The 56,343-nt window shown below is 70.8% G+C and carries 52 protein-coding genes, 5 tRNA genes and 1 other RNA gene (1 of these 58 only partly in view); 34 read left to right on the forward strand and 24 right to left on the reverse strand.

Going from position 1 to position 56,343, the window contains the following annotated elements; genetic code table 11:
* Positions 1–328: 328 nt before the first annotated feature.
* From purL to purS, 3 genes are read right to left on the reverse strand one after another with little or no spacing between them, the layout of a single operon-like run.
* On the reverse strand, positions 329–2,587 hold the full coding sequence (gene purL / locus KCH48_RS38775) for a phosphoribosylformylglycinamidine synthase subunit PurL (protein WP_210582242.1): 2,259 nt from the start codon (positions 2,585–2,587) through the stop codon (positions 329–331).
* Positions 2,584–3,264 carry a phosphoribosylformylglycinamidine synthase subunit PurQ gene (gene purQ / locus KCH48_RS38780; protein WP_210582244.1) on the reverse strand — a complete coding sequence of 227 codons (681 nt, stop codon included), beginning with the start codon at positions 3,262–3,264 and terminating at the stop codon, positions 2,584–2,586. Before purQ ends, purL begins: the two co-directional genes overlap by 4 nt.
* Positions 3,261–3,524 carry a phosphoribosylformylglycinamidine synthase subunit PurS gene (gene purS, locus KCH48_RS38785; protein WP_210582246.1) on the reverse strand — a complete coding sequence of 88 codons (264 nt, stop codon included), beginning with the start codon at positions 3,522–3,524 and terminating at the stop codon, positions 3,261–3,263. Before purS ends, purQ begins: the two co-directional genes overlap by 4 nt.
* 279 nt (positions 3,525–3,803) lie before the next feature.
* Here purS and KCH48_RS38790 point away from each other — a divergent pair, with 279 nt between their 5' ends.
* The 8 genes from KCH48_RS38790 (at position 3,804) to KCH48_RS38825 (ending at position 8,281) form a co-directional block, all read left to right on the forward strand.
* A complete protein-coding gene (locus tag KCH48_RS38790; RefSeq protein ID WP_210582341.1) occupies positions 3,804–4,121 on the forward strand; it encodes an Lsr2 family protein in 318 nt (105 codons plus the stop codon).
* A 137-nt stretch (positions 4,122–4,258) separates the two neighbouring features.
* A tRNA-Gly gene (locus KCH48_RS38795) sits at positions 4,259–4,330 on the forward strand.
* An 80-nt stretch (positions 4,331–4,410) separates the two neighbouring features.
* Positions 4,411–4,483: transfer RNA gene (locus KCH48_RS38800), tRNA-Gly, on the forward strand.
* A 129-nt stretch (positions 4,484–4,612) separates the two neighbouring features.
* Positions 4,613–5,572, forward strand: coding sequence for an ABC transporter ATP-binding protein (locus KCH48_RS38805; RefSeq protein ID WP_210582247.1), 960 nt, complete (start codon positions 4,613–4,615; stop codon positions 5,570–5,572).
* A 26-nt stretch (positions 5,573–5,598) separates the two neighbouring features.
* Positions 5,599–6,342 (forward strand): ABC transporter permease, encoded by a 744-nt coding sequence (locus KCH48_RS38810; RefSeq protein WP_210582343.1) that lies wholly within the window; start codon positions 5,599–5,601, stop codon positions 6,340–6,342.
* A 17-nt stretch (positions 6,343–6,359) separates the two neighbouring features.
* On the forward strand, positions 6,360–7,580 hold the full coding sequence (locus tag KCH48_RS38815; RefSeq protein ID WP_210582249.1) for a histidine kinase: 1,221 nt from the start codon (positions 6,360–6,362) through the stop codon (positions 7,578–7,580).
* Entirely contained in the window at positions 7,577–8,185 is a 609-nt protein-coding gene (locus KCH48_RS38820; protein ID WP_210582251.1) for a response regulator transcription factor, read from the forward strand. Before KCH48_RS38815 ends, KCH48_RS38820 begins: the two co-directional genes overlap by 4 nt.
* Before the next feature lie 23 nt (positions 8,186–8,208).
* Positions 8,209–8,281 (forward strand) — tRNA-Gly (locus tag KCH48_RS38825).
* A 45-nt stretch (positions 8,282–8,326) separates the two neighbouring features.
* Here KCH48_RS38825 and KCH48_RS38830 read toward each other — a convergent pair.
* The 6 genes from KCH48_RS38830 to ffs form a co-directional block, all read right to left on the reverse strand.
* Complete coding sequence (locus KCH48_RS38830; RefSeq protein WP_210582253.1) at positions 8,327–9,226, reverse strand: phosphoribosylaminoimidazolesuccinocarboxamide synthase; 900 nt, start codon at positions 9,224–9,226, stop codon at positions 8,327–8,329.
* Positions 9,227–9,297: 71 nt separating this feature from the next.
* The gene (locus KCH48_RS38835; protein WP_210582255.1) at positions 9,298–10,797 is read right to left on the reverse strand and encodes a N,N-dimethylformamidase beta subunit family domain-containing protein; all 1,500 of its coding nucleotides are present in this window, start codon (positions 10,795–10,797) and stop codon (positions 9,298–9,300) included.
* A gap of 258 nt (positions 10,798–11,055) precedes the next feature.
* Positions 11,056–12,918: a hypothetical protein gene (locus KCH48_RS38840; protein WP_210582256.1), complete on the reverse strand. Its 1,863-nt coding sequence runs from the start codon at positions 12,916–12,918 to the stop codon at positions 11,056–11,058.
* A gap of 354 nt (positions 12,919–13,272) precedes the next feature.
* Positions 13,273–14,523 carry a phosphoribosylamine--glycine ligase gene (gene purD, locus KCH48_RS38845; protein WP_210582259.1) on the reverse strand — a complete coding sequence of 417 codons (1,251 nt, stop codon included), beginning with the start codon at positions 14,521–14,523 and terminating at the stop codon, positions 13,273–13,275.
* Positions 14,524–14,678: 155 nt separating this feature from the next.
* The gene (locus KCH48_RS38850) at positions 14,679–17,069 is read right to left on the reverse strand and encodes a DNA polymerase III subunit gamma and tau (RefSeq protein WP_210582261.1); all 2,391 of its coding nucleotides are present in this window, start codon (positions 17,067–17,069) and stop codon (positions 14,679–14,681) included.
* A 56-nt stretch (positions 17,070–17,125) separates the two neighbouring features.
* Positions 17,126–17,224, reverse strand: an RNA gene (ffs, locus tag KCH48_RS38855) — signal recognition particle sRNA small type.
* Positions 17,225–17,296: 72 nt separating this feature from the next.
* On the opposite strand from ffs, the gene KCH48_RS38860 reads away from it, so the two are divergent.
* From KCH48_RS38860 to KCH48_RS38875, 4 genes are all read left to right on the forward strand, one after another.
* A tRNA-Ser gene (locus KCH48_RS38860) sits at positions 17,297–17,384 on the forward strand.
* Between the two features lie 217 nt (positions 17,385–17,601).
* Complete coding sequence (locus tag KCH48_RS38865) at positions 17,602–19,989, forward strand: hypothetical protein (protein WP_210582263.1); 2,388 nt, start codon at positions 17,602–17,604, stop codon at positions 19,987–19,989.
* A gap of 64 nt (positions 19,990–20,053) precedes the next feature.
* Positions 20,054–21,475, forward strand: a complete 1,422-nt coding sequence (locus tag KCH48_RS38870; RefSeq protein ID WP_210582265.1) for an ATP-binding protein — start codon at positions 20,054–20,056, stop codon at positions 21,473–21,475.
* A gap of 717 nt (positions 21,476–22,192) precedes the next feature.
* Positions 22,193–22,996 carry a polysaccharide deacetylase family protein gene (locus KCH48_RS38875; RefSeq protein WP_210582267.1) on the forward strand — a complete coding sequence of 268 codons (804 nt, stop codon included), beginning with the start codon at positions 22,193–22,195 and terminating at the stop codon, positions 22,994–22,996.
* 19 nt (positions 22,997–23,015) lie between these two features.
* Here the strand turns inward: KCH48_RS38875 and KCH48_RS38880 are convergent, their stop codons facing one another.
* The 4 genes from KCH48_RS38880 to KCH48_RS38895 all read right to left on the reverse strand — a co-directional run bounded on the left by KCH48_RS38880 (position 23,016) and on the right by KCH48_RS38895 (position 28,784).
* Positions 23,016–25,514 carry an Hsp70 family protein gene (locus tag KCH48_RS38880; RefSeq protein ID WP_210582269.1) on the reverse strand — a complete coding sequence of 833 codons (2,499 nt, stop codon included), beginning with the start codon at positions 25,512–25,514 and terminating at the stop codon, positions 23,016–23,018.
* Positions 25,511–25,939: a hypothetical protein gene (locus tag KCH48_RS38885; RefSeq protein ID WP_210582271.1), complete on the reverse strand. Its 429-nt coding sequence runs from the start codon at positions 25,937–25,939 to the stop codon at positions 25,511–25,513. The genes KCH48_RS38880 and KCH48_RS38885 overlap by 4 nt, the downstream gene beginning before the upstream one ends.
* Before the next feature lie 4 nt (positions 25,940–25,943).
* Positions 25,944–27,890, reverse strand: a complete 1,947-nt coding sequence (locus KCH48_RS38890) for a hypothetical protein (RefSeq protein ID WP_210582273.1) — start codon at positions 27,888–27,890, stop codon at positions 25,944–25,946.
* A gap of 216 nt (positions 27,891–28,106) precedes the next feature.
* Positions 28,107–28,784, reverse strand: coding sequence for an SDR family oxidoreductase (locus tag KCH48_RS38895; protein WP_210582275.1), 678 nt, complete (start codon positions 28,782–28,784; stop codon positions 28,107–28,109).
* 139 nt (positions 28,785–28,923) lie between these two features.
* On the opposite strand from KCH48_RS38895, the gene KCH48_RS38900 reads away from it, so the two are divergent.
* The 3 genes from KCH48_RS38900 to KCH48_RS38910 all read left to right on the forward strand — a co-directional run bounded on the left by KCH48_RS38900 (position 28,924) and on the right by KCH48_RS38910 (position 31,267).
* Positions 28,924–29,613, forward strand: coding sequence for a TetR/AcrR family transcriptional regulator (locus KCH48_RS38900; protein ID WP_210582277.1), 690 nt, complete (start codon positions 28,924–28,926; stop codon positions 29,611–29,613).
* Between the two features lie 108 nt (positions 29,614–29,721).
* A complete protein-coding gene (locus KCH48_RS38905) occupies positions 29,722–29,943 on the forward strand; it encodes a hypothetical protein (RefSeq protein WP_210582279.1) in 222 nt (73 codons plus the stop codon).
* Positions 29,944–30,253: 310 nt separating this feature from the next.
* Positions 30,254–31,267: an ABC transporter substrate-binding protein gene (locus tag KCH48_RS38910; protein WP_210582281.1), complete on the forward strand. Its 1,014-nt coding sequence runs from the start codon at positions 30,254–30,256 to the stop codon at positions 31,265–31,267.
* Between the two features lie 31 nt (positions 31,268–31,298).
* Here the strand turns inward: KCH48_RS38910 and KCH48_RS38915 are convergent, their stop codons facing one another.
* From KCH48_RS38915 to KCH48_RS38950, 7 genes are all read right to left on the reverse strand, one after another.
* Complete coding sequence (locus KCH48_RS38915) at positions 31,299–32,312, reverse strand: AraC family transcriptional regulator (protein WP_210582282.1); 1,014 nt, start codon at positions 32,310–32,312, stop codon at positions 31,299–31,301.
* A 281-nt stretch (positions 32,313–32,593) separates the two neighbouring features.
* Positions 32,594–33,817 carry a magnesium and cobalt transport protein CorA gene (locus KCH48_RS38920; protein WP_246886560.1) on the reverse strand — a complete coding sequence of 408 codons (1,224 nt, stop codon included), beginning with the start codon at positions 33,815–33,817 and terminating at the stop codon, positions 32,594–32,596.
* An 86-nt stretch (positions 33,818–33,903) separates the two neighbouring features.
* The gene (locus KCH48_RS38930) at positions 33,904–35,640 is read right to left on the reverse strand and encodes a copper resistance protein CopC (RefSeq protein ID WP_210582284.1); all 1,737 of its coding nucleotides are present in this window, start codon (positions 35,638–35,640) and stop codon (positions 33,904–33,906) included.
* A 103-nt stretch (positions 35,641–35,743) separates the two neighbouring features.
* Positions 35,744–36,505: an SDR family NAD(P)-dependent oxidoreductase gene (locus KCH48_RS38935; RefSeq protein ID WP_210582286.1), complete on the reverse strand. Its 762-nt coding sequence runs from the start codon at positions 36,503–36,505 to the stop codon at positions 35,744–35,746.
* A complete protein-coding gene (locus tag KCH48_RS38940; protein WP_210582288.1) occupies positions 36,502–36,981 on the reverse strand; it encodes a cupin domain-containing protein in 480 nt (159 codons plus the stop codon). The genes KCH48_RS38935 and KCH48_RS38940 overlap by 4 nt, the downstream gene beginning before the upstream one ends.
* Positions 36,978–37,589 (reverse strand): GNAT family N-acetyltransferase, encoded by a 612-nt coding sequence (locus KCH48_RS38945; RefSeq protein ID WP_210582290.1) that lies wholly within the window; start codon positions 37,587–37,589, stop codon positions 36,978–36,980. Before KCH48_RS38945 ends, KCH48_RS38940 begins: the two co-directional genes overlap by 4 nt.
* Positions 37,582–39,696 carry a penicillin acylase family protein gene (locus tag KCH48_RS38950; RefSeq protein ID WP_210582292.1) on the reverse strand — a complete coding sequence of 705 codons (2,115 nt, stop codon included), beginning with the start codon at positions 39,694–39,696 and terminating at the stop codon, positions 37,582–37,584. Before KCH48_RS38950 ends, KCH48_RS38945 begins: the two co-directional genes overlap by 8 nt.
* A 78-nt stretch (positions 39,697–39,774) precedes the next feature.
* Here KCH48_RS38950 and KCH48_RS38955 point away from each other — a divergent pair, with 78 nt between their 5' ends.
* Genes KCH48_RS38955 through KCH48_RS38970 form a run of 4 tightly spaced genes read left to right on the forward strand, consistent with a single transcriptional unit; the run spans position 39,775 to position 42,150 of the window.
* Positions 39,775–40,497, forward strand: a complete 723-nt coding sequence (locus tag KCH48_RS38955) for a siderophore-interacting protein (RefSeq protein WP_210582294.1) — start codon at positions 39,775–39,777, stop codon at positions 40,495–40,497.
* Positions 40,498–40,521: 24 nt separating this feature from the next.
* On the forward strand, positions 40,522–41,148 hold the full coding sequence (locus KCH48_RS38960) for an HhH-GPD-type base excision DNA repair protein (protein ID WP_210582296.1): 627 nt from the start codon (positions 40,522–40,524) through the stop codon (positions 41,146–41,148).
* Between the two features lie 55 nt (positions 41,149–41,203).
* On the forward strand, positions 41,204–41,869 hold the full coding sequence (locus KCH48_RS38965) for an HdeD family acid-resistance protein (RefSeq protein ID WP_210582297.1): 666 nt from the start codon (positions 41,204–41,206) through the stop codon (positions 41,867–41,869).
* Entirely contained in the window at positions 41,866–42,150 is a 285-nt protein-coding gene (locus KCH48_RS38970; RefSeq protein WP_210582299.1) for a hypothetical protein, read from the forward strand. The genes KCH48_RS38965 and KCH48_RS38970 overlap by 4 nt, the downstream gene beginning before the upstream one ends.
* A gap of 233 nt (positions 42,151–42,383) precedes the next feature.
* Here the strand turns inward: KCH48_RS38970 and KCH48_RS38975 are convergent, their stop codons facing one another.
* On the reverse strand, positions 42,384–43,865 hold the full coding sequence (locus KCH48_RS38975) for a recombinase family protein (RefSeq protein ID WP_210582301.1): 1,482 nt from the start codon (positions 43,863–43,865) through the stop codon (positions 42,384–42,386).
* A 132-nt stretch (positions 43,866–43,997) separates the two neighbouring features.
* Between KCH48_RS38975 and KCH48_RS38980 the strand changes: the two genes are divergently transcribed.
* Together KCH48_RS38980 and KCH48_RS38985 are read left to right on the forward strand one after the other, a co-directional pair.
* Positions 43,998–44,294: a type II toxin-antitoxin system VapB family antitoxin gene (locus KCH48_RS38980; protein WP_003999914.1), complete on the forward strand. Its 297-nt coding sequence runs from the start codon at positions 43,998–44,000 to the stop codon at positions 44,292–44,294.
* 89 nt (positions 44,295–44,383) lie between these two features.
* The gene (locus KCH48_RS38985) at positions 44,384–45,025 is read left to right on the forward strand and encodes a LytR C-terminal domain-containing protein (protein ID WP_246886561.1); all 642 of its coding nucleotides are present in this window, start codon (positions 44,384–44,386) and stop codon (positions 45,023–45,025) included.
* Between the two features lie 43 nt (positions 45,026–45,068).
* Here KCH48_RS38985 and upp read toward each other — a convergent pair whose 3' ends face one another.
* Positions 45,069–45,704: a uracil phosphoribosyltransferase gene (gene upp / locus KCH48_RS38990; protein ID WP_210582303.1), complete on the reverse strand. Its 636-nt coding sequence runs from the start codon at positions 45,702–45,704 to the stop codon at positions 45,069–45,071.
* Between the two features lie 92 nt (positions 45,705–45,796).
* Between upp and KCH48_RS38995 the strand changes: the two genes are divergently transcribed.
* From KCH48_RS38995 to KCH48_RS39035, 9 genes are all read left to right on the forward strand, one after another.
* A complete protein-coding gene (locus KCH48_RS38995; protein ID WP_210582305.1) occupies positions 45,797–45,982 on the forward strand; it encodes a hypothetical protein in 186 nt (61 codons plus the stop codon).
* Positions 45,983–46,212: 230 nt separating this feature from the next.
* Positions 46,213–46,749, forward strand: a complete 537-nt coding sequence (locus KCH48_RS39000; protein ID WP_210582306.1) for a hypothetical protein — start codon at positions 46,213–46,215, stop codon at positions 46,747–46,749.
* A 65-nt stretch (positions 46,750–46,814) separates the two neighbouring features.
* Complete coding sequence (gene tadA, locus KCH48_RS39005) at positions 46,815–47,246, forward strand: tRNA adenosine(34) deaminase TadA (RefSeq protein WP_246886563.1); 432 nt, start codon at positions 46,815–46,817, stop codon at positions 47,244–47,246.
* An 84-nt stretch (positions 47,247–47,330) separates the two neighbouring features.
* Positions 47,331–47,415, forward strand: a tRNA-Ser gene (locus KCH48_RS39010).
* A gap of 144 nt (positions 47,416–47,559) precedes the next feature.
* On the forward strand, positions 47,560–47,739 hold the full coding sequence (locus KCH48_RS39015) for a hypothetical protein (RefSeq protein ID WP_210582308.1): 180 nt from the start codon (positions 47,560–47,562) through the stop codon (positions 47,737–47,739).
* Entirely contained in the window at positions 47,736–48,029 is a 294-nt protein-coding gene (locus KCH48_RS39020) for a Dabb family protein (protein WP_210582311.1), read from the forward strand. The genes KCH48_RS39015 and KCH48_RS39020 overlap by 4 nt, the downstream gene beginning before the upstream one ends.
* A 184-nt stretch (positions 48,030–48,213) precedes the next feature.
* The gene (locus KCH48_RS39025; protein WP_246886564.1) at positions 48,214–49,107 is read left to right on the forward strand and encodes an RNA polymerase sigma factor SigF; all 894 of its coding nucleotides are present in this window, start codon (positions 48,214–48,216) and stop codon (positions 49,105–49,107) included.
* Between the two features lie 278 nt (positions 49,108–49,385).
* The gene (locus tag KCH48_RS39030) at positions 49,386–50,297 is read left to right on the forward strand and encodes an RNA polymerase sigma factor SigF (RefSeq protein WP_210582313.1); all 912 of its coding nucleotides are present in this window, start codon (positions 49,386–49,388) and stop codon (positions 50,295–50,297) included.
* Between the two features lie 193 nt (positions 50,298–50,490).
* Complete coding sequence (locus tag KCH48_RS39035; protein WP_210582315.1) at positions 50,491–51,237, forward strand: hypothetical protein; 747 nt, start codon at positions 50,491–50,493, stop codon at positions 51,235–51,237.
* A 25-nt stretch (positions 51,238–51,262) separates the two neighbouring features.
* Here KCH48_RS39035 and KCH48_RS39040 read toward each other — a convergent pair whose 3' ends face one another.
* Positions 51,263–51,457 (reverse strand): hypothetical protein, encoded by a 195-nt coding sequence (locus KCH48_RS39040; protein WP_210582317.1) that lies wholly within the window; start codon positions 51,455–51,457, stop codon positions 51,263–51,265.
* A gap of 196 nt (positions 51,458–51,653) precedes the next feature.
* Here KCH48_RS39040 and KCH48_RS39045 point away from each other — a divergent pair, with 196 nt between their 5' ends.
* The 4 genes from KCH48_RS39045 (at position 51,654) to KCH48_RS39060 (ending at position 56,191) form a co-directional block, all read left to right on the forward strand.
* A complete protein-coding gene (locus tag KCH48_RS39045) occupies positions 51,654–52,166 on the forward strand; it encodes a MarR family winged helix-turn-helix transcriptional regulator (protein WP_210582319.1) in 513 nt (170 codons plus the stop codon).
* A 13-nt stretch (positions 52,167–52,179) separates the two neighbouring features.
* Positions 52,180–54,693 (forward strand): MFS transporter, encoded by a 2,514-nt coding sequence (locus KCH48_RS39050; RefSeq protein WP_210582321.1) that lies wholly within the window; start codon positions 52,180–52,182, stop codon positions 54,691–54,693.
* Positions 54,694–54,800: 107 nt separating this feature from the next.
* Positions 54,801–55,622 (forward strand): YceI family protein, encoded by an 822-nt coding sequence (locus tag KCH48_RS39055; protein ID WP_210582323.1) that lies wholly within the window; start codon positions 54,801–54,803, stop codon positions 55,620–55,622.
* A gap of 98 nt (positions 55,623–55,720) precedes the next feature.
* Complete coding sequence (locus KCH48_RS39060; protein WP_210582324.1) at positions 55,721–56,191, forward strand: PPOX class F420-dependent oxidoreductase; 471 nt, start codon at positions 55,721–55,723, stop codon at positions 56,189–56,191.
* An 18-nt stretch (positions 56,192–56,209) separates the two neighbouring features.
* Here KCH48_RS39060 and KCH48_RS39065 read toward each other — a convergent pair whose 3' ends face one another.
* On the reverse strand, positions 56,210–56,343 hold the 3' end of the coding sequence (locus tag KCH48_RS39065; RefSeq protein ID WP_210582326.1) for a VOC family protein. It continues 301 nt past the right edge of the window; the window shows 134 of its 435 coding nt (coding positions 302–435); the start codon falls outside the window, past its right edge; it ends in the stop codon at positions 56,210–56,212.

Genomic DNA, 56,343 nt, shown 5'->3' on the forward strand with positions numbered 1-56,343 from the left:
GGGGGGGGGGCCGGGGGGGGGGGGGGGGGGGGGGCGGGGGGGGGCCGGGGGGGGGGGGGGGGGGGGGGCGGGGGGGGGGCGGGGGGGGGGGGGGGGGGGGGGGGGTGGGGGCGGGCGGTGGGGTGTGGGGCGGGGCCGTGCGGGGGGGTGTCCGTCCTCGGTCCGGCGGGTGCCGTTGGCCAGGAGGGGGCGTGTCTTGACGCCGGCCGCTGCGGGCGGACACCCCCCGGCACGTCCCCTTCCCGCCGTGCGCGGCTGCGGGGCCGTGGGGGTGCGCGTGCGTATGGCGAAGCCCCCGCCCGGTGGGCGGGGGCTTCGGAGCCGGTGCCTACTTGAGCAGGGCCGGGATGGTGTTCTCGTGCGCCTCGCGCAGCTCGGCGAGGCTGAGGGTGAACTCGCCCTGGAGCTCCACGGTGTCGCCGTCCACGACGCCGATCCGCGTGACCGGGAGGCCCCGTGCGCCGCACATGTCGTTGAAGCGGACCTCCTCGGAGCGCGGGACGGCGACGAGGGCGCGGCCCGCCGACTCGGAGAGGAGGAAGGTGAAGGCGTCGAGCCCGTCGGGGACGATGAGTCGCGCGCCCTTGCCGCCGAGCAGCGCGGACTCGACCACGGCCTGGATGAGGCCGCCGTCGGACAGGTCGTGCGCGGAGTCGATCATGCCGTCGCGGGAGGCGGAGATCAGGATCTCGGCCAGGAGGCGCTCCCGCTCCAGGTCGACCTGGGGCGGGAGGCCGCCCAGGTGGTCGTGGACGACCTGCGACCAGGCCGAGCCGCCGAACTCCTCACGCGTGTCGCCGAGGAGGTAGAGCAGCTGCCCCTCCTCCTGGAAGGCGACCGGCGTGCGGCGCGCGACGTCGTCGATCACGCCGAGGACCGCCACGACCGGGGTGGGGTGGATGGCCACCTCGCCCGTCTGGTTGTAGAGGGAGACGTTGCCGCCCGTCACCGGGGTGCCGAGCTGCTGGCAGGCGTCCGCGAGACCCCGTACCGCCTCTGCGAACTGCCACATCACCGCCGGGTCCTCGGGCGAGCCGAAGTTCAGGCAGTCAGAGACGGCGAGCGGTTTGGCGCCGGTGGTGGCGACATTGCGGTACGCCTCCGCCAGCGCCAGCTGGGCACCGTGGTACGGGTCCAGCTTCGCGTACCGGCCGTTGCCGTCCGTGGCGATCGCTACGCCGAGGCCACTCGCCTCGTCGATGCGGATCATCCCGGAGTCCTCGGGCTGCGCCAGCACCGTGTTGCCCTGCACGAAGTGGTCGTACTGGGAGGTGATCCAGGACTTGGAGGCCTGGTTGGGGGAGGCGACCAGCTTCAGGACCTGGTCTTTCAGCTCCTCCGAAGTGGCCGGTCGCGCAAGCTTGTTGGCATCGTCCGCCTGGAGGGCGTCCTGCCAGGACGGGCGGGCGTACGGGCGCTCGTAGACCGGGCCCTCGTGCGCGACCGTGCGCGGGTCGACGTCGACGATCTTGCCGCCGTGCCAGTAGATCTCCAGACGGTCGCCGTCCGTCACCTCACCGATGACGGTCGCGATGACGTCCCACTTGTCGCAGATCTCCAGGAAACGGGCGACCTTCCCCGGCTCGACGACCGCGCACATGCGTTCCTGCGACTCGCTCATGAGGATCTCCTCGGGCGAGAGGGTCGAGTCGCGCAGGGGTACGTCGTCCAGGGTGACGCGCATGCCGCCCGAGCCGTTCGACGCCAGCTCGGACGTGGCGCAGGACAGGCCCGCCGCGCCGAGGTCCTGGATGCCGACGACCAGCTTCTCGGCGAAGGCTTCCAAGGTGCACTCGATGAGGAGCTTCTCCTGGAAGGGGTCGCCGACCTGGACGGCGGGGCGCTTGGAGGGCTTTGCGTCGTCGAAGGTCTCCGAGGCGAGGATGGACGCGCCGCCGATGCCGTCGCCGCCCGTGCGGGCGCCGTACAGGATGACCTTGTTGCCCGCGCCGGACGCCTTCGCGAGGTGGATGTCCTCGTGCCGCATCACACCGATGGCACCGGCGTTGACCAGCGGGTTGCCCTGGTAGCAGGCGTCGAAGACGACCTCGCCGCCGATGTTCGGCAGGCCCAGGCAGTTGCCGTAGCCGCCGATGCCGGCGACGACACCGGGCAGTACGCGCTTGGTGTCGGGGTGATCGGCCGCACCGAAGCGGAGGGGGTCCACGACGGCTACCGGCCTGGCGCCCATCGCGATGATGTCGCGCACGATGCCGCCGACGCCCGTGGCCGCGCCCTGGTAGGGCTCGACGTAGGAGGGGTGGTTGTGCGACTCGACCTTGAAGGTGACCGCGTAGCCCTGGCCGACGTCCACCACGCCCGCGTTCTCGCCGATGCCGACGAGCATCGCGTCGGACTCGGGGGCCTTCTCGCCGAACTGGCGCAGATGGACCTTGGAGGACTTGTACGAGCAGTGCTCGGACCACATGACGGAGTACATGGCCAGCTCGGCACCGGTGGGCCGACGGCCGAGGATCTCCACGACCCTCTCGTACTCGTCCTTCTTCAGGCCGAGTTCGGCCCAGGGCAGCTCGACGTCGGGGGTCGCGGCCGCGTGCTCGACCGTGTCCAGAGGCGTCCGGCTCATGCGTTGACCAGCTTCTTGAGGATCGAGGTGAAGAAGGGGAGGCCGTCGGTGCGGCCCGTGCCGATGAGGGGTTCTACCGCGTGCTCGGGGTGCGGCATCAGGCCTACGACGTTGCCGGCCTCGTTGGTGATGCCGGCGATGTCGCGGAGGCTGCCGTTCGGGTTGAAGTCCAGGTAGCGGAAAGCGACCCGGCCCTCGGCCTCCAGCTTGTCGAGGGTGTACTCGTCGGCGACGTACCGGCCGTCCATGTTCTTCAGCGGGATGTGGATCTCCTGGTCGGCCGAGTAGTCGGTGGTCCAGGCGGTGTTCGCGTTCTCCACCCGCAGTTTCTGGTCGCGGCAGATGAAGTGGAGGTGGTCGTTGCCGAGCATCCCGCCCGGGAGGAGGTGGGCCTCGGTGAGGATCTGGAAGCCGTTGCAGATGCCGAGGACCGGGAGGCCCGCCTTCGCCTGCTCGATGAGGGGCTCCATCACCGGCGAGAAGCGCGCGATGGCACCGGCGCGCAGATAGTCGCCGTAGGAGAAACCACCGCACAGCACCACGGCGTCGACCTGGTGGAGGTCCTTGTCCTTGTGCCAGAGGGCGACCGGTTCGGCGCCCGCGAGGCGGATCGCGCGCTGGGTGTCCCGGTCGTCGAGGCTGCCCGGGAAAGTGACGACGCCAATACGAGCGGTCACTTCACGGCCTCCGCGACTTCCTCGATCCGGACGGTGAAGTTCTCGATCACGGTGTTGGCGAGGAAGGATTCCGCGAGTTCGTGGATGCGGGCGAGCGTGGCCTCGTCGACCGGCCCGTCAACTTCCAGTTCGAATCGCTTTCCCTGACGTACGTCCGAGATGCCTTCGAAACCCAGCCGCGGCAGTGCGCGCTGCACCGCCTGGCCCTGGGGGTCGAGGATCTCCGGCTTGAGCATGACGTCGACTACGACGCGTGCCACTGGCACTCCCGGTGTTGTGGTGCTGAGCAGGTTCCTACAGTGGCTTCAGACTACCCGCACGAAATTTCTACGCGCGTCGACTTGTAGGTTCCTACGTGATCGCTGTCACGATCCGGCATCGGAAGCCGCCTTCACGAAAATTTCCGGGAAAGATCCCCGATCGACACCCGGATACCCATTGCGCTCGGACACGCGGACAGATTTAGTCGGTCTTCACAATGCATTGCCGGGCACTGTACAAATGAATTGGCAAAGTGCCGCATGAAGGGACCGATATTCGTGGCGCAGAAGGTCGTGGTCACCCTCTTTGACGACATCGACGGTTCAGAAGCGGCGGAGACGATCGCTTTCGGACTCGACGGCAAGTCGTACGAGATCGACCTGAATCAAGCCAATGCCAAGAAACTGCGTAAGGCGCTCGCGCCGTACGTGGAGGCCGGCCGGAAGCGGTCGCGGTCCGGCAAGGCGTACCGGCAGACCGAGGTCGCCCCCGACCCGGCAGCGGTCCGGGCCTGGGCCCAGGCCCACAAGATGGAGGTGCCGGCGCGCGGCCGGATCCCCAAGAAGGTCTACGAGGCGTTCGCCGCCGCCCAGTGAGGTGCCGACCGCCGTTGTCCTCAGGATGCGCCAGCGGGCCCTGAGGGCAACCGACTTGCGCTGCACCCCTCCAGATCAGTTAGAGTCTGGAGCACGCCGCCGGGCAGGGCCGAAAAGGTCCAGCTCACGGAGTACACGCGGGTGTAGTTCAGTAGTAGAACATCCCCCTTCCAGGGGGAAGGCGCAGTGTGCAATTCCTGTCACCCGCTCCGCACCGCCGTCCGGACCACTGTTGTGGATCAGGTAGGCTGGTGCTCGCGCCGATCGGTGAGAGCCGGTCGGATGCAATGCGGACGTAGCTCAGTTGGTAGAGCGCAACCTTGCCAAGGTTGAGGTCGCGAGTTCGAGCCTCGTCGTCCGCTCTCTTTCGAAGACCCCGGTCGATCCGACCGGGGTTTTTTCGCATCCTCGGGCGTTCGCCTGACATTTGTCATGTCGAGTGATGACAGCGTGCACTGCTTCCGGGCCCGGTCCGACGGGACGCTGAAGGCATGGACTCAAACGAACACGAGCACGTGATCGAGGTCACCGACCTGCGACGGGTGTACGGGGGCGGGTTCGAGGCCGTGCGCGGTGTCACCTTCTCCGTGGCCCGCGGCGAACTCTTCGCACTCCTCGGCACCAACGGAGCCGGCAAGACGTCGACCGTCGAACTGCTGGAGGGCCTCGCCGCCCCCGCCGGGGGCCGGGTGCGGGTGCTGGGCCACGACCCGTACGCCGATCGGGCCGTCGTACGACCGCGCACCGGGGTGATGCTGCAGGAGGGCGGGTTTCCGTCCGAGCTGACCGTCGCCGAGACCGCGCGGATGTGGGCGGCCTGCACGAGCGGGGCGCGGCCGGTGGACGAGGCGCTGGGACTGGTCGGGCTGTCGCGGCGGACCGGCGTACGGGTGAAGCAGCTGTCCGGTGGTGAGCGGCGGCGCCTGGATCTCGCGCTTGCGCTGCTCGGCAACCCGGAGGTGCTGTTCCTGGACGAGCCGACGACCGGGATGGATGCCGAAGGGCGCCGGGACACCTGGGAGTTGGTGCGGTCGCTGCGCGAGGGCGGTACGACCGTCCTGCTGACCACTCACTATCTGGAGGAGGCCGAGCAGCTCGCCGACGGGCTGGCGATCATGCACGAGGGGTGGATCGCGGCGGCCGGCACGCCCGAGGAGGTGACGGCGTCCCAGCCGTCCCGGATCTCCTTCGAGCTGCCCCTGGGGTACTTCGTCGGGGATCTGCCGCCGCTCGGTGAGCTGGGGGTGAGCGGACACGAGGTGGACGGACGCGTCGTACGGCTGCGGACCCAGGAGCTGCAGCGGACCGCCACCGGGGTGCTGATGTGGGCCGCGCGGGCCGGGGTCGAGCTGCACCGCCTCGATGTACGCCCGGCCTCGCTGGAAGAGGCGTTTCTGGGGATCGCCCGGAAGGCGCACGACGCACCCGCCGCCGAGAAGGAGTACGTGTGAGTACCGTGACCACTCCCGCGGGGCGCATGACCGCCCTCGCCCGCGCCGAGCTGACGCTGCTGGGGCGCAGCAAGGCCACGCTCGTCTCGGCGCTGTTCGTACCGCTGGTGATCCCGATCAGTGTGCGGTCGGCGTTTCCGGAGTCGGAGCTCGAGGACGTCGGGCTCACCGTCGGGCTGGTGATGCTGAACGCCGCGATCGGTTTCTCGCTGCTGTTCGCCGTGTACTCGGCGCTGGTCGGCGTCTTCACCGCGCGGCGTGAGGAACTCGTCCTCAAGCGGCTGCGCACGGGGGAGCTGCGGGACACGGAGATCCTGGCGGGTGCCGCGACGCCGGCCGCGGTGATCGGGCTGGCGCAGTGCCTGCTGCTGGCGGTCGGCTGCACGGTTCTGCTCGACATCCCGGCGCCCAAGGCCGTGTATCTCGCCGTCCTGGGCGTGCTGTTGGGCGTGGTGATGTGTGTGGCGCTCGCGGCCGTCACCGCCAGCTACTCGCGGACCGTGGAGAGCGCGCAGGTCACCACGCTGCCCCTGCTGTTCATCTCGATGCTCGGCTCCGGTATCGCCATCCCGCTGGAGATTCTGCCCGACCGGCTGGCCTCCGTCCTGGAGCTGCTGCCGCTGTCGCCGGTGATGAAGCTGGTGCAGGGCGGCTGGAGCGGGGACCTCTCGGCGAGCGAGGCGCTCGGCTCCATGACGCTCGCGCTGGCCTGGACCCTGGTCGCGGTGTTTGCTGTACGGCGGTGGTTCCGGTGGGAGCCGCGGCACTGACGGACGGGAGCGTGGGTATGCGGGGGCCGGAGGGCTGGTGGCGGGGGAAGAGCACGCCGGCGAAGGTGGAGACGTATACGCGGTGGTCCTACCACAGCCTCCCGGCGGTCGAGGTCGCGACCGTCGGGCTGGCCGTCTTCGGCAACGCGGGGCTCCAGCTCGCGGGGTGGCTGTTCGCGGCGGTGTGCGCGCACGCCCTGCTCGGCACGGTCACCGTCGCCCGGGCGCTCGACTGGACGCGCGGACGCCGCCCGCAGCCCCTGCGGCTGCTGTGGGCGCTGGGGGTGGTCACGGCACTGATCGCGGTCGGCGCGCTGCTCCTCGCCGATCGCAGTCCGGGCGACTCCGACGCCGACACCGCGGCCGGCAGCATCTTCGGCACGGTGGTGATCTCCGGTGTCGGCATCATCGCGCTCGGCATCCGCCGCCGCCGTGTGCTGATGCTGGTGGCGGGTTTCACCGCGGGCGCCGCTCTTGTGCCGCTCCTGCTGGGTGCCCCCGGAGACGCCGTGCTGGCCACGGCTGTCGCGGTACTGGCCGGGTCCGGCTTCATGTCCTTCGCGTCCGTCTTCTCCGTCTGGCTGCTCAACGCCGTCTACGCACTCGGCGATGCCCGGGAGACCCGCGCCCGGCTCGCCGTCGCCGAGGAGCGGCTCCGCTTCGGGCGGGATCTGCATGACGTGATGGGGCGGAATCTCGCGGTGATCGCGTTGAAGAGCGAGCTGGCGGTGCAGTTGGCGCGACGAGGGCGGCCTGAGGCCGTGGAACAGATGATCGAGGTGCAGAGGATCGCGCATGAGTCGCAGCGGGAGGTGCGGGATGTCGTACGGGGGTATCGGGAGTCCGACCTGTCCGTCGAACTCGCCGGTGCGCGGGGGGTGTTGACCGCAGCCGGGATCGACTGCGAGGTGTCCGGCTCGATCGAAGGGCTGCCGGTCGCCGTGCAGTCGGCGCTCGGGTGGGTGGTGCGTGAGGCGACGACGAATGTGCTGCGGCACGGGGACGCACGGCGCTGTGAGGTGTCCGTGCGGAGGAGGGAGGGGCGGGTGGTACTGACCGTGGAGAACGACGGGGCCCGTACGGCGTCCGGCTCCGGGGGTTCAGGGCTGGCGGGGCTGCGGGAGCGGCTGGCGGCGGTGGACGGGACGCTGGAGGCAGGACCGGTGCGGGAGGGCGTGTTCCGGCTGGTGGCCGAGGTGCCGGTGACTGCGGCCGTGGTCAGTGGGGTCGCATCATGACCGTCCGGCTGTTGCTCGCTGACGACGAGCACCTCATCCGGGGTGCGCTCGCCGCGCTGCTCGCGCTGGAGGACGACCTCCTGATCGTCGCCGAGGCGGCCACCGGACCGGAGGCGCTGGCGATGGCCCGGGCGCATGCGCCGGACGTCGCCGTGCTCGATCTTCAGATGCCTGGCGCCGACGGTGTGAAGGTCGCCACATCGCTACGGACCGAACTGCCTCAGTGCCAGGTGCTGATCGTGACCAGTCATGGCCGGCCGGGGCATCTGAAGCGGGCGCTCGCGGCCGGTGTGCGCGGGTTCGTCCCGAAGACGGTGAGCGCGCGGCGGCTCGCGGAGGTCATCCGCACGGTGCACGCCGGGAACCGTTACGTCGACCCGGAGTTGGCCGCCGACGCGATCTCCGCCGGGGACTCGCCGCTGACCGCGCGCGAGGCCGAGGTGCTGGAACTCGCCGCCGACGGGGCGCCCGTATCGGAGATCGCGGAGCGGGCGGCGCTGTCGCAGGGGACTGTTCGGAACTATCTGTCGTCGGCCGTCTCCAAGCTCGGGGCGGAGAACCGGCATGCGGCGGTACGGCTCGCACGTGAGCGAGGTTGGGTATAGTTGCTCTCGCGCCACGGCGCAGTGCGGACGTAGCTCAGTTGGTAGAGCGCAACCTTGCCAAGGTTGAGGTCGCGAGTTCGAGCCTCGTCGTCCGCTCTGTGTGAGACCCCGGTCGGTTCCTCCGACCGGGGTCTTCCGCGTTCACGCCCAGCTCGTGCCCGTCAGCCGCTCGTAGGCCTCCACGTACTTGGCGCGGGTGGCGTCCACCACGTGCTGCGGCAGCGCGGGCGGCGGCTGCTCGCTCCCCCGGTCCCAGCCGGACTCCGGCGAGGTCAGCCAGTCACGCACGAACTGCTTGTCGTACGACGGCTGCGGGCGCCCCGGCTGCCACTGGTCGGCGGGCCAGAAGCGGGAGGAGTCCGGGGTGAGGACCTCGTCGGCGAGGACCAGGTCGCCGTTGTCGAAGCCGAACTCGAACTTGGTGTCCGCCAGGATGATCCCGCGGTCACGGGCGATGGCGCGGCCGCGGGCGTAGACGGCGAGGGTGGCCTGGCGCAGCCGGGCGGCGGTGTCGGCGCCGACCTGGCGGGCGACCTCCTCGTACGACACGTTCTCGTCGTGCTCGCCGACGGCCGCCTTGGTGGCCGGGGTGAAGATCGGGGCGGGGAGCTCCGAGCCGTCGCTCAGCCCCTCGGGGAGGGCGAGGCCGCAGACGGTGCGGGACTCGTTGTACTCGGCGAGGCCCGAGCCGGTGAGGTAGCCGCGGGCCACGCTCTCGACGGGGATCATCTGGAGGGCCTTGCAGACGAGGGTGCGGCCTTCCCATGCGGCGGGGGCGCCGGCGGGCAGGTCGGTGCTCAGGACGTGGTTGGGGATCAGGTCGGCGACCTGGTCGAACCACCACAGGGAGAGCTGGGTGAGGACACGGCCCTTGTCGGGGATCTCTGTCGGCAGCACCCAGTCGTAAGCGGAGATGCGGTCGCTGGCGACCATCACGAGGTCGCCCGCGTCGTTCTGGTACAGGTCGCGCACCTTGCCGGTGTGCAGATGCACCAGACCCGGAACCTGGAGGGGCTCGGGCTTTTCAACGAATCCGGACACGGTTCCTCCCCGTGGTGATGTCCAAGTGAGCTGATTCTCCCGTATGCGGGAGTGACCTTGGACAAGGGGGTTCAATCACGTTTGCAGATGCGGTCCAGGAGGTTGGCCGTGGCCCGCTGGATACGGGGGTCCACGTGGCCGGGGCGGTCGAGAGCCGGGGACCAGGCGAACGTTCCGGACGCGAAGACCAGGGAGCCCGAGGGGGCGCGGTACAGGGAGGTCTCCTGGTGGCGTAAGGCGCCGTCGCTGTCGCTGTACGGGGAGTGGGCGAGCAGGATGCGGTTCTCGTGCTCGGGGAGCGGGGTGCGCGGGAAGTAGCGGTCGGCCTCGCCCGCGACCAGGCCGTCGATCTCGTCGCCCTCGTGCGCGCCGGTCGCCTCCCACAGCCAGTGCTCGGCGTTGCGGACGATCAGGGGGTGCGGCTCGGGGACGCGGCCCGCGTACTGGATGCCGACGAGTTGCTGCTCGGGGCGGTCGATCTCGCGCCAGAGGACCGGCCTGCCCGGTCCTTTCCGTTTCCGGCAGGTGAGCAGGCGGTCGGGGACGCCGGACGGGGACGGGCCCAACTCCACTTGCCAGTACATGGTGTTGGCGGAGAGGAAGACCAGGGAGGTGCCGTGCTCGCGGGCGAGTTCCGTGGTGCGGCGCATGGCCGGCGACCAGTACTCGTCGTGGCCGGGGAAGACCAGGCCCCGGTAGCGGGCGGGGTCGACCAGGCCGGCGTGCAGGTCGCCGGCGTTGGCGTAGGCGAGGTCGTAGCCGTAGCGCTCGGCCCAGCGGATGAAGTCGTAGGCGTGGCCGACGTGGAGGGGGAGGCCCGCGCCGGCGTACGGGCGGTCGAAGGAGACCGTGGTCGCGGCGTCGGCCTCGCCCAGCAGGCGGCCCTGCTCGTCCCAGGCGTGGTAGAGGCTGGCGCCGGTGCGGCCGTCCTCCGGGTAGAGGTTGTAGGCCTGCCAGGTGATGTCGGGCAGGAGGAGCAGCAGGTCCGCGGGGTGGTTGTCGCGGACGGTGAAGGGCACGTGGGAGCGGTAGCCGTCGGCGGTGGTGAGGACGGCGACGTAGGCGCCGATGCTCCAGTAGGAGGGGATCTGCAGCCGCCACGACAGCCACCAGTGGTGACAGGAGACGGTCCGGTCGGCGGTGAGCGGGGGTGGCTGGACGATGCCGGACAGGCGGGGGCTGGTGGTGATCTTGGCTGCGCCGTCGCCGCCGTAGTGGCCGATGCGGTAGACGTCGACGCCGAATTCCTGGGGCGGGTCGACGGTGATGTGGAAGTCGATGGCCTCGCCGGGGGCGGCCGCGCCGGTGGAGGCGAAGCCCTTGATCTGGCGCTTGACGTCGTCGGCGGCGCGCGGGCCGCCGCCGGTGGCCGAGCGGGGGGCTGGGACGCGGGGGTTCTCGCCGGTCGACTGCGCGGGGCTGGGGTCCACATACCAGGGGACGACCTGGCCGGTGTCGTCGAAGTAGGTCTCGCTGCCGCGCAGCCAGGGGACGGGGCCCTGGCCGAAGGGGTCCGTCACGGCGTGCGCCAGCGCGCCCGACTCCCAGCGGCGAATCTGCTGCGACGCCATGATCGCTCCCCTCCCTTGGGCCCCCGTGTTCGTGCGTCCTGTTCGTACTTCCTGTGCGTGCCTCGTGTGCGCGCCTTGTGTGCCTGTCTTATGTCGCGAGCCCTTGCCATGTGCGCGATCGGTCCCAGCACATCACATAACGCACGCAGGCTGTCACTATTCGTTGCGAATTGGCCGAAAGTGGAATCCGATCTTCCGGCCGGGATTTCGGTTTGGGTGCGGTGCGGTGCGGTGGGTGGGGTGGGGTCCGGAGGCCTGTCAGACGAGGCGGACCGGCTTTTCCGGGCGTATGCCCGACTCCACCAGCCAGGCACGCAGCGGGGCCGGGTCGCCGTCCTCGATCAGGCTGAGGACTCTGGGGGTCAGATCGGCGGCCCGCTCTCCGTTGACGATGAGGGACGGGCCGTCGAGCCAGTCGAGGCCGGGAGTCGCCCCCGCGGTGTCCATCGCGGCGCAGCACACCATCGCCGTGACGTGGTCGGCGAGCAGTTCGCGGGCGGTGCGGGGCGGTTGCAGCGGGAAGAGCGGGAGCGTGCCGTCGTCCCAGAGGGCGGTGTCCGGACCCTGGCCGGCGGCGGCCGAGGACGCCTTTCGGTCGGCGGGGGTCGCGGCTTCCTCTCGGGCCAGTTCTGCGGTGAGGCCTGCGGCTAGGGCGGAGGTGCGGTCGTTGTCCGCGGGGGTGTCGGCGTCGGTGTCGGTGTCTATGCCGGGGCGGGGGTGAGGGCTGCGGCTGAGGGCGGGGCCGGGGGTGACGTCGGTGCCGGGGCGGGAGCCGGTGTCAGGGCCGCTACCGGGGTCGGGGCCGGTGTCAGGGCCGGCGTCGGCCTCGGTCGTCGGGGTGGTCGACAGGTGGTCGAGGACTCGGGCCAGGGTGGGGCCGTGGGGTTCCGGGGAGGTGTGGCCGGGGGTGCGGCGGACGCCGAGGGCGTCGAGGACTCGGTGGAGGCGGGCCGCGTCGGTGCGCCATTTGCGGTCGACGACCTCCTCCGGGTACTCCTGCCAGTCCACCGGGGACCAGTCCGGGCCGGGCTCGGCGGGGCCGCCGTGGAAGAGGCGGGCGGCGAGGAGTGAGGCGGCCTCGTCCACCGCGCCGGGCTCTTCGAGCAGGTCACAGGCGGGGCGCTCGCCCAGCCGCGAGGCGAAGCCCTCGGCCAGCCGGTCGCGGCGGGACAGCTCGGTCAGCGCGGCCACGACGCCCGCGTCCAGCCGGGACGGCCAGCGCCCCATCCGCCACGCGGGCAGCGCGACCCGGGTCAGCAGCCGGTCCCAGCCCGCGTACGCCAGCCCCACCTGCTCCTGCGCCACGATCCGCAGTCCGTAATCCACAGCCTGTGCACGCTCGGCAGCCGCGGCGGCCACGCCCCGCTCCATCTCGGCCGCATGGCCCCGGCAGCTCCGCAGCAGCACCCGCGCCACCCAGCCGACCCCCGCGAGCACCGTGCGCGCCACGGGCCCGCGATGGGGCGCCGAGGTGACGGCCACCGCCGCGTCCAGACCCCGTACGAAACGGCGGGCCGCCGCTATGTCGGGGTGCGCCGACGGTCCCGTACCGGCGACGACCGGGGCGAGGACCGCGCGCAGCTCGCCGACGCGCATCCACCACAGGAACGGGGAGCCGATCACGAGGACGGGCGCTGTGGCGCTGCGCCGGTGGGCGTGTCTGCTCAGGCCCGCTATCTCGTCGCCGTCCTCCGGCGGGGGCGGGCCGTGGGACAGATGCGCACGGTCCTCCAGCCAACTGTCGCAGTCCGGTGTGAGCGCTATGGCGGAGGGGGCCGGGACGTCGAGGCGGTCGGCGAGGTCGCGCACCATGCGATACAGATCCGGCGCCGACTCCTCGCCGATCGGGACCGTCGGGCTCACCGCGGGGCGGGAGCGGGCGACGACCAGCGCGATGCCGCCGGCCGCGAGCAGCACGAGCACGGCGAGCGGTGTCACGACCCAGCGCGTGGTGTGCCAGCCCGCGCCCACGAGATGGCCGGTGGACGCGCCGGCCAGCAACACCACGGCGAGTGCCGCGGGCAGCAGTGCGACGGCCAGCGCCCGGCTGCGGATGTGCAGCACGGCGAGAGCCCTGGAGCGCGCGGACTGTGTGCCCGCCTCCCCACCCATACCGGTCATGATCGGTCGTCACCCCCTCCCTGCTGTCCCGAACGGCGGCAAGTGCGGCGCCCGCCGTGACGGTGCCCGTCACCGTGGTCGCCGCCCACTGCCCTGGCGTTGCTCACTCCCCCACTGTGGCACCCACCACTGACATCGCAATGCCGGTGGGCCAAGTGCCGGAACGCTTGCGCCGCACCCTAGTTGGGGCCCCGGCCCTCGTCAGCGGTATGGGGCACCGGTCACTCGATGGAATGGCTTTGGGGAAAGGTGGATGACGGACAGCGAGGATCAGGCCCCGAATCCATAGACGGATTCGAGGCCTGAGGGGTTGGTCGGTGAACGGGTTTTGGGTGCCCGGCCGTCACTGGTGGCTTACGCGCCCGCCACCTTCGCCGCGATGTCCGTGCGGTGCTGGGAGCCGTCGAGGTGGATGCGGGAGACGGCCTGGTAGGCGCGGTCGCGGGCCTCCGTGAGGTTCTTGCCGGTGGCCGTGACGGAGAGGACGCGGCCGCCCGCGCTGACGATCGCGTCGCCGGCGCGCTTCGTCCCGGCGTGCAGGACGTACGCGTGCGGGGCGTCCTGGGCGGCCACCTCGTCGAGGCCGGTGATCGGGTCGCCGGTGCGCGGGGTCGCGGGGTAGTTGTGCGAGGCGACGACCACGGTGACCGCGGCGTCGTCGCTCCAGCGCAGGGGCTCGAGGACGTCGAGGGTGCCGTTCGCCGCGGCCAGCAGGACCCCGGCCAGCGGGGTCTTGAGGCGGGCGAGGACGACCTGGGTCTCGGGGTCGCCGAAGCGGGCGTTGAACTCGATGACCCGTACGCCCCGGCCGGTGATCGCGAGACCGGCGTACAGCAGGCCGGAGAAGGGGGTCCCGCGCCGCCGCATCTCGTCGACGGTGGGCTGGAGCACGGTCTGCATGACCTCGTCGACCAGCTTCGGGTCGGCCCAGGGCAGCGGGGAGTACGCGCCCATGCCGCCGGTGTTCGGGCCCTCGTCGCCGTCCAGTGCGCGCTTGAAGTCCTGGGCGGGCTGCAGCGGGACGACCGTCACGCCGTCGGTGACCGCGAAGAGGGAGACCTCGGGGCCGTCCAGGTACTCCTCGATGACGACACGCTCACACGCGTTGGCGTGCGCCGCGGCCACCTCGATGTCGCCGGTGACGACGACGCCCTTGCCTGCCGCGAGCCCGTCGTCCTTCACGACGTACGGTGCGCCGAAGGCGTCAAGCGCCTCGTCGACCTCCGCGGGCGTGGTGCACACGTACGACCTGGCCGTAGGCACTTCAGCCCTCGCCATGACCTCCTTCGCGAAGGCCTTGGAACCCTCCAGCTGCGCGGCCTCCTTGGACGGGCCGAAGACCGGAACCCCCGCCTCACGCACAGCATCGGCGACCCCCGCGACAAGCGGCGCCTCCGGGCCTACGACGACCAGGTCGGCGCCGAGTTCGGTGGCCAGCGCGGATACGGCCGTGCCGTCCAGGGCGTCCACCTGGTGCAGCTCGGCGACCTCGGCGATACCGGCGTTGCCGGGGGCGCAGTGCAGCGCGGTGACGTCGGGATCGAGGGACAGGGAACGGCACAGGGCGTGTTCGCGGGCGCCGTTTCCGATGACGAGGACCTTCACGGGGTCAGCCTAACCGGCGGGGGGCTGCGTGAATTGTGCGGGTTGCTGAGGGGCGGGGGGCTGTTCGCTTGGAGGATCCTCCGAGGTACCGGTGCGTGCCCGTCCTGACCGTCGGTCTCCGGGAGACGGCCCCGACCCGGTCCCTACCCCAGTCCCTACTCGTTGGTGAACTCCTCCACCACCGTCGCCCCCAGCTCCTTCACGATGAGCTCGTGGCCGGAGAGGGCCGACTCGTCGAGGTCCGGGTCGTCGTCCTCCGGGGTGTCGTCCTCGGGGGAGACGGGGGGTGGCTCCGGAGTGGACGACGCGGGCGAGGGTGAGGACGAGGACCGTGGTGCGGGGGCGGCGGGAGCCGGGGTGGCGGCGGGGGAGGTGGGCGGGGGCTGGGGGGACGCCGGGCGCGGGGGCGTCGTAACTCCGCTGCCGCCCTGGCCACTGCCACCGGCGCTGCCTCCACCCCCGTAGCCACCGCCGCCGTTGAAGCCGGAGGAACCGGAGGAACCGGTGGAGCCGGAGGACTGTGGGGGTGCCGAGCCGCCCGACGGGTCGACGACGGCCTCGATCTTCCACTGGACGTTGAACTGCTCGGCCAGCGCCTGTCGCAGCACGTCCTCGCTGCCGCTGCTCGCGAAGTTGTCCCGCGCGCCGGCGTTGACGAAGCCGAGCTGGAGGGTGGTGCCGTCGAAGCCGACCACCTGGGCGTTCTGGCTGAGCAGGATCCAGGTGAAACGACGGCGGTTCTTGACGGTCTCGAGGATGTTGGGCCAGAGCATGCGGGGGTCGAGGCCGCCGGGTGCCGGGGTGGATGCGGGGGTGGGGGTGTGTGAGGTGGGCGGTGGCGTGGGTGCGGGTGCAGGGGCGGATGCAGGTGTCTCGGCGGGTGCGGGCTGGCCACCGCCCGCCGGGGTCGTCGTCGGCCATCCGCCGGGGCGTCGGCCGCCGCCGGCGGGGGTGGCGGTGGGCCAGGCGCCGGGGGTGGAGCCGGCGGGGGCAGGACTGGGTGTGCTCTGGCCGGGCTGGGGCTGCTGAGGCTGCTGGCTGTGCTGTGGTTGTTGCTGGACTTGCTGCGGCTGACCGCCACCAGAAGGTCCGGTGCCCGGGCCGGCGGCGGCAGGCGGAACCGGCCCAGCCGCCGACGTCGTACCACTCTCCGGATCGGTCGCACCCACCGAACCCGCCCCAGAAACACCGGGCCCGGAGCCGGAGCCCCGCACGGCAGCCCGAGCGGCAGCGGCCCCGCCCCCCGGAGGGACGGGAGGAGCCGCGGCAGCCGGAAGAGCCGAAGGAGCCGAAGCGCTCATGGCCCCCATCCCCGCACCCGCACCGCCGTGCGCCTCGGGCCCGGGCACATAGCCCATGGTGGGCGCCCCGCCCCCGGCCGAGAAGTTCACGCCGCGCTCGAGTCGGTCGAGGCGGGCCATGACCGAGCGCTCGTCCCCGTACGCGGCGGGCAGCATCACGCGCGCGCAGATCAGTTCGAGCTGGAGTCGGGGGGAGGTGGCGCCCCGCATCTCGGTCAGGCCGTCGTTGACGAGGTCGGCGGCGCGGCTGAGTTCGGCGGCGCCGAAGGTGCCGGCCTGGGCCTGCATCCGCTCGAGCACGTCGGCGGGGGCATCGATGAGCCCCTTCTCCACCGCGTCCGGAACTGCGGCGAGGATCACCAGGTCCCGCAGCCGCTCCAGCAGATCGGCGACGAAGCGACGCGGGTCGTTGCCGCCCTCGATGATGCGGTCGACGACCTCGAAGGCGGCGGCGCCGTCGCCTGTGGCGAAGGCCTCGACGACGGAGTCGAGCAGCGAGGTGTCCGTGTAGCCGAGCAGCGAGATGGCCATGGCATACGTCACACCGTCGGCACCGGCCGCGGCGAGCAGCTGGTCCATGACGGACATGGAGTCACGCACGGACCCGGCCCCGGCGCGTACGACCAGCGGCAGCACACCGTCCTCGACCGGGATGTTCTCCCGCCCGCACACCTCGGCGAGGTACTCCCTCAGCGTCCCCGGCGGAACGAGCCGGAACGGATAGTGATGGGTCCGCGACCGGATCGTCCCGATGACCTTCTCGGGCTCGGTGGTGGCGAAGATGAACTTGAGGTGCTCCGGCGGCTCCTCGACGACCTTCAGCAGCGCGTTGAAACCGGCCGACGTGACCATGTGGGCCTCGTCGATGATGTAGATCTTGTAGCGGCTGCCAGCGGGCCCGAAGAAGGCCTTTTCCCGCAGGTCACGCGCGTCATCGACACCGCCGTGCGAAGCGGCGTCGATCTCGATCACGTCGATCGAACCGGGCCCGTTCCGAGCAAGATCCCGGCAGGACTGGCACTCACCGCACGGGGTGGGCGTGGGCCCCTGCTCGCAGTTCAGGCACCGCGCCAGAATCCGCGCGCTGGTCGTCTTGCCGCATCCGCGCGGACCGCTGAACAGGTACGCGTGATTGACCCGGTTGTTCCGCAGCGCCTGCTGCAGCGGGTCGGTTACATGCTCCTGCCCGATGACCTCGGCGAACGACTCCGGGCGATAGCGGCGGTACAACGCAAGAGACGACACACATACGAGGTTATAGGCGCCCACTGACATCGGGCCCCGCCCGCCGGTCCCCCGGCAACGTAAGCGCCCCCCACGCACCCGCCAGAGCCAACCTACCCTTGCTGCCTTCCGGCCCTGGGGGAGTTCAGTCAGATAGCGCCGCGTGAGGGGCTGCGCCCACAGTACCCGATGCCGGCCAGCGGGAACGAGTTCGCTAGCACTCCTCAACGTCTTGTATTGTTTGCGGCGGAGGATTCGCCTAGAGGCCTAGGGCGCACGCTTGGAAAGCGTGTTGGGGGCAACCCCTCACGAGTTCGAATCTCGTATCCTCCGCCAGTGCCTCACCGGGCACGATGTCGAAGGGCCCCACCGTTCGCGGTGGGGCCCTTCGTCGTTGTCCTCAGCCTCGTTGTCCTGGTTTCTGCCCACAGGGGATGCTTCCGGGGCTCAGTTGGCATCGGCGACCTTCCGGGCGAGCCAGGAAGAGCGATAGAACTTGGCTCCGCGCATTGGTGGGCGATCGTCTGGCTTCGTCCAGCTTCGGGGGGCCTCGATGACCATGACCAAGTGGCGGGTCGCCCTCTGGCCTCTGGCGATCTTCAGCTCCGGGTATGTCGCGCTACTGCTCTTCTGGAGCTTCGGCGACCATCCATCAGGGCTTCCCGGCCTCTTTGTCTTCCGGAGTGCCACATGGGGGGACGGGCTGCTCCTGCCCCTGCTGGCGCTCTGCCTGCGGGTGCTGACCCTGCGGCTGCGGGCGGCCGAACCGACGCCACCGAACAGACGCGGAACCATCGCCGCCGTGGCCGTGGTGGGCGCTGTCCTCGGCTGCGCGGTGGTCCTGACCTGGTTCCTGGACGACCATCCGGGGCTCAACTGGACGAATCCCAGGCCTCATTACTTCAATGCGGCGGGGAAGTACCACGCAGCCTTCCTCGTCCTCGCCAGTGCCGCCTTCGCGGGCCTGGGCGCTGACCTCGTAGTGCACCTGCGCCGCGCGGGGACTTCGGCGGTCAGGAGATCGCTCACCTCGTCGTGGGCATGCGTGGCGCTGGCCTGCATGGCCGGGTACGGATGCCTGGGCGTCCTGGACGGTACGAGAGGAAAGGCGACTGCCGGGAGCACCGTCTCGCTGACTGTCATGGCCATCGCCGCGGCTGTCGTCATCGCCGCGATGTTCTTCTTCAGGGGCGGGTCGGGGCCGGTGTACGTCAACACGGTCGTCGTCGCGCTGATTCTCACCGTCTTCACGGTGGTCTTCGCCCTCGCCCATCCGCATATGAGCGCCCTCACCTATGCCGCGCTGGTGAGCGCCGTCCTTTCGGGACTGGGGCTGACAGCGACGACGGAGTCCGGCAGTCACGTCTCCCTGGTGGAGGCTCTGGGGGTGTGCGGCCTCTTCGGGGCCACGACGGTGTACGTCTCCACCGCGCACTCGGACAAGCTCTGGATGGCGGTCGCGGGCGCCTTTCCCGCGACGGCCGGCGCCGTCGCCTTGCGCTGGCTCAGGGCGAACGTCACCCGCATGTCCCGCCAGTCACCGGTGACCGGGGAATACGGAATGGCCGCCGGGATCTCCACGTGCCTGCTCCTGTCGTCCATGTTCGCTGCCTGGATCAGCGAGCGGGCGGGGGACGAATACGTCACCGGCGGATTCATTCTCACTGTCGTCGGGGCGGTGTTGGGCGGCGTCTTCTTCCAGTACTTCAAGTCCGACTTCACCAAGCTCATGCAGATCGAGGGCGATCCGACAGGCCGATCCGAGGGGCAGCAGGCGAGCCCAGCCCAGTCACAGGCCGCGCGGAGAGTGTGGATCAGGCTCGCCAGTTACAGCCTCGCCGCGTTCTCCGCCATGCTCGTGCTCTCCATTTCCCTGGCTCCTTCGCTGGGTTGGCGCCCGGGCGGCGCGGGGCTCCGGTGGATCGTCGTGTTCAGTGCCGTGGGAATCGCCGTCCTGGTGGCCGCCCTGATCGCCAAGGCCCTGTCCACCGCCTCCAGGCCGCATCAGGACTGGGAGCACAGAGAAGCACCGCCGAGGACGGACACACCGGCTTGGGTGTGCACCGTCGGCGGCACGCTCGTGTCCGTCGTCGTGGGTACCGGCGTCGCACACGAGGGCACGTTCAACGGCCTGGCGGCGGTGCAGGCAGTCATGATCGCGCTGTTCGCGACGGAGGGCATGCTGGGCAACGGAGTCTGGCTGCATGTCGGGAAGCCGACGCCCGCCTCCCGGTCCGCCGTGGCGTCCGTCGCCCTCGCCGTGGGGGTCACCACCTACTGGTCCTTGACCGGCCTGATCCGGCCGGGCGGTCAGAGCGCCCATCTGGGGCAGTCGCTGTCCGCGTGGCTGTGCTGCGCCGTCCTGGTCTTCGTCCTCGTCGTCTCCACCACCTCGGCGGTGTACGTGGCCGGCGGGCGGGCCTACTGGACGGACTATCCCCCGGCCAACAACGTGATGCAGGACGCCTTCCTGCTGTCCGTCCTCTGGCTCACTCTCGGCTGGCTTCCGCAAACCGTCCTCACCCACATTCCGGCGTCGGCGACCGAGCGGTGGGCGGCCGTGGGCACCCTCCTCGCCGGCTTCATGCTCACCTTCTGCCCTCCCTTCCTGTGGACGCTGGAGAACAACGACACGCATGTGTGCAGACAACGGCTACGGCGCGGCGCCGCCGAACCTCCCTGGCCGGCCTTCTCCGACTCCTCCTTCACTCGAATCGCCCACCTTCGGCGACGGTTATCCCATTTCCACACGTCTGTGACATCGCACGAGCATGAGCCCGGTGTGGACGGTCAGGAGCCGAACGCCGACGTCTTCCTGGTGCGGCTCAGCGGGCACACCGCCGCCCAGAACTCGATCGCCCTGCTGCTCGCGCTTGCCTCCCTGGTCGGAGCCGTAGGGATGACAGCCGGTTTCACGGGCGAGAGGGAACAGGGACGCTGAGGGGGAGGATGGTATCGATCGCGATAGTATCTCTGTCGATACCATCTTTAACGGGAGGCTTGCCATGCGTCGTTTCATCGGGCGGGATCGCGAGCTGAACGTGCTCGGCAACGCCTTGCAGACGGTTCGTGATGCCCTCGGGTCAGCGAAGCCGGGCCAGTGCGTTCTCATGCGGGGGAGGCGGCGGGTCGGCAAGTCCAGCCTCGTCGAGGAGTTCCTCCGGCGCACCGAGACGCCGTACCTCTTCTTCACCGCCGCGGGCGGCACGGCTCAGGACGAACTGACGGAGTTGCTCGACGCCGTCGCCAGATCGACGCTGCCGGAGCGGGAACTGTTTGCGGAGGAGACCCCGGAGCAGTGGAATGCGGCATTCAGGCTGCTCGCGGAGATCCTGCCCGATGACAGCCCGAGCGTGGTCGTCATCGATGAGGTTCCATATCTCATGGACCGCATCGACGCCTTCGAGGGCATGCTCCAGCGGGCATGGGACCGGCTGCTCAGCCGCAAGCCGGTACTCCTCCTCCTGGTCGGATCCGACCTGTCGATGATGGAGGCTCTGAACAGCTACGACCGCCCCTTTCATCAACGGGGGAGGGAAATGGTCGTGGGGCCTCTGAATCCGGCCGATATCGGCGAGATGCTCGGGCTTGAGCCGGCCGACGCCTTCGACGCCGCTCTCATCACGGGCGGTCTCCCGCTGGTCTGCGCGGAGTGGCGGGCCGGAGCGGATGTCTGGGAGTTCCTCCGCGACTCGCTGGACAACCCGATCTCGGCGCTGCTGGTCTCCGCCGAGCGCTCACTGGCCGCTGAGTTCCCACCGCAGGCGATGAGCCGGGAAGTGCTGCGGGCCATCGGAAGCGGGGAGCGGACGTTCACCAACATCGCGCGGGCCGCCGGCGGCATCTCACACACCACCCTCACCCGAGCCACGGATGTCCTGACCGGGAAACGGGTGGTGGCAGCCGAGCTGCCGCTCTCGACGCGGCCGTCGAAGGAACGTCGCTACCGGGTGGCCGACCCCTACCTGCGGTTCTGGCTCGCGTTTCTGGATCCGCACATGGCGGAGATCGAGCGGATGCGAGGAGATCTCACTCTGGCCCGGATCAAGGAGCAGTGGACGAGTTGGCGGGGCCGAGCGATCGAACCGCTGGTCCGGGAATCCCTCGCCCGTCTCCTGCCGGACGGGCTCCTGCCCGCCGCCCCGGTGATCGGCGGGTACTGGACCCGCAGCAACGACGTCGAGATCGACCTCGTGGGCGCCGACCGGCAACCGGTGGCCAAGCAACTGCTCTTCCTCGGCTCGGTCAAGTGGCTGGAGACTTCCGCGTTCGACAGCCACGATCTGGCCGCGCTGCAGAAGCACCGCGCCGCAGTCACCGACGAGCCCGTTCCACTCGTGGCGGTCTCCCGCAACGGGATCAGCTGTTCCGGGCTCCAAGCGGTGTACGGCCCCGAGGAATTGCTCAGTGCATGGCGGAGGGCGTGAGCGGGGACCGGCCTCGCTGGTTGCGGTTCGTGACCGTGCCGCCGGGTCATGGACGTGATCCTTCCGGTACGTCGAGTGTCGTCCGCTTCGCCCCGGGGCGTCGGCGGCGTCGGTCTCGTACCAGCCAGAGCAGGACGTATGTGGTGGAGACCGCGACGAAGACGGTGCCGTACAGGGTGATCAGGCCGATCCAGCTCCACCAGGGGACGAGGCGGCGTTGGCCGGCGTGGGTGCCGAGGAGGACGACAGCGGGCCAGGGTCGTGAAGAAGAGGGCCAGGACGTCGTCGAGGTGGCCGAAACGGAGCGCGACCTCGATCCACATCGGGTTGAAGGCCAGGCCCGCGATCAGCACGCGCTGCCGCGGCCGCTGGAGCAGCGACATCACGGCGGCGGTCAGAAACTGCCCGACGGCATCGGCGAAGGGGTTGAACAGGCCCGCCACCAGGAATCTGACGGGTCCCATCTGCAGTTCGGCCACCGCGAACCACAGGACGGTCCAGGCCGCGAGCAGCACCAGGTGCACCCGCTGACTGATGACCGGCACGCCTCGTCCCATTCCCTCGGGTTCTGGATTCGGCCGAGATCGGGGCTTACGGCACAGGAGGGCCGTATGCCTGTGGAATTGTCCGCGGCCGGTAACAGACGGATCCCTCGGCCGACTTCCTCCCTCTTCACGGGCGCAACCGGCTTCACAGCGACGGCGAGGGACAGCGGACATGAGGCGAAGTGGCGGACGAGGGTGGTACGGCAAGGTGCTCGCGGCGGCGGTCGGGGTGACCGCGGTGGCTGCCATGGCCTCGGTCTGGGGCGCGCAACTCGGTTCCACCGAGGGGCGTTCGGCCGGCGCAGACGTCTCGACGCCCGCCGACTCGTCCCGGCCGAGCGCCCAGTCACCGGGCCGTAAGAAGGTGGCGCCCGTGTCGCCGGAGATCGCGCATGCCTCGGACGGAGGGGCGCGCAGCGTCAACATCACCATCGACGACGGGCCGGACCCCACGTGGACGCCGGAGGCGCTGCGGGTACTGCGGGACAACGGGGTGAAGGCCACGTTCTGCATGGTGGGCACGCAGGCTCGCGCCCATCCGGACCTGGTCAAGGCGGTGGTGGCGGCCGGGCACCGGCTCTGTGACCACACGGTGTCGCACGACGTCGCCATGGACAAGAAGTCCGAGGCCTATCAGTCACAGCAGATACTCGACGCCGAGCGCATGATCACCGAGGCGTCCGGGGGTGTACGGCCGATGTACTACCGGGCCCCGGGCGGCGCCTTCACCCCGTACAGCCGCCACCTCGCCGCGTCCCACGGCATGCGCCCGCTCGGCTGGAACGTCGACACCATGGACTGGGAGCGTCCCGGTACGCAGGCCATCGTCGCCACCGTCAAGAACGAGATCTCCAATGGGCCGACCCTGCTCTTCCACGACGCGGGTGGAGACCGCTCCCAGACCGTGGCCGCCCTGCGCGAAGTCCTGCCGTGGTTGAAGGAGCAGGGGTATTCGTTCGGGTTCCCCGTCCGCTGAACCCGCAGCCCCGCGCTCCTCAGGTGGCCCGCACCGTGCTCGCGAAGTCGGGCGGTGGCGGGGGCTCGGGCAGCAGGGACTGGAGCTCGATGTTGATGGAGCGGAGGCGTTCCTGCTCGCCCGCGTCGCGGGCGCGTTCGCCGTCGCGAATGAGGCGGTCGGCTCTGGACGGGTGGCGCATCCGGTCGCGGTAGCGGGCCAGGTTGTCGAAGACGAGCGGCTGCAGCACCCCGGCACGGTCCAGAACGCGCATGGCGTGCTCGCGCAGCCGGTCGGTACGGCGGCGCAGCAGGTCGGCGTCGCGGGACTCCACGGCGTCGGCGATGTCGCGCTCGTAGACCGGCAGGTCCTCGCGGTCGGAGGGGCTGCCGTGCGCGGCGACCAGGTCGCGGACCTCGGTGAGCAACGACTCGGCCGCGCGGACGAGTTCGGGCCAGGTCAGTTCGTCCTCCACGGCGTCCAGGGCGACCCGCAGATCGAGCAGGCACTTGGCGGCGCGCGCCGCCTCGTCGGGGGCGTGCCGGGCCGCCTCGACCGCCCGGTCCAGCTCGCCGAGCAGGTCCTCGTCGTCCACGCGCTGGAGCAGCAGGGCGGCGACGGGGCTGGCCAAGGAGGCGCAGCGGGTGCGCAGTTCGGCGAGCCTGGCCTGTTCCGCGTCGGCGTCCAGGCGTAGTTCGGCGTGGTCGACGGCGGGTTCGCCGACCAGGTTGACGGTGGTCTCGAACGCCTCGTCCAGCAGCGGCACGAAGGCGCTGACCTTCACCAGCCGGGAGGCGTCGATCTCCACGGTGAGCCGTACCTCGCTGCCGGCCGGCACGGTCCGGCTCACCCGGTCGGCGCCGACCTCGATGCGGCCGATGGTGCGGTTGCGGTCGGCCCGGGGGCGCTCGCCCTCCAGGACGGGGATGCGGATCAGGCCGCCGCTCGCGCCCCGCTCGACGGTGACGGTGGTGCGCAGGGGTGCTGTGCGCCGTACCGGAAGCCGTGCACCCCGTTCGACGAGGGGGCGCACCTGGTTGTCGGCGAGGCCGACGCCGAGGGCGTGGGTGAGCATGGGGTCGGTCTCGACGGCGCCGACGGTGTAGGTGAGCAGGTCGGGGGTGAGGCGCTGCCGGGTTCCCGCGGTGTCCGTCAGGACGACGGCGAAGGTGTTGCGCCGGCCGGGCTCGGCGCGCAGCGTGCTGGTGAACTCGCCGCGCGCGGACAGGGCGATACGGCCGCTGTGCCAGGGCGGGTCCGACTCCTCGTTGAGCAGTTCCACGGACATTCCGTGGGCGGCCGTGCCGTCGGCGGCACTCACCCGGCCGACCACCACCGGGTCCAGGTCGGGGCTGACCCGCGGGTACTCGCAGCGCAGCGTGAAGGCGCCCGGCTCCGTCACGGGTACGCCGTTCCAGTCGTCGGGGAGCGGCTGGGCACCGGCGAAGATCGCGGCGCCGCGGGCCACCACGGTCATCGGGTCGTGCCCGAAGTCCATCGGGATGCCGAGGCCGTGGCGCGGGTCGGCGAGGCGCTCGCGCAGGAAGGGCATGGCGGTCTGCCCGCCCACCATGATCACCTTCTCGATGTCGCCGGGTCCCGCGCCGAGTTCGTCGAGCACCGTGCGGCACAGGTTGACGGACCGGGTGACGAAGGGCTCGGCGAGCCGTTCCACGTCGGCGCGGCGCAGCTCGTGGAAGAACTCGTACCGGCCGCCGGTGTCATCGACCAGTTCTACGTCGATGTCGGCGGCGTGCGCGCGAGACAGCCGTATCTTCGCGGTCTCGGCGGCCTGCTTCAGCGTGGCGACGGCGGCCCGCCACCGCGGGTTGCCGCGGGCCAGGTCGGCCAGTTGCGGGAGCTGTCGGACGGCGGCCGGGATCAGCAGCTCCTCCACGATCCGCCAGTCGACCAGCTTTCCGCCGAGGAAGTTGTCGCCGCAGTGGCCGACGACGGAGAACTCCCCGTCCCGCAGCCGGATCACGGCCGCGTCGAAGGTGCCCCCGCCGAAGTCGTACACCAGCCACATCGCGTTCTCGTCGGTGGCCTGGAAACCGTAGGCGTGGGCGGCCGCCGCGGGCTCCTGGAGCAGCCGGGTGAACTCCAGGCCGCCCAGTCCGGCCGCCCGCCGGGTGGCCTCGCAGGCGTTCAGGTCGAACGCGGCCGGTACGGTGATCACCGCCGCGCGGATCTCCTCGTCCAGCCGCGCCGCGACGTCCCCCCGCAGCGCGGTGAGCACCTCGGCCGACATCTGTTCCGGCGTCAGGGTGCGGCCGGAGGCGGGAAAGTGCTTGTCCTGGCCGGACATGCCCATGCGCAGCTTGAACTCGACGCCGGTGTTGTCCGGGTCGCGCTCGCACCGCTCCCGGGCCGGTCGGCCGACGAAGAGCCGGTCCCGGCGGTCGATCCAGATCGCCGACGGGGTGGTCTCGTCGCCGTCGTTGTTCTTGATCACTTCCGTCTGCACGCCGCGCAGTACGGCGACCGCGCTGTTGGTGGTGCCGAGGTCGATCCCGATGTCGATGGTGGTCCTGCTCACTGTCCCGCGCCCCCTTCCGCTTCGGGCTCGTCTTCGGGCTCCTCGGGCGGTGTGCCCACGATCACTTCGCCCAGCGCGAGGGGCGTGCCGCGCAGATACACGGCGGGCCGGACGGTCTCCACGACCTCGTCGCGTTCCAGGCCGGGCATCGGCTGGTAGGCCAGCACCCGCATCCGCAGCCCGGGGTCGAAGACGGTGCCGTCGTACGAGCGGGTCTGTACGCCGCTCTCCACGAGGGCGTCCACGACCGCGTCGAGGTGGCGGCGCACCCCGGCGGAGGTGCCGTCGGCGGTCTCGACCTTGTTGCGCAGCCGCCATACGGCCGTGGCGAGTTCGACGAGGGCGTCGGCTTCCAGGGCGACGGGGGCGGTGAGGGGTGCGGGGGTGGGGGTGGGGGTCTCGGTGCCGGGTGGGGTGGACGCCATCAGGTCACTTCTTCCTGTTCTCCCATAGGTCCATGAGCGCGGACATGCCGAACAAGCCGATGACGACGGCGCTGCCGCTGAACCACTTCCCGACAGTGGTCTCGGGGCCCGCGAGCAGAGCGCCGCCGAACAGGGCCCCTGTCAGCGCCAGCAGTCCCAGAGCGAGCACGCGGAACGCGCCGCCCCCTCGCGTGCCCGCACCCGACCGAGCCGACGGCCTCCGGCCGGAGACGCTCCGGCGATGTGCGGCGCGCGGCCGGTACTCGGTCGTGGGCGACAGGTACGGGTCCGCCTGCACGACCCGGTCCACCAGATTCCGGGCCTGGGGCCGGCAGTTGGCGCAGCAGGGGATCGAAACGGTCTGCGGGCCGTCGATGTCGTACCGGCGGACGGTCTCCACCTCGGACGGGCGCACGGACCGGCCGCAGAGTAAGCACAGCCCCGGGACTCCAATGGTCGTCGGTGCCGTACCGGACGAAGACCGGTCGGCCGCCGCCCGATCGAGCGTGTCGATGTTCTTCCGGATCACCGACCGGCCCTCCTGGCTCACGGCAAGCGGCAGCAGCCTGTGGTAGCCGGCGAGGGCCGTGTCGAGGTCGCGGGTGGTGTTGGCGTACTCGGTGAACAGCTTGCACGCCGCCATGGCCACCGCGTCGCGGACCTGGTCGGTCTCGGGGGCGTGCGGGCGGAGTTCACGCAGCTCACGCAGGCGCGGTTCGATGGTGTCCAGCAGCCGGGACGCCTGCTCGGCGGCACGCCCCGGCGACCGCTCGCCGCGCTCCACGGTCTCCTTGCAGTCCAGGAGGATGTCGTTGCTCAGCAGCACGGCGAGGTTCTTCTCGACGAGGGTGCGTACGTCGCCGCTGGCGGCGAGCCCGCGCGCCGACCGCAGGTGTGCGGCGGCCCGGTTGAGGAGGGGGTCGTGGGCGGTGGACACGTCGGCGGAGAGACTGTTCGCGCAGGCCACCGCGCAGGCGTTGACCGCGCCCGCCACCTCGTCGGCCGCGTCGGCCACCACGGCGTGCTTCTTGCCCAGCACGGCACGCAGCACCTGGACGTCCGTCTTCGTCTCGGCCAGCAGCGAGTCGGCGGCCCGCTCCAGCGCCGCCGGGTCCGCGCCGGGGCCGGGCAGGGCCTCCGTCCGGTCCCGGATGGCGGCGGCGAGCGGCGCGGTGACCCGGCGGAGGGCGGCGTCCACAGCGTCTTCGTGTGCCTTCAGGCTCCGCATCAGCGTCACGTGCTGCCGGGCGACCTCCTCGCCCCCGCGCTGCCGGGCCGCGTCCACCGCGACCTGCGCGTGAAGGTCGAACAGCACCGCCGGCAGGGCCTCCCGGAAGGCGGTGCCGTCCACCGTGCGCAGCCGGGGGTCGTCGAGTACGCGGATCCGCTCGTCCAGCCACCGCCAGCAGCCGTCGTCCGCCAGCACCAGCCGCCAGTACAGGTAGGCCCGCTCCCACAGCGTCCGGAGCGTGCCGGCTCCCAGGAACGCCTTCGCCTCAAGCGCCTCGGCGTGGTGGAGGACGGCGAGGTTGTGGACCGCGATGCTGCGGGGGCTCGGCGCGGGCGGGTCGGCTGAGGCGTCGGCTGAACCGGCCAACCGGGTCCACACCTTCCGGGCCCGCGCCAACTCCGTCCCGTCGGTCTTCGCCAGCGGCCAGAACCAGAAGAACTCGTCCACCACCCGCCGTACCGGATCCTCCAGCCGCCGCAACGCCTCCCGTACGGCGATGTGATCGGGCACGGGATCCGGCGCCAGCCACCGCGCCTCCCCCGCCGACCCGCCGGCCCGTTCGGCCCCCAGCGCCTCGGCCGCGCGCACCTCGGAGACCCGACGCCGCACCGCCCGCGGCGTCGCCGTGACCGCCAGCCCGCTGACCCGGAACCCATTGCGCCGGTACAACTCCCGGTCCATGGCGTCCCCGAGCCACGTCGGCACCTCCACCCGAGCCATGGGACCCCTCCGACCGCTGCCCGCCGCCAACGACGACGGCCAGCATCCCGCCGCCCCGTCGGGACCGGTCCCCGATCCACCCCGGCGTCTCCCGTGGGTGCGATCCTCGCCGAGGGTGACTGCGGCGGGCCGGCTGAGGATCGCGTCGCGACCGGTCGGCCGCGACGCGACTGGAACTCCCGTGGAGGGCCGGGTAGTACGAGCCCCGGCGAGGTGTCAGCCGCTGAAGACGCGTTCGGCGTCGTCGCGGTGGGTGGTGTGGAGCTCCCAGTAGACAGGGGAGATCTCCTCGGGCTTGGCCGTCGGGAAGCCGGGAATGACCGACGTGCCGATCGAGACGTCGATGGCGACGTGGGCGGCCTGGATGCCGGTGTCGGCCAGTTCCTTGTGGAGGTTGATCACCCAGTTGCGCAGCGCGGCAGCGGCGGCGTTGACGTTGCCGACCTGCGGCACAGGGTCGACGGATCCGCCCCCGGTGGTGTAGAGCAGGGTGCCGGCGCCTGCCTCGCGCATCGCGGGCAGGACCGTCCGCGTGGCGGCGATCGCACCGTAGAGCAGGAACTCCATCTCGTGCTGCACGTGCGCCGGTTCGGTCGTGCTCGGAGTGGTCAGGACGGTCGAGTCGAACCCGCCGACCGGGGAGTATTCCAGGACGTCGATGCCGCCGAACCGTGCGGCGGCGTCCTGGAGCCCCCGGGTGAGCGCGTCGCGGTCGAGTACGTCGGCGGGGAACGCGGCGGCGGAGATGCCTTCGGCGGTGAGCGTGCCCACAAGGGTGTCGAGCTTGCCGGGGTTGCGTGAGATCAGGGCGACGTCGAAGCCGCGGGAGCCGAAGGTGCGCGCGATGGCCAGGCCCAGCTGGGGGCCGGCTCCGATGATGGCAATGCTGGTCACAGCGATCCTTTCGTGCAGTCAGTCCAGTCAGTCCAGCTCGTACAGTTCGTACAGGGAGAAACGGAAAGGCCTATCCGGTTACCTCCGACACCGTAACACCAAAAATGGATAGGGCACTCCGATTGATAAGGTGACCGGCATGACCCCCGACCCCCGGCAGCCCGATGCCCAGCCCCTGCGCAGCGACGCCGAGCGCAACCGTGGGCGGATCGTCGCTGCCGCGCGCACCGTGTTCGAGCGGGACGGTCTGGGTGGGTCGATGGCGTCCGTGGCCCGGGAAGCCGGGGTGGGGATCGCCACTCTCTTCCGGCACTTCCGCACCAAGGAAGATCTGATCGCCGCCGTCTTCGCCGACCGCATGGACGCGTACGTCGCCGCCGTCCATGACGCTCTCGACGCCCCCGACCCATGGGACGGCTTCAGCGGGTTCATCGAGGCCATCTGCGCCATGCAGGCCGCCGACCGGGGTTTCGCCGACGTGCTGACCGCGGCCTTCCCCGCCTCCGAGGCCCTGCAGTCGCGCCACGACGCGGCGTACCACGGCTTCCTGGAACTGATCGGCCGGGCCAAGGACAGCGGGCGCCTGCGGGAGGACTTCGCGAGCCAGGACCTCGTCCTCCTGCTCATCGCCAACGCCGGCGTCGTCAATTTCGCCGGCGACACCCTCCCGGACGCGTGGCGCCGCCTCGTCGCCCTGATGATCCAGTCATTCGAGGCCCCCGCTTCGGGTCCGCTGCCGGACCCGCCGGAGGATGACGCCCTCTACGAGGCCATGCGCCGCGCCGGGCAGGCGAACACGTCCTCGCGTGAGCGGAAGAGCAACGACTGACCGCGGCCCGGCATGCGGCGCACGCCGAACCGCGTTCCCCGATCACGTGCAGGTCTCTTCCTGGACGGCCGGGGCGAGCCGAAGGGCGGCTGACGCATACTGGAGTCAATGACAAAGCCCAGTGCACCGAAGCGGCACCTGCCTACCAGTCCCTTCAAGAAGCCGGTCGCGCCAGCTCCCAAGCACTTCGCTGTGGGCGACCAGGTCACGCATGACATGTACGGCCTCGGCCGGGTCGTCGGTATCGAGGACGGGATCGCGGCGCTCGTGGACTTCGGTTCGACGCAAGTGCGGATCCTGAGCCCGTACTCGAAGATGACCAAGCTGTAGGGCCGCTGTGCCCCGTCACCGTAAGGGAGACCTCTCATCGATCTGACCTCGCTGTTCTCCGCCCCGGAAGGGGCGGCACCGCGCTCTGCCGTCGCGGCATCGCCGACTCCGGCGACGGACCCCTTCCAGGCACCTGACTTCGGGGAGAACGAGGCTCTCCTGTTCGACTCGGGGCAAGCCGACTTCGACCAGTGACAGGAACGTCGACTGTTCGGCGACCACCAGCCGGCCGCCTGGCCGCCTTCCCGGACCAGGTTACTTAGGTTAGGTTTTCCTTACCTACTTGGAACGGCTGGAAAGAAGTCCTCTCATGGCCCCCTCCCCCTCCCGTCGCCGCCTCCTCACAGCAGCCGGTGCGCTCGCCTTCGGGCCTCTGCTCGCCGCCTGCGGCAGTGGGGACTCGAAGGCGAGTGACACCGGGGCGGACAAGGGTGAGCCCTGGTCGTTCAAGGACGACCGTGGCCGTACGGTCCGTACCGACGCGACACCGAGGAACATCGTCGCGTTCGTCAGCGCCGCCGCCGCGCTCCACGACTACGGCATCACGTGCACAGGCGTCTTCGGTCCCACCGAGCCCGTGGCCGGGAAGCCGAATCCGCAGGCCGGTGACATGGACGTGAGTGAGCTGACCAGCCTCGGCACCGCCTGGGGGCAGTTCAGCGTCGAGAAGTACGCCGCGCTCAAGCCGGACCTGCTGATCAGCAACATGTTCCCGGCGCCGGATCTCTGGTTCGTCCCCGAGGAGAGCCGGGCGAAGATCGAGGCCCTCGCACCGACCGTCGGGATCAACGTCGCCCGCACCTCGCTGCTGGACCCGCTGAAGCGGACCGCCGAACTGGCGGGGTCGCTCGGCGCCGACCTCAGCGCGAAGAAGGTCACCGACGCCAAGGCCCGCTTCGAGCGGGCCGCCGAGACGCTGCGCGCTGCCGCGCGGGCCAATGGCGGGCTCAAGGTCATGGCGATCACCGGGGACACCGAGAACTTCTACGTCGCCGTGCCGGACTCGTACAGCGACCTGAACTACTTCAAGGATCTCGGCGTGGACTTCGTCGAGGGCAAGAAGTCCGACGAGTGGGGCTTCTGGGAGTTCCTCAGCTGGGAGAACGTCGACAAGTACGACGCCGATCTCATCATGGTCGACAACCGCTCCACCGCGATGACCCTCGACCAGCTCGACGCGAAGGCCACCTGGCGCCAGCTCCCCGCGGTCAAGGCCGGCCAGACCACCCCCTGGTCGATGGAGGAGCGCTTCAGCTACGCCGGTTTCGCCCCCGTCGTCGAACGCCTCGCCGGCGCCGTGGAGAAGTCGACGAAGGTCACCTGACTGACGTCGACGAAGGTCACCTGAACCGCGCTCAGCCGCCCAGCGTCCGCGACGGCGGATGCCCGTACCGCTGCCGGTACTGCGCCGCGAACCGGCCCAGGTTGCCGAAGCCCCAGCGGTGGGCGATCTCGGAGACGGTCGCCGAGCCGTCCCGGGCGGCCGCCATCAGATCCTGATGGGCGCGCTCCAGGCGGACCTGGCGGAGGTAGCCGAGGGGAGTGGTCTCGAGGTGCCGCCGGAAGGCCTCCTGCAGGGCGCGCGGGCTGACCCGGGCCCTCCTCGCCAGGTCGGCGAGCGTGTGCGGGCGGTCGGGCTCCTCCTCGACCAGGGTCATCGCGCGGCGTACGGCGGCGTGCGAGACGGTGCCGGTGCGGCGGGCGTCGACGCCCGGGGTGATCAGGCGCTGGGTGGCGACCAGCAGCCCGGCCGCGGTCTGCGTCAGCTGCGCGGCGACGAGCGGGTTGGTGCGGGCGATGCCGTCGCCGAGCACCTCGCGGCGGACGGTCTCGGAGATACCGGCCCAGGTGCGGCCGGCCTCCGGTGAGACGGGACCGCCGAGTGCGAACCGGGCCCGTACCGGGGCGTCCAGGCCCAGCGCGTCGGCCGCGGCCTGCTCCACCGTCTCCTTCGCGAGCCGCACGGTGACCATCTGCGCGCCGGGCGACCAGTGCACCTGGAAGCTGCGGTACGGATCCAGCACGTAGGTCTCGCCGGGGCCGACGCACGTCTCCTCACGGCCCGGCGAACTCACCCTGACCCGGCCGCGGACGACCTCGCACATCAGCAGGTAGGTGCCGAGCGGCTGAGGCCGGATCAGGGTCTCCGCGTAGAGGTCCGGGGAGCCGTACGACAGTCCGGAGACCGTGATCCCGGGGAAGCCGCTCTCCGCGTACCACGCCGAGAACTCCCGTGGATCGCCCAGGCACTGCAGCTCGTACGGGCTGTACGCCTGGCTGATGATCTCCCGGATCTCCTCGAGGTCGCCGCTGCGCACGAGGGTGGTCAGCCTGCCCAGTTCGCCGGATACGGCGCTGAGCGGTGCCATCAGGACAATCTCCCTCTCCCCGCGTTTTCCGGCCGGGGGCCGCGTTTGGCGAGTAGCCGCCCGGACGCTCCGTTAGTAGCGTCGTCCCTGTCCGTAGTCAAGGCGCCACCGATTCCGCACAGCGGTTTCGGGACAGCCGCGCCGCGCGGACACCGCCCTGAACCACGGGGGACGTTCAGGGCGGTTCTTCGTGGAGGGCCCCGTCGCGCGAGTACACCGCGCACGGGGTTCCTCTCACATCCGGGATCGTCCGTGATCGCCCGTGATCGCCCGTGACGGGTCTACAGCCACCCCTTTCGCTTGAAGCCGCGGTGGGTGACGAAGCAGGCCGTCGCGATGACCGCCATGACGAGCGGGTAGCCGAACTTCCAGTGGAGTTCGGGCATGTGCTGGAAGTTCATGCCGTAGACGCCGCACACCATCGTCGGTACGGCGATGATCGCGGCCCAGGCGGTGATCTTGCGCATGTCCTCGTTCTGGGCGACGGTCACCTGCGCGAGATGGGCCTGGAGGATGGAGTCGAGGAGGCCGTCGAAGGCGTGTATCTGCTCGGTGACGCGGGTGAGGTGGTCGGAGACGTCCCTGAAGTAGGGCCGTATCCCGGGGGCGACCGCGCAGGCCGGGTCGGTCGCGAGCCGGTTCATGGGGCGGTCCAGCGGGACCACCGCCCGCTTGAATTCGAGCAGTTCGCGCTTGAGCTGGTAGATCCGGCCGGCGTCGCCGCCGCGGCCGTCCTGCGGGGAGAAGACAGCGCTCTCGACGTGGTCGATGTCGTTCTGGAGGGCGTCGGTGACGGTCAGGTAGTCGTCCACGACATGGTCGGCGATGGCGTGCAGGACGGCCGCCGGACCCTGGGCGAGCTGCCGCGGGTCGGCTTCCAGGTCCTCGCGCAGCAGGCCGAGGGAGCCGTGGCGGCCGTGGCGCACGGTGACGACGAAGTCGGGGCCCGCGAACACCATGATCTCGCCGGTGTCGACGACCTCGCTGGTGGCGGTGAGTTCGGCGTGCTCGACGTACGTCACCGTCTTGAAGACGGCGAACAGGACGTCGCCGTACTGCTCGACCTTGGGCCGCTGATGGGCGTGGACGGCGTCCTCTACGGCGAGCGGGTGCAGGCCGAACAGGTCGGCGATCCGCGCGAACTCCAACTCGGTGGGCTCGTGCAGACCGAGCCACACAAAGCCGGTGTGGCTCTGCCGGGCGCGGGGAGGGGAGTGCCGCGAATTCTCGGTTGTCGGCTGCGGCAACGTCGTGGTTGATCGCGCAGTTCCCCGCGCCCCTTTGCGGCGCTGCAGAGCCGTAGCCGATTCCGCCAGGGTCGCTTTGCGGACCCGGGCGATGGACTCCTCGACCGTGTCTGCTGCCTTCTCGCGGATGCCGTCGCGGTAGACGACGCAGTTGACCACGGCGGTGCCGAGTGGGGAGCGGGCCGGGTGACTCAGGTCCACGCGTCGCACGCGCCGCGCGAGGCGGGCGACTTTGCGCAGGCTGTCGGCCATCGACATGCGGCACTCTCCGGGTCCTCGGTGGATCCGGACAGTGTGCCAGGTGAGGGTAAGAGCACCATGAGGCCGACCCCGGCCCGCGACCCCTACGACTCGATCCGCACCGGCCGGATCTCACTCACCTGATCGATGTCGGACACCCGCACCGTCACCTTCATCTCCCACTCCCCGGCCACCGGCAGCGTGAGTGAACTGTTCCCCCAGTAGCCCCCCTTGTTCGTCAGCTCGGCGTCGATCGGGCCGATGTCCTGGGCGGGGAGGGTGAAGGAGATACGGAGTTCGGGGACGATGGCGAAGCCGCCGTCCGCGCCATAGACGACGGCCTCCACGGAGTTGTCGCCGGTGCGGCCCGGGTCGAGGGTGATCTGCACCTTGCCCCGGGCGCCCGCGGCCCCGACGTCGAAGGGGACGACGGTGACGGACGCGGCGGGCAGCGCGCCGGCCGGTGCCGCCTGCGCCGCCTCGGCCTCCGCCCGGCCCGGCAGCGTCCCGGTGAGCACGGTCGTGATCAGCAGCACCACGGCGGCGACGCCGACTTCGGCGAGCACGGACCGGCGCAGCAGACGGTGGTCCTCAGCGGCCGGTGGCGTGGAGTCCGGCGGCTCCGGGAGGGACGGCGGGCCGCCGACCGGCTCCGGCACGCGTTCCCGTACGACCGTCTCCGCCTCCACTGCGAGTGCCTTCGTCGTCCACCGCCGGGAGAACCCGGCCGCGGCCAGCAGCAACGCCACCGCGACCAGCTTGACGATCAGGGTCCGCCCGTACGACGTGTCGGTGAAGGCGCTCCAGGAGCCCAGCCCGCGCCAGGACTGGTAGACGCCGGTGACGGCCAGGACGGTCACGGAGGTGAAGGCGAGCCGGGAGAAGCGGGCGACCGTCGCGGTGGAGGACGAGCCCCGGCGCAGGGTGATGAGCAGGGCGGCAAGACCGCCCAGCCAGACCGCCGTCGCCAGCAGATGCAGCGCGGACGAGGTGACCGCCACCGGCACCTGGATCCCGGCGGACGCGTGCTCGGCCGCCGCCCAGGTCAGCGCGAGGCCGACGGCGAGGGCGGCGCCCGCCACTTGCGGGAGGCGCCGCTGTGGCAACGCGGAAATGCCCCTGCGCAGCAGGACCGCCGCGACCGCCAGCAGCCCGAGCCGCGCGAGCAGCAGCGCACCGGGCCGGCCGGACAGCGTTCCGCTCAGCGCGGATGTGTCGAAGGCGGTCGCCGGTCCCGTGCCCGTCTCGTACGGGGCGCGCAGCACCAGCAGGGCGAAGGTGGCGCCGAGCAGGGTCCACCAGGCGGCCCACAGGGGCTTGTGCAGCCGCTCGGGGTCCGGCGGGCGGCAGGCCACGACGAACACCGCCGCGCCGATGAGCAGGGCGCCGGCGAGATAGGCGAGGTAACGGGCGAGGTCCCAGAGGCTGCCGGTCACCGGGTCCTCGACCGGGCCGGTGTCCACCGACGCGGCCGTCGCGGAGGGCTTGCCCACGGAGAAGGTGAAGGCGCCCGACACCGGATGGCTGTCCGCCGACACCACGCGCCACGCCACCGTGAACGTCCCGGTGTCGGCCTTCGCGGGCAGGCTCACCCGAACCGCGTCCGAACGCCCCGGCACATGCTCCGCCTCACCGAGGCGCAGCCGGTGGCCGCTGGGGTCCAGGATGCGGACGGAGTCGTCGAGCAGACCGACCGACTCCGTGAAGGTCAGGGTGAGGTCGCGGGGGGCTGACTTGAGGACGCTTCCGTCGGCCGGGTCGGTGGAGCGGAGTGCGGCATGCGCCGACGCCGTTCCCGCGCCACCGAGGACGAGCAGGACCAGCACGGCGCATAGCAGCACCAGCCCTTGAACTCCTCGCCTGCGGACCAATTCGCTTCTCCGTCGCTCAACTCTTCTGACGTCTCGGCCACTCCGATACGTACGTAAGAAGCCGCCGCGCTGCTCACCACGTGGGCCGCGCGGACACCCCTCCGTCCACGACCAGGTCGTGCCCGGTGATCCAGGACGCGAGGGGCGAGGCGAGGAACACGCACGCGTCGCCGACGTCCTCGGGCCGCCCGAGCCGTCCCGCGGGGGCTGCCCGTTCCCAGCGTCGCACCCCCTCCGGCCAGTCCTGCGCCAGCCCCTCCCGCTCGATCAGCCCGGGCGAGACCGTGTTGACGCGGATCCCGGACGGCCCGTACTCCAGGGCCGCCGCCCGCGCGTGCATGACCACACCGGCCTTGGACGCGGAGTAGTGGGCGTGCAGCGGAGCCGGCTGGCGGGCCTCGATGGAGGCGATGTGCGTCACACTGCCGCCCCCGGTCTCCCGCATGAGCTCCGCGGCGGCCTGCGTACAGGCGAAGACACTCGACAGGTTGGTGTCCACCACCGCCCGCCACTCCTGAGCCGTCATCCCGGGCAGCGGCTGCGTCGGCTGTACGCCCGCGTTGTTGACCAGCGCGGTCAGCGGCCCGGAGGCCCACGCGGCGGCCTCGCGCACGACCCGCCGGCACTCGTCCGCGTCGGACAGATCGCCCTCCAGGACGACGGCCCGGCGGCCCAGCTCCTCGATCCGGTCCGCCACCGCGCGCGCCGCCTCCACCGCCGTACGGCAGTGCAGCGCGACCGCCGCGCCCTCCTCGGCGAACCGCAGGGCGATGCCGCGTCCGATGCCGCCGGACGCGCCCGTGACCAGGGCGGTCTGGCCTTCGAGCAGAGTCATGGACGGCACAGTTCCACGATGCGGGCGGCCTCGGCCGGGTAGCGCGCCGTGAGGTCGGCCACGTCCCCGTGCTCGTAGTCCTGGTAGGTGAAGCCGGGCGCCATGGTGCAGCCGAAGAGGGCCCAGGCGCCGCCCGCGGCCACCCGCGCGCCCATCCAGGTGCGGGCCGGGACGGTGAACTGCGGGTGCTGCCCGCCGAGTACGTCCGGACCCAGCACGACCGTCCGCGCGGTGCCGTCCGGGGCGAGGAGCAGCAGCTGGAGCGGATCGCCGAGATAGAAGTGCCAGATCTCGTCGGTGGGCAGCCGGTGCAGGGCCGAGAAGTCGTCCGGCGCGGCCGTCAGCAGGGCGACGATGGCCGTGCCCTCGGGCCGCCCGTCCGCCCGCTCGGGCCCGGCCCAGGTCCGCCGGAACAGCCCGCCCTCGCGCGGTATGGGCTGCAGTCCGTAGTGGGCGATCAGGTCTTCCGGGGTCACCCGGGGAAGGCTACCTCCCGGGTGAGGAAGGCCAGTTGGGCGTGCTTCTCGGGCAGATACACGTCCGGGAGGTCGACCTCCGGCAGGACGACGGCGGGTCCGGCCGTGAAGCCCAGCTTCAGGAAGCGGGCGACCGCCTTCTCGTTGCGCACGTCGGGATCGACCACGATCCGCCGCCGGTCCAGGCCGAGCAGCACATAGGAGAGAAGGACACCGACCAGCGCCGCGGTCCAGCCGGACCGCGTGCCCTGTGCTCCGGCGGGCGCGAGCAGCAGATGCACCCCGATGTCGCCGGGCCGGACCTCGTAGCAGTCGCCGACCCGGTCGGCGTCCGGCTCGTACGTCTGGAGCACCGCGACCGGTTCCGCGTCCCGCACCACCAGGTAGGCGTGGTGGGTGTCGAGCGTGTCCATGTGGGCGTAGATCTCGGCTACTTGGTCCCGGGTGAGCCCGTTCATGCCCCAGAAGGAGGCCCGCTCCTCGCTCGCCCAGCCGTGCACCACCTCGGCGTCGGCGTGGGCGTCGAGGGGCAGCACACGGATGGTGCCGAAGCCGTCGATCTGCTGCTCGTGGACGGCATGGCGGGCGGGGGCGTGGATCTCAGACATCGGTTTCCTTGTCGAGCGCGTCAGTCATCGGTTCCTTGTCGAGTACGTCTGTCATCGGTTCCTTGTCGAGCAGGTCGAAGTCGGTGACGACCGGGACCAGATCTCCCCTGGTCCACAGCGGGAGCTGGTCCCGGTGATGGGCCGAGCCCGGCACCCCACAGGCGCCGAACGGCACCGCCCAGCCGCTGTCCTCCCGGCGGGCCAGATCCCACACATAACGGGCGGCCGGACCGCGCGCGGCCAGATCGGTGGTGCCGGGCACGGAGGAGGTGCACAGCACGCAGTCGTGATCGCCGGACAGGCCTGGTTCGTCGTACGAGGGGCTGGGCAGCGCCCGCCAGGGGGCCAGGCGGTGGGACTCACCCCACGTGCCCGGCGGCCGGCCGGCGACTTCTTCGACGGCCGCGCGGACGGTAGCGGGGCGGTCGATGCCGTACAACTCCTCGGCGCGCAGGAGATGTTCGAGGGCGAAGCCGATGCGCGGGCCGAGGGCGAGCCAGGGGAGGAAGGCCTCCGGGTAGGCGGGCGGGACGGCGAGGGCGGCGAACGCGGGGTGCTCGGCGAGACGCCGTACGACGGCTCCGCGCACCGCCGCGTATGCGGCGGCCTCCGTGCTGTCCGCGTCCATACGCCGGTCCCAGGCGAGGAGACGTTCCCGCAGGTCGGTGGCGCCGGGGGTGAGGTCGTCGAGGGCGGCGATGCGGTCCAACAGGGGCGCGGCGGAGCCGAGATGGGTGTCCATGTGGATCGCGGGCATGTCCCCCGCCGTCCACTTCTCCTTCTCCTTCAGGAGGGCGGCGATGCGGTCGGCGCGGTGCGGCGCCGCGAACTCGACGCCGAGGGGCGTGGAGGGGCCGCGCTGGTTCGCCATCACCGCCGTGCCGTCGGTGAGTTCGCCGTACGGCATCTCGTGCCAGCCCTGCCAGTCGTGGCCGGGCTCCCAGGCGGGCACGAGGCGGGTTCGGTTGGCGGTGCCGCGCACCGGCACTCTGCCCGCCACGCGGTGCAGCAGGCCGCCCTCGGTGTCGGCGGCCATGACGACGTTCACGGGCTCGGCCCAGCGGTCGAAGGCGCGGTCCACGTCGGCGACGCGGCGGGCGCGCAGAAGAGGGAGGAGGGCGCCGAAGCCGAGGTCGCCGGTGACGCGGGGCGGGTAGCGGAGGCTGACGGCTTCGGGCGTCCCGTCGTCGAGTCCCTCGGGGCCGCCGATGATCACCGGTCCGCGCTCGGTCTCGATCACCTCGACCGGGACCGGTTCCTCGCCCGCGACCTCGATGACCTCCGTGTGCCGGGGAGCCCGCACCCAGGTGCCGTCCGGGCCGAGCGCCTCGACGCCCGCGCCCGTCCGCCGCAGCCGCTCCCGGTACAGGTCCTGGTAGTCGGCCATCGCGTTGGTGATGGCCCAGGCGACGGTGCCGGTGTGGCCGAAGTGGGCGATGCCGGGGACGCCGGGGACGGCGATGCCGACCACGTCGAACTCGGGGCAGGAGAGGTGGATCTGCTGGTAGATGCCGGGGTCTTCGATGAACCGGTGCGGGTCCCCGGCGATGACGGCGGCACCGGTCGCCGTCCGCTCACCGCCCACCAGCCAGCCGTTGCTGCCGGAGGTGCCGGGCCCGTCGGCGGCGAACAGACCGACCGCGTCCTCCCCGAGCCCCCGGACGACCTGCTCCCGCCAGAGCTTGGCCGGGAACCCGGCGAACAGGATGTGAATGGCCAGCCAGACACCGAGCGGGGTCCAGGGCTCCCAGCGACCACAAGCAAGACCCACGCGAGCGAACTCGGGGGTACGACGGGCCCCTTCCGCCAGCCCCTCGTTGACGCCGTCCACGTACGCCCGTACCCAGTCCGCCGTCTCGGCGTCCAGGGCGCCGAAGCACCGTCTCGCGGTGTCGTCGATGCGGGCGCGTCTCGCGAGGAGGTCCCAGGGGAGGGCGCCGGCGCCGAGGAAGGAGGCGGAGGTGCCCTGGGCGCGGTGCCGTTCGACCTCCAGCTGCCAGGCCCGGTCGAGTGCGGTGACGCGGCCCTGCGCACGGGCGAGGTCGGCCACGCCGCCGGCTCGCAGATGCGGGATTCCCCAGGCGTCGCGGTAGATCTCGGCGGTCACGCTGTGGCCCTTCTATGCTTTAGGTTAGCCTTACCTAAGTAAGTTCTGGCGGAATCGTACGCGAGGGGTGGAGAACCGATGGGGCAGGGGCACGGCTGGGAGGGTGCGGTCCTCAAACTGCTGCGCGCGAAGGACTTCGTGTTCACGGTGACCGGCGCCGAGGACGTCACCGAGAACTACCGGCGGCTCCACCTCAGCGACGGCGGCATGCTCGCGACGACCGGCGTCCACCCCACCATGTGGGTACGCCTGTGGTTCGACAACGGGGGCAAGGCGCATCAGCGGGCGTACACCCTCGTCGCCCCGGACCCCGCGGCCGGCACCTTCAGCCTGGAGTTCGCCCTGCACGAGGGCGTCGCCAGCGACTGGGCCCGGAAGGCGCAGCCCGGCGACACCATCGAGGCGACCGTCCACGGCACCGGGTTCGAGGAGCCGAGCCCCACCCCGACCCACGTCTTCGCGATCGGCGACCCGGCCTCGCTGCCCGCCCTCAACTCCCTGCTGGACGCGCTGGGTTCGGCCCCGGCCACCATCTGGTTCGAGGGCGGCGCCGAGGGCCTGCCCTGCCGCGCCGACCCGTCCCGCCACGAGCTGCGCCAGGTGCTGCGGCTCGACTCCGGCACGCATCTCGTCGAGCGCGTGAAGGCGGACCTGCCGGACCTGCTCAAGGGCACGCCGGACCCGTATGTCTGGATCGCCTGCGACACGGCGACGACGCGCCGGCTGAGCGCATACGTCCGCAAGGAACTCGGCGTCCCCAAGGAGCGGATGCACGCGCTGGGGTACTGGCGCGCGTCCTGAGGGCGCAGACGGCATCATCGACCCATGGACGTCACCCTGCATCTCGCCCAGGACCCCGAGGCCGACGCACTGCTCGGGCGCAGTCCGCTCGCCGCGCTCACCGGGATGCTGCTGGACCAGCAGATCCCGATGGAGTGGGCGTTCAAGGGCCCGGCGACGATCGCCCAGCGCATGGGCGCCGACGACCTCGACGCCCGCGACATCGCCGCCCGCGACCCCGAGGCCTTCGCCGCGCTGCTCTCCGAGAAGCCGGCGGTGCACCGCTATCCGGGGTCGATGGCGGGGCGCATCCAGCAGCTGTGCCAGTACCTCGTCGAGCACTACGACGGTGATGCCGAGGCCGTCTGGAAGGGCGTCGACAGCGGCACCGAACTGCTCAAGCGACTCCAGGACCTGCCCGGGTTCGGCAAGCAGAAGGCCCAGATCTTCCTCGCCCTGCTGGGCAAACAGCTCGGCGTACAGCCGAAGGGATGGCGCGAGGCCGCCGGAGCCTACGGCGAGGCGAAGTCCTTCCGCTCCGTCGCCGACATCACCGGCCCGGAGTCACTGGCCAAGGTCCGCGCCCACAAGCAGGAGATGAAGGCGGCGGCGAAGGCGTCGAAGACCGGGGGGAAGTCCTCCGGAACCGCGGGGAAGTCCTCCGGAAATTAAGCCGATCGGCCCCTATCAGGTGGCAATCGGGTCCAATCCGGTCAAAGCATGAAGCATGACCGAGGCACCGAGCGGTCCCCCCTGGGGCCCGGACTACGACGACCGCCGGGTGCATGCCGCCGTGCGCGAGCCCCGCCCGGGTGGCGCCGAACCGCCGCTCGAAGGCCCCCTGCACGTCCTGGCCCGCACCGCCTGGCAGGCCGTCCTCCTCACCGGCATCGCCTCCCTGGTCCTCGGCGTCCTGGTCCTGGTCTGGCCGGGCGCGTCCCTGTGGGCGGCCGGCGTCCTGTTCGGGCTCTACCTCCTGGTCAGCGGCGTACTCCAGCTCGCCGCCGCCTTCGGCACCCACCGGACGACCTCGCTGCGCGTCCTGGCCTTCGTCAGCGGCGCCCTGTCGATCCTGCTCGGCCTGTTCTGCTTCCGCGGCGCCATGCAGTCGATCCTGCTGCTGGCCCTGTGGATCGGCATCGGCTGGCTGATCCGCGGCATCACCCAGACGCTGGCCGCCGCCCACGACCCGGCGATGCCCGCGCGCGGCTGGCAGATCTTCCTCGGCGTCCTCACCTTCATCGCCGGAATCGTGCTGATCGACTCCCCCTTCGAGTCGGTCGCCGTGCTCACCCTGGTCGGCGGCTGGTGGCTGGTCGCGGTCGGCGTCGTCGAGATCATCACGGCGCTGCGGATCCGCGGCCGCGCGAGTCGGGTGCCACGCGAGCTGTGAACGCCGTGCGCGCCTGGTCGCGGGTCCTCGTCCTGCTCCTCGCCCTGCTCGTGCCGGGCGAGCACACAGCACACGCGGCGACGGCCACGGCCGAGACCACCGCCGCGGTCGCCGAGTACGACGACACGGTCCTACGGTCCACAGCCCGCGCCGGCAACCGCCCCACCGCACCCCGCACCCACCCCCGGCCCGCCCCACCCCCGGCCGCCCCACCACTCCCGGCACCACCCCACCCCGAACCCGTCCTCCACACCCTCCGCACGGTGATCCTGCGCTGCTGACAGGGGCCCTGCCCCACCCCCAACCCATCAGCCAACGCAAGGACGACACAGTCATGCCCAACGACCCGTACGCAGTCCTACGCGCCCTCCTCCGCGCGGAAGCCATCCGCAACGCCCCCAAGCCCAAGCCCCAACAGCAACAACAGCCCCCGAAGAGCCTGAAGCGGGGTTGACGCAAGGTGGCGCGCCAGGCGCGAGTCCCGCCTGGCGCGCCACCTCCACGGTCGAGCCCATCACTGCCTCATGCGCGGCGCGGCCCAGACCACGATCGTTCGGCGACCGGCGTCGTAGGGCTCCCACTTGTTACCCCGGGACGATGCCTTGGCTACCTCGATGCGATCGATGAAGCAGCTCAGAAAGTCACGCTTCTCGGTCAGCGACGCCGATTTCCACTCTCCGACCTCATACGCCTTCGCTCTGCTCACAAGGTCCGCTGCCGAGCCGAAGCGAGCGCCTGCCTCGGCGAGAAGCTCTACCGAGCTCCGTCGTCCCTGGTCGGCATGGGAGACCTCGGCGAAAATCCGTTGGACCACGTACTCATCGAGATGCTCTCGCTTGATGCTGTTCCCGCCGTCATGCCCACCCGTCGCCCCCTTCGGCCGGGAGCAGCGGTACGAGGCAGTGGCACCGATCGTGCCATTGCTGACCATGGTTGCTCCGCACTCACAGCGAAGCACTCCCAGACCACTCAGGAGCGAACCGGCCCGTGGCCCGCTTTTCCCCCGCCCGCGAGTGTCCAGCCATGTCTGCAGTTCCTCCCACTCGGCAACTCCGAGGACGGGCTCATGGCTCATCACCGGCATCAACGTCCGCGGGTCAACGACGCTCCGGTACCCGACGACGGAGCGCCGGACACCGGGTCCACCCGCCGACTCCGGGCCGTAGACCGGTTCCACCGCGTGACCAACCAACCGCGGATCCCGCAGAATCCTCTTGAGCGTTGATGCCTCCCACAGGGACGGTGCGCGTTGTCCCTTCGCATCGGCCGATCCGGCGGCCCGCCACTTGCCGGCGAGCCGTGCGGTCTTCGTCGGCACTCGCCTTGCGTTCAACTCCGCGCAGATGCCGGAGAGTGACCCGGGGTGACGTCGTCCCGCCGACACCTCTTCGTCTTTGTGAGTGAGAATTCTGCGTACGACATCGCGGATGACCTCGGCCTCCTCCGGCACCACTACCAATTGCCGAATCGTGAGACCGTCCCTACGCGCCTCGGTCACCGCGTATCCGAACGGCGGCAGACCACCCACCCAGGAACCTGCTTCGCGCAGGATCCTCTTCGTGTCGCTCACGTGACGCGACCGATTCACGCTCTCCTGGTGGGCCGCCTCCAAGCGTCGGACCAGCTCCTCCGTGTCGGCAGGGCCGTATACCCCCTCTGTCACGGAGACCACCGTCACACCGAGTCCGTGTAGTTCAGCCGCGAGAGAGCGCGCCGTACCCACGTCCTGCCGGGACAGGCGGCTCAGGTAGTTCACAACAATGACGTCGACGTGCCCGTGGCGCACATCGTTCAGCATTCGCTCGAACCCCGGGCGAGCAGAACCCGATCTGTAGGCCGACGTGGCCTCATCCACGTATGCGCCCTCGTATCGGAAGCCACGCCCGATCGCCTCTGCACGGCATGCGGCCACCTGCGCTCGAACGGAGCTGGCCGACCCGTCCGGTCGGCCCATGCTCTGCCGCACATACCCGACAGCCGTCTTTCGATCATCCATGGGGGGAATGTGGCAGCAACGAGATCACACCCACCCCCTTTGACCGATAGTGACCATAAAATGTATGCACTTGCTCGTGCGGGCCGAGCCGGGAGGCTGCGCCCAGAGAGGCTTGACCGGTAGGCTTTCCGTGTGATCTTCAAGCGCATCGGAAACGGCCGGCCGTACCCCGACCACGGCCGGGAAAGCACCCGGCAGTGGGCGGACGTCGCGCCGCGCCCGGTCCGCCTCGATCAGCTCGTGACGACGAAGGGCCAACTCGACCTGGAGACACTCCTGGCCGAGGACTCGACCTTCTACGGCGACCTGTTCGCCCACGTCGTCAAGTGGCAGGGCGACCTGTACCTGGAGGACGGCCTGCACCGCGCGGTCAGGGCGGCCCTCCAGCAGCGCCAGGTGCTGCACGCGCGCGTGCTCGAACTGGACTAACGGCGAACTGGTTCCCCTAACGGGTTGAACTGCGCGTCGGCAATGATCATCTAGTAGGAATCGTCGCCCGCGCGCACTACGCTGCGCTCATGAGCATGCTGACTCCCCCCGGCATGGGCGGCCAGTACCGGATCAAGGGTGACAAGTACCCCCGGATGCGCCGGCCCCGGCGGCGCGGCAGGCTCGTGGCCGGGGTCGTGGCCTCGGTCGCCGCTCTCGGGCTGGTCGGCTACGGCACGCTGCAGCTCATCGACCTCTTCTCGGGCGGCGGCGACTCCGCCTCGGCGGTCGGTGCCAAGTCGGACTGCTCGTCCAAGGCGAGCCCCTCACCGAGCACCACGGCCGCCGTTCCCGCGCCCGGCAAGATCACCGTCAACGTCCTCAACGCCACGACCCGCAGCGGGCTGGCCAAGCAGACGGCGGACGAGCTGAAGAAACGTGGCTTCCGGATCGGCGACGTGGGCAACGCGACCGCGGAGTACGACAAGAAGGTCAAGGGCACCGGGCTGCTGCTCGGCCCCGCTTCCTCCCTCAACACCTCACTGCCGGTGCTCGCCACCCAGCTCAGCACCGCCGAGCGCCGCACGGACGCCGCCCGCAAGGGCACGGCCGTCGACCTGATCATCGGCAACGGCTTCAAGGCGCTGACCACGAAGAAGGACGCCGACAAGGCACTGGCCGCACTGACCGGGCCTCAGCCGACGCCCACTTCGTCGAAGCAGGACTGCTGAAGAAGACCTGCTGAAACAGACGTAAGGCGTACTGCCCGGCGGCCTATTCGGCGGCCCCGTACATCCGGTCCCCCGCGTCCCCCAGGCCCGGCACGATGTAGCCGTGCTCGTTGAGGCGCTCGTCGACCGACGCCGTCACGACCGTCACCGGCGTGCCCGCGAGCTCGCGCTCCATGAGCTCGACGCCCTCCGGCGCGGCCAGCAGCACCACGGCGGTCACGTCGTCGGCGCCGCGCTTGATCAGCTCCTGGATCGCCGCGACCAGGGTGCCGCCGGTGGCCAGCATCGGGTCGAGGACGTACACCTGGCGCCCGGAGAGGTCCTCCGGCATTCGGGTGGCGTACGTGGACGCCTGGAGCGTCTCCTCGTCACGCACCATGCCCATGAAGCCCACCTCGGCGGTCGGCAGCAGCCGGACCATGCCGTCCAGCATGCCGAGACCGGCCCGCAGGATCGGCACCACCAGCGGGCGGGGGTGGGACAGCTTGACGCCGGTGGTCGAGGCGACCGGCGTGGTGATGTCGACCTGCTCGGTGCGCACGTCGCGCGTGGCCTCGTAGGCGAGCAGGGTGACCAGTTCGTCGGCGAGCCGCCGGAAGGTCGCGGAGTCGGTGCGCTGGTCGCGCAACGCGGTGAGCTTGTGGGCGACCAGGGGGTGGTCGACGACGTGGAGACGCATGGCCTAACAGTAACCGGGCGGCCGTAACCGTTGTGCTGGCATCAAACCGCCCATCAGAGGGAAAGTGGGAGGGACGTACGGGGGTGTTGCCGATGTCCGATCGTGAGTCCGGAACGGACCCGTCGCCGCGCGAGACCGACGCCGAGCGCAGGCGGCGCCGCGCGGTCTTCCTGCGCGAACTCGCCGAGGCCCGCGAACTGCGCGACCGCGTCCAGCCCCGCCGCGCCAAGACGGCCCGCCTGCGACACGCGATGCGCATGCGCACCTTCCGCTGGTAGCGCGACCCGCCTCACGGCCGCCCTCGTACGAATGCGAAGCCATGGCCGCGTACGATCCCGCTCGTGGACGATCAAAACGTGCGGACACAGGGAGCCGAAGACGTCCCCTGAACGCCTTGTTTCTGCCACGATTCCGAGTGGGCGGGGCTCGGACTTCCGCGCTCCCCGCCCGCAAACCTCCGCCGGGGGGACCCCCAACCGGCACGCCTACGACCAGTGGGAGAGTCACGGTGTACTTCGCCGCACTGCTCGCGCGCACCGAAGACGGGTGGGAAGCGAGCGACACAGAGCTCGACGATGTGGAGACCCTGTCGGATCTCGCCGACCTGGCCCGGGAGTCCTCGACCGACGACGACACGGTGCTCGTCCTGATCGAGCAGGAGGACGCCTGGTTCGGCGTCGTCCGCGTCGACGGTGAGGACGACCCTCGTATCTACGTCTCGGACGCCGCCGCCGCTGCCCGCAGCAGCTACGGCGAGATCCTGCTCACCGACGAACTGCTCGGCCGGGACCCGGGTGACGACGACGTCGCCGACCTGGACTCCCTCGATCTCGACGGCACCGAGGACGGTGAGTCCGAGGATGACTCCGACGGCGAGGACGACAGCCCCTCCGCCGAGGCCGTGCCGCACGGCCCGGTCGGTGACGTACGGGTCCTCGACGACCTGGGCGTCAGCGAGAAGGAGTTGCTGACCCTGTCGGACGACGCGCTCACCGAGATCGCCGACGCGCTGGGCGCCTCGGACATCCTGGAGGCCGTCCGCTGACCGGCCGGGCCGGGGAGTCCGCCCCAGGTCCGCCGGACCCGGTACGCGACCGCTGGCGGGCCGCGATGCGGCTCGCCCTGGACGAGGCGGCACACGCGGTCCGGGGCGGAGACGTCCCCGTCGGCGCGCTGGTCCTGTCCCCGGACGGTACGACCGTGCTCGCGACCGGCCACAACGAACGCGAGGCCACCGGCGACCCGACGGCCCACGCCGAGGTGCTCGCCATTCGGCGGGCGGCGGCGAAGCTCGGTGAGTGGCGCCTGACGGGCTGCACGCTCGTCGTGACCCTCGAGCCCTGCACGATGTGCGCGGGCGCGATCGTCCAGTCCCGCGTGGACCGGGTCGTCTACGGCGCCCGGGACGACAAGGCGGGCGCGGCCGGCTCCCTCTGGGACGTCGTACGCGACCGACGGCTCAACCACCGGCCCGAGGTGATCGAGGGCGTGCTCGCCGAGGAGTGCGCCCGGATCCTCACCGACTTCTTCCGCGACCGCTGAGACCGGGAACGAGGCCGGCCGCACCGTCCGGACCGGCGCATACCGATTTCAAACCACACCCCACCGTGCTGTAAGGTCTTCCCCGGTAGCGTGTCCGAGCGGCCGAAGGAGCTCGCCTCGAAAGCGAGTGTGGCGCAAGTCACCGAGGGTTCAAATCCCTCCGCTACCGCTGGAGAAGGGCCCCGTCGAGAGACGGGGCCCTTCCTGCGTCCGGAGCGTAACCCCGCAGTGATCCCCGAGAACGGCGCGGAGGTTACACTCGCCGCCGTCAACAGGGGGCCCTCAGGGCGCAGCAGGCACAGAGGAGGCCGCGGTGGCGGTGAATGCGAAGAAGGTCGCCGTCTATGTCCTCGTGGTCTTCGTGAGCTACGTGATCATCACGGATCCGGAGAAGGCGGCCGACTATGTCCAGATAGGCTTCGAGGGCATATCGGACGCCGCGAAGGCCCTCGGCGACTTCGCGTCCTGGGTCGCCAACGGAGGAGATTCATGATCCGCCATCTGGTCCTCTTCAAGCTCAACGAGGGCGTCGAGCGCGACGACCCGCGCGTGGTGAAGGGCGTGGAGATCTTCCGGGCACTCGACGGCAAGATCCCCGAGATCCGCTCCTGGGAGCTGGGCTGGAACCTCAGCGACCGGCCCATCGCGTACGACTTCGCGATCAACTCGGCGTTCGAGGACCGCGCGGCCCTGCGGACGTACGCCACGCACCCGGAGCATCAGGCGGGCGTCGCACTGTGGGGCGAGTTCGCCACGTGGGTGATCGCCGACTATGAGTTCTGACTCTGAGTTCTGAGCCGCCGGTTCGTCTCTGAACCACCGTCTTTGAAGCCCTCCGCCGTTCCGGCGGAGGGCTTTCGTGCGTCTTATAGGCCACTTTGCCGTCAACACGTGGTTATACGGTGCTTGCATGCAATGCACATGTCTTGTGATGCTATGACAGCTTTTGACGGATGAGACGGATGAGTTGACCGAGGAAGAGGTGGCGTTGACCGTGTCGGCCAGTACCGCGCCGCCCCAGGACGAGGCTCCCGCTCAGGCCGAGACGCCGGCTACCGAACCCGAGACCCAGGACCAGCCCCCCGCCCCCGAGAGACGCCGCGGCGCCGACACCCGGGCGCTCACGCAGGTGCTCTTCGGCGAGCTCAAGGAGCTGGAGCCGGGCACGCCGGAGCACAACCGGGTGCGCGGGGCGCTCATCGAGGCCAACCTTCCGCTCGTGCGCTACGCGGCCGCCCGCTTCCGCTCCCGCAACGAGCCCATGGAGGACGTCGTCCAGGTCGGCACCATCGGGCTCATCAACGCCATCGACCGCTTCGACCCGGACCGGGGCGTGCAGTTCCCGACCTTCGCGATGCCGACGGTCGTCGGCGAGATCAAGCGGTACTTCCGCGACAACGTCCGCACGGTCCATGTCCCGCGCCGGCTGCACGAGCTGTGGGTACAGGTCAACAGCGCGACCGAGGATCTGACGACGGCCTTCGGGCGCTCCCCGAGCACCGCCGAGATCGCCGAGCGGCTGCGCATCACGGAGGAGGAGGTGCTGTCCTGCATCGAGGCGGGACGGTCGTATCACGCCACCTCCCTGGAGGCGGCCCAGGAGGGCGACGGCCTGCCGGGACTCCTCGACCGGCTCGGCTACGAGGACCCGGCGCTGGACGGCGTCGAGCACCGCGACCTCGTCCGGCATCTGCTGGTCCAACTCCCCGAACGCGAACAGCGCATCCTGTTGCTGCGCTACTACAGCAATCTCACCCAGTCGCAAATCAGTGCCGAACTCGGCGTCTCCCAGATGCATGTTTCGCGGCTACTCGCGCGTAGCTTCCAGCGGCTGCGTTCGGCGAACAGGATCGACGCCTGAGCGGCACCGAACCGCATAGAGGATCGAGCCGTCACCGTCGCGAGCGAATCGCTCACCAGGGCGGATCCCGACAGTTCTGTGCCGAAAGACCGTCAGACCCCCTTTATCCAGGGCGGATTCGAGTCTCACATGTCGACATGTCACTACAGCGTGTTGCCGACATGTGACATTCTGCGGGAAGTGCGTTTGCCGGGGCTGCGGCTCCGGTATTCAGGTGAAGGCTGGCGTTCCTCGATGGAGCGTTCGCCACGACCGTCCCGCGACCCAAAGGGGGTGGCATGTCCGCAGACAAGGGCAGCTCGAAGGTGCTCACGCTCACAAAGAGCGAGGTAGTGCCCGAGGCTCACGCCGCGCTCGGCCCCATCGACCAGGTGGAGATCATTCCGGCCCCGCCGGTCCCGCCGGTCCCGGAGGTCCCGGCCTCGGAGACCATCGACACCCGCACCCTGTCCCGCTCCCTTTTCCTGCGGCTCGCCGCACTGGACGAGAACAGCCCCGAGCGTGCATACGTCCGGGACACGCTGATCGAGCTCAACCTCCCGCTCGTGCGGTACGCGGCGGCCCGCTTCCGCTCGCGCAACGAGCCGATGGAGGACATCGTCCAGGTCGGCACCATCGGCCTGATCAAGGCGATCGACCGCTTCGACTGCGAACGGGGCGTGGAGTTCCCGACGTTCGCGATGCCGACGGTCGTCGGCGAGATCAAGCGGTTCTTCCGTGACACGTCCTGGTCGGTCCGGGTGCCCAGGCGGCTGCAGGAGCTGCGGCTCGCCCTCACCAAGGCCAGCGACGAGCTGTCCCAGAAGCTGGACCGCTCCCCGACGGTCACCGAACTCGCCGCGGTCCTGGGCGTGTCCGAGGAGGACGTCGTCGACGGCCTCGCGGTCGGCAACGCCTACACGGCCTCGTCCCTCGACTCCCCGGCCCCCGAGGACGACGGCGGCGAGGGCTCCCTCGCGGACCGCCTCGGCTACGAGGACACCGCGCTGGAGGGCGTGGAGTACCGCGAGTCCCTCAAGCCCCTGCTCGCCAAGCTGCCGCCCCGCGAGCGCCGGATCATCATGCTGCGCTTCTTCGCCAACATGACCCAGTCGCAGATCGGCGAGGAGGTCGGCATCTCCCAGATGCACGTCTCCCGGCTGCTGACCCGGACGCTGGCACAGCTGCGCGAGGGCCTCATCTCCGACTGATCGCTCCGCTGGTCACGCAGTTCGTTTACCGCGGGCCGGTGGGGGCTGATCGCGCCCCGCGCGGCGGAGCCGCATGTAGATACGGCCCCGCGCCCCTTACGGGGCGCGGGTTCCGCAGCCGGCTTCACCAGGCGCCACCTTCAAGCGCTGTGCAGGGCTTCCTATTTGACGGAGCGTCAGCCACCATGGCGCGATGCTTCGATCGACGTGGGCGACATGGACACATGGCCGTCGGCACGCCGCCATCGGCGCGTCGGCGGCCGCCGTCTGCCTGGGCGGGATGCTGGCCGCATGCGGGGCCCAGGGCGACGGCGACGGGTACGTGGCGACCGGTTCGGCACCTCAGGCGCCCGGGAAGGCCGTTCAGCCGACCGGCGGTGTGAGCCTGGTGCCGCTCGACGACGAGAGGTCCGCGCCGCCCTCGAAGGGTCCGGCCGACTCCCCGGGCGCGGGCGGAAGTTCGAGCGCCCCCTCGGCCCGGGAAGGGGAAGGGGCCACGGCGGACAGCCCCACCCCGTCCACGGAGACGGAGACCGGGGGCGAGACCGATACCGAGGGCGCCGAGTCCCCCCGTACCCCTGCCACTTCACGGCCACCATCCAGCGGCGGCAGCAGTCCTACGACATCCCCCGCACCCGCCGCGCTCACCTGGTCCGAGCCGGAGCGGGAGCCCACCGACAAGCGCTGGTGCGAGAAGGTGACCGTCGGTTTCCACAACTCGGGCGGAACCGCGGTGCGTTCGGGCACGGTGACCTTCGGGACGCACATCATCGGCGCGCTCGGGATCGACTGGGGGACCGTCGAGTCGGCCGAGAAGCTTCCGGTGCCGGTCGGGGCCGGGGCGCGGAAGGAGAAGACCTGGACGGTGTGCGTCGACGAGTGGCGGGTGCCGCTGGGCATGCACATCGAGACGCGGGACGTGGCCGTCCGGTGGAAGTAGGCGGTGCCCCGCCTGTGTGAAGCCCCTACTTCAGCGCGAGCCACGCGACGGCGGCCACGACGGCCACCGCGACGACGACACCGAGGATCAGGCCGATGCGGGGGCCCGAGGAGGCCGCCGCCTGACGCCGGCCCTGCGGGCCCTCGTCGACGAACGCGCGGAACATCTGGGTGTTGCCTGCGGGGTCGTGGTTGCCCTGGGGGCCCTGCGTGTTAGCCATGCCCCGAGACCCTAGCGAATCGAGGGTGGCCGCCCAAGCGGGGGCTCCGTTCCTCCCACAGAACCTTTGCGACCTGCACATTTACATTCGCAATACTTGCCTTTGCCAAGTTTTTATGCCGGACTGACACCGTTTTGTTTGCCTGTAGCAACCAACGTATCTATGGTTGCCCTAAGCAACGAATGCGAGAGGTGTGATGGCCGAGCAGGCGCAGTACGAGGAGCTGGCACGCCAGTTCAGTGCCTTCGGGGCCGTGAAGCGGGAGATGGGGCGGAATCTGCCGTCCGAGTGTCCCAGCGGCTCCGCCGCCGTACTGACGCTGCTCGGACGCCACGGCGACATGCGGATGAGCAGGCTCGCCGAGCTGCTCGCCGTGGACATGTCGGTGACCAGCCGCCATGTCGCGCACGTCGCCGGGCGCGGCTGGATCGAGCGCTCCCCGGACCCCGCGGACAAGCGCTCCCGCATCCTGCGCCTCACCCCCGCGGGCCGGGCGCTGCTCGACGAGCTGTCCCTGCGGACCGCCGAGCTGCTCGCCCACCGCCTGCACGACTGGTCCGACGACGAGGTCGGCCAGCTCACCCGGCTGATGGCCCGGCTCAGGGACAGCTTCGGCGACTGCCGGACCACGTCCCGGCCGCAGCCCCCGCCCGGCCCGCCCGGCTCTCCCGCGCTCGACGAGACCACCCGTACACCCGCAAGCACATAAGAGAAGGAAGCCCATGGCAACGACCACACCAACCGGTGTGCGGGCCCACGCCAAGCACGGGGGAGGCTCCCAAGGCTCCGCCGACGGCGCTCCGATGACGCACCGGCAGATCATGGAGGCCCTGACGGGCCTGCTGCTCGGCATGTTCGTCGCGATCCTGTCGTCGACGATCGTCTCCAACGCCCTGCCCGACATCATCAAGGATCTCGGCGGCGGCCAGAGCGCCTACACCTGGGTCGTGACCGCGTCGCTGCTGGCGATGACCGCGTCCACCCCGCTGTGGGGCAAGCTCGCCGACCTCTTCTCCAAGAAGCTGCTGATCCAGCTGGCGCTGGTGATCTTCGTGGTGGGCTCGGCGGCGGCCGGTCTGTCGCAGAACCCGGCGATGCTGATCTCCTTCCGCGCCGTCCAGGGCATCGGCATGGGCGGTCTGTCGTCGCTGGCCCAGATCATCCTGGCGGCGATGATCGCCCCGCGTGAGCGCGGGCGCTACAACGGCTACCTCGGCGCCACGTTCGCGACCGCGATGGTCGGCGGCCCGCTGATCGGCGGTGTCATCACCGACACCGACTGGCTGGGCTGGCGCTGGTGCTTCTACGTCGGTGTGCCCTTCGCCGTGATAGCCCTGATCGTGCTGCAGCGGACCCTGCATCTGCCGGTGGTCAAGCGGCGGGTCAAGGTCGACTGGGCCGGCGCCTTCTTCATCACGGCCGCGGTCTGCGTGCTGCTGGTCTGGGTCACCTTCGCCGGTGACAAGTACGACTGGGTGTCCTGGCAGACGTACGCCATGGTCGGCGGCACGCTGGCGCTTCTCGCGATCTTCATGCTGATCGAGACGAAGGCGACCGAGCCGATCATCCCGCTGCGGCTGTTCCGCAACCGCACGATCACGCTGACCTCGCTCGCCTCGCTGTTCGTCGGTATCGCGATGTTCGCCGGCACGATCTTCTTCAGCCAGTACTTCCAGCTGGCCCGGGACAAGTCGCCGACCATGTCCGGCGTCATGACCATCCCGATGATCGCCGGGCTGTTCGTCTCCTCCACCGTCTCCGGCCGGGTCATCACCCGCACCGGACGCTGGAAGGCGTGGCTGCTGGTCGGTGGTGTGCTGGTGACGGCGGGCCTGGGCCTGCTCGGCACGATCCGGTACGACACCGAGTACTGGCACGTGGGGATCTTCATGGCCATGCTGGGGCTCGGCGTCGGCATGATGATGCAGAACCTGGTGCTGGCCACGCAGAACCAGGTGGAACCGAGCGATCTGGGCGTCGCCAGCTCGGTGGTGACCTTCTTCCGCTCGCTCGGCGGTGCGGTGGGTGTCTCCGCCCTCGGCGCGGTCCTCAGCCACCGGATCACGCACTACGTCGAGAAGGGCGCCGCCGCCCTCGACCCGCAGTCCGCCGCCGCGCTCGCCGGTTCCTCCTCCACCGGCAGCATCCCGGACATGGACCTGCTGCCCGCCCCGATCCGCACCCTCATGGAGAGCTCCTACGGCCACGGCATCGCGGACGTCTTCCTCTACGCGGCGCCGGTCGCGCTGCTGGCCCTGCTGTTCTCGCTCTTCATCAAGGAGGTTCCGCTGAGGACGAAGGGCGCGATGGCGCAGGCCGCCGAGTCCGCGTCCGAGGAGGCTGCGACGGATCGGGCTCAGGCCGACGAGAAGGTGCCGAGCTGGGCCGTCGCCGCGGACACCGAGGCCGGTCCCGACGGCGGCACGCAGCGGCTCGCTGCCGTGGCGACGGTGGCGCCCCCGCAGGTGGGTTCCGGCGGCGTCCCGGTCCGCGGCCATGTCCGCGGCGCCGAGAGCGCGCCCGTCCCGCAGGCCGCCGTCACGCTGATCTCCCTCGCCGGGCGCCAGCTCGGCCGCTCGGTCGCGCAGGGCGACGGCTCCTACGCGGTGGACGCGCCGGGCGCGGGCTCGTACGTCCTGATCGCCTCCGCCGACGGGTTCCAGCCGCAGGCGTCCACGATCGTGGTGAACGGCGAGCCGGTGTCGTACGACATCCTGCTCAGCGGCACCAGCGGGCTGAACGGCGTCGTGCGGGCGACGCAGACCACCCTTCCCGTGAAGGACGCGATGGTGATCGTCACCGATGTGCGCGGGGATCTGCTGGCCACCGGGACCACCGGTGAGCAGGGCGAGTTCGCCTTCGGCGAGCTGGTGCCGGGTGCCGTGACCGTCGCGGTGAACGCCGCCGGGTTCCGGCCGCGCGCCCTGCCCGTCGAGGTGGGCGGCACCGGGGTCACCCGGATCGAGGTCGACCTGGACGCCGGCGCCCAGCTCCAGGGTGTCGTACGGGCTCCGCACGGTCCGCTGGCCGACGCCCGCGTGACGCTGGTCGACGCGGCGGGCAACGTGGTCGGCACGGCCACGACCGGCACGGACGGGGCGTACGCCTTCACCGACCTCGACAGCGGTGAGTACACCGTCATCGCGACGGGCTATCCGCCGGTCGCGACGGCGCTGACCGTCACCGGTCGTGGAGCCGACGCCCACGACATCGAACTCGCCCACCCGGGCGAGTAGTTCAACCCCGGCCCGTGACGGGCGCGCGCTCCGAGCGGAGGTGCGCGTTCGTCACGGGCCGGTTCGCTCTATGACCAATGCGCAAGGTTTTGCAGGGAGTTGACGGGATGGGACTGACCGCGAAGATCCGTACGCGGGACGGATGGGCCGTGTCGCACGCGGTCGTCACGGTGACCGACATGACCGGTGCGCAGGTGGTGCGGGCCGAGGCGGACGGCGAAGGGGTCGTACGGGACGCGACCGCGCTGACTCCCGGTGCGTACACCGTCATCGTCACGGCCGTCGGCTACGCGCCCGCCGCCGCGAGCGCCATCGTCACCGCGAGCGGCCGGGCCGACGTCGGCACGGTGACACTGGCGCGGCAGGGCGGCACCGAGCTGCCGCCGCCCGGGCCGTGGACCATCGACCCGGCACACTCCAGCGTCGGCGCCGTCGCCCAGCACCTGGGGATCTCCAGCGTGCACGGCCGGTTCACCGAGTTCGCCGGCCTGATCGAGGTCGCGCCCGACGACGTCACCAAGTCCCGCGTGGAGGCGGTGATCCGGGCCGCGTCCATCGACACGGGGAACGCGATGCGGGACGGCCATCTGAAGTCCGCCGACTTCCTGGACGTGACGACGTACCCCGAGATCACCTACCGCTCGACCGGCCTGACGGCGGCAGGCCCGGACCGCTGGACAGTCCACGGCGAGCTGGGCCTGCACGGCGTCATACGCCCCGCCGACCTGGACCTCGCCTACCTCGGCACCGGCGCGGACCCCTGGGGCGGCACCCGAGCCGCCTTCCGCGCCACGACCCGACTACAGCGCGAGGACTTCGCCATGTACTACAACGAGGTGGTCCAGGCGGGCATAGCGGCGATCGGCACGACCCTGAAGGTGGAGCTGGACATCCAGGCGGTACAGGGCGAGAAATTGCCGCAGTTGTAAGCGCCCCTAAGGGGCGCGGGGAACTGCGCGACAAGCCACGACGGCGCCGCGGCGGACAACGAACCCAGCGCGGCACTTCCAGGCTTAGGCTGCGCCCCATGGCACCGAACATCGCAACCAACACCCCCGTATCACTCGCAGACCTCCTCGAGTTCGTACGCCCCCGCCACCGCGCCATCCTCCTCACCCGCCGAGCCGACGGCAGTCCCCAGGCCTCGCCGCTGACCTGCGGTGTCGACGACTCGGGCCGGATCGTGGTGTCGACCTACCCCGAGCGGGCCAAGACCCGTAACGCCAAGCGGGACGAGCGGGTCAGCCTCCTCGTCCTGTCCGACGACTGGAACGGACCCTGGGTCCAGATCGACGGCACCGCCGAAGTGATCGACTCCCCCGACTCCGTCGAACCGCTCGTCGAGTACTACCGCAACATCGCCGGCGAGCACCCCGACTGGGACGAGTACCGGGCGGCCATGATCAAGCAGGGCAAGTCGATCATCCGGGTCACCCCGCAGCGGTGGGGGCCGGTGGCGACGGGCGGCTTCCCGGCACGGCTGGTCAGCGAGGAGTAGGACTCACAGACTTGCGGCTCACTCGGAGGTCGCGGCGACGCAGAACTCGTTGCCCTCCGGGTCGGCCATCGCTATGTGGTGACCCTCGAACTCCTCCTGCACGCTCCCGCCCGCCTTCACCAGCCGCTCGGCCTCGGCTCTGATCCGGGCCC

Origin of the sequence: Streptomyces sp. GESEQ-4 (genome assembly GCF_017948455.1) — a bacterium.
Taxonomy (GTDB): domain Bacteria; phylum Actinomycetota; class Actinomycetes; order Streptomycetales; family Streptomycetaceae; genus Streptomyces.

Bases quoted from the DNA above. Each gene is read 5' to 3' on its own strand.
- purL (WP_210582242.1), bottom strand. From the start codon at position 2,587: ATGAGCCGGACGCCTCTGGACACGGTCGAGCACGCGGCCGCGACCCCC.
- KCH48_RS38805 (WP_210582247.1), top strand. From the start codon at position 4,613: ATGGACTCAAACGAACACGAGCACGTGATCGAGGTCACCGACCTGCGA.
- KCH48_RS38810 (WP_210582343.1), top strand. From the start codon at position 5,599: ATGACCGCCCTCGCCCGCGCCGAGCTGACGCTGCTGGGGCGCAGCAAG.
- KCH48_RS38815 (WP_210582249.1), top strand. From the start codon at position 6,360: ATGCGGGGGCCGGAGGGCTGGTGGCGGGGGAAGAGCACGCCGGCGAAG.
- KCH48_RS38820 (WP_210582251.1), top strand. From the start codon at position 7,577: ATGACCGTCCGGCTGTTGCTCGCTGACGACGAGCACCTCATCCGGGGT.
- KCH48_RS38835 (WP_210582255.1), bottom strand. From the start codon at position 10,797: ATGGCGTCGCAGCAGATTCGCCGCTGGGAGTCGGGCGCGCTGGCGCAC.
- KCH48_RS38840 (WP_210582256.1), bottom strand. From the start codon at position 12,918: ATGACCGGTATGGGTGGGGAGGCGGGCACACAGTCCGCGCGCTCCAGG.
- KCH48_RS38865 (WP_210582263.1), top strand. From the start codon at position 17,602: ATGACCATGACCAAGTGGCGGGTCGCCCTCTGGCCTCTGGCGATCTTC.
- KCH48_RS38870 (WP_210582265.1), top strand. From the start codon at position 20,054: ATGCGTCGTTTCATCGGGCGGGATCGCGAGCTGAACGTGCTCGGCAAC.
- KCH48_RS38875 (WP_210582267.1), top strand. From the start codon at position 22,193: ATGAGGCGAAGTGGCGGACGAGGGTGGTACGGCAAGGTGCTCGCGGCG.
- KCH48_RS38885 (WP_210582271.1), bottom strand. From the start codon at position 25,939: ATGGCGTCCACCCCACCCGGCACCGAGACCCCCACCCCCACCCCCGCA.
- KCH48_RS38890 (WP_210582273.1), bottom strand. From the start codon at position 27,890: ATGGCTCGGGTGGAGGTGCCGACGTGGCTCGGGGACGCCATGGACCGG.
- KCH48_RS38900 (WP_210582277.1), top strand. From the start codon at position 28,924: ATGACCCCCGACCCCCGGCAGCCCGATGCCCAGCCCCTGCGCAGCGAC.
- KCH48_RS38905 (WP_210582279.1), top strand. From the start codon at position 29,722: ATGACAAAGCCCAGTGCACCGAAGCGGCACCTGCCTACCAGTCCCTTC.
- KCH48_RS38910 (WP_210582281.1), top strand. From the start codon at position 30,254: ATGGCCCCCTCCCCCTCCCGTCGCCGCCTCCTCACAGCAGCCGGTGCG.
- KCH48_RS38915 (WP_210582282.1), bottom strand. From the start codon at position 32,312: ATGGCACCGCTCAGCGCCGTATCCGGCGAACTGGGCAGGCTGACCACC.
- KCH48_RS38920 (WP_246886560.1), bottom strand. From the start codon at position 33,817: ATGTCGATGGCCGACAGCCTGCGCAAAGTCGCCCGCCTCGCGCGGCGC.
- KCH48_RS38935 (WP_210582286.1), bottom strand. From the start codon at position 36,505: ATGACTCTGCTCGAAGGCCAGACCGCCCTGGTCACGGGCGCGTCCGGC.
- KCH48_RS38945 (WP_210582290.1), bottom strand. From the start codon at position 37,589: ATGTCTGAGATCCACGCCCCCGCCCGCCATGCCGTCCACGAGCAGCAG.
- KCH48_RS38955 (WP_210582294.1), top strand. From the start codon at position 39,775: ATGGGGCAGGGGCACGGCTGGGAGGGTGCGGTCCTCAAACTGCTGCGC.
- KCH48_RS38960 (WP_210582296.1), top strand. From the start codon at position 40,522: ATGGACGTCACCCTGCATCTCGCCCAGGACCCCGAGGCCGACGCACTG.
- KCH48_RS38965 (WP_210582297.1), top strand. From the start codon at position 41,204: ATGACCGAGGCACCGAGCGGTCCCCCCTGGGGCCCGGACTACGACGAC.
- KCH48_RS38975 (WP_210582301.1), bottom strand. From the start codon at position 43,865: ATGGATGATCGAAAGACGGCTGTCGGGTATGTGCGGCAGAGCATGGGC.
- KCH48_RS38985 (WP_246886561.1), top strand. From the start codon at position 44,384: ATGAGCATGCTGACTCCCCCCGGCATGGGCGGCCAGTACCGGATCAAG.
- upp (WP_210582303.1), bottom strand. From the start codon at position 45,704: ATGCGTCTCCACGTCGTCGACCACCCCCTGGTCGCCCACAAGCTCACC.
- KCH48_RS38995 (WP_210582305.1), top strand. From the start codon at position 45,797: ATGTCCGATCGTGAGTCCGGAACGGACCCGTCGCCGCGCGAGACCGAC.
- tadA (WP_246886563.1), top strand. From the start codon at position 46,815: ATGCGGCTCGCCCTGGACGAGGCGGCACACGCGGTCCGGGGCGGAGAC.
- KCH48_RS39020 (WP_210582311.1), top strand. From the start codon at position 47,736: ATGATCCGCCATCTGGTCCTCTTCAAGCTCAACGAGGGCGTCGAGCGC.
- KCH48_RS39030 (WP_210582313.1), top strand. From the start codon at position 49,386: ATGTCCGCAGACAAGGGCAGCTCGAAGGTGCTCACGCTCACAAAGAGC.
- KCH48_RS39035 (WP_210582315.1), top strand. From the start codon at position 50,491: ATGCTTCGATCGACGTGGGCGACATGGACACATGGCCGTCGGCACGCC.
- KCH48_RS39040 (WP_210582317.1), bottom strand. From the start codon at position 51,457: ATGGCTAACACGCAGGGCCCCCAGGGCAACCACGACCCCGCAGGCAAC.
- KCH48_RS39045 (WP_210582319.1), top strand. From the start codon at position 51,654: ATGGCCGAGCAGGCGCAGTACGAGGAGCTGGCACGCCAGTTCAGTGCC.
- KCH48_RS39050 (WP_210582321.1), top strand. From the start codon at position 52,180: ATGGCAACGACCACACCAACCGGTGTGCGGGCCCACGCCAAGCACGGG.
- KCH48_RS39055 (WP_210582323.1), top strand. From the start codon at position 54,801: ATGGGACTGACCGCGAAGATCCGTACGCGGGACGGATGGGCCGTGTCG.
- KCH48_RS39060 (WP_210582324.1), top strand. From the start codon at position 55,721: ATGGCACCGAACATCGCAACCAACACCCCCGTATCACTCGCAGACCTC.